The sequence below is a fragment of the Pseudomonas sp. F(2018) genome, from assembly GCF_005508865.1.
GTDB lineage: Bacteria > Pseudomonadota > Gammaproteobacteria > Pseudomonadales > Pseudomonadaceae > Aquipseudomonas.
This window is the reverse complement of sequence record NZ_SCOM01000006.1, coordinates 111071-166884: the sequence shown is the minus strand read 5'-3', so window position 1 is coordinate 166884 and position 55814 is coordinate 111071. Positions and strand designations below refer to the sequence as shown.

At 66.6% G+C, this 55814-nt stretch carries 43 protein-coding genes and 3 pseudogenes (1 of these 46 cut by a window edge); 21 read left to right on the top strand and 25 right to left on the bottom strand.

Going from position 1 to position 55814, the window contains the following annotated elements:
- The first annotated feature begins 61 nt into the window (after nt 1-61).
- Nucleotides 62-628, top strand: coding sequence for a pseudouridine synthase (locus FFS62_RS22050; RefSeq protein ID WP_137975007.1), 567 nt, complete (start codon nt 62-64; stop codon nt 626-628).
- 111 nt (nt 629-739) lie between these two features.
- Here the strand turns inward: FFS62_RS22050 and FFS62_RS22045 are convergent, their stop codons facing one another.
- Nucleotides 740-958 carry a DUF2788 domain-containing protein gene (locus FFS62_RS22045; RefSeq protein ID WP_137975006.1) on the bottom strand — a complete coding sequence of 73 codons (219 nt, stop codon included), beginning with the start codon at nt 956-958 and terminating at the stop codon, nt 740-742.
- A 94-nt stretch (nt 959-1052) separates the two neighbouring features.
- Nucleotides 1053-1532, bottom strand: a complete 480-nt coding sequence (locus tag FFS62_RS22040; RefSeq protein ID WP_043308345.1) for an Lrp/AsnC family transcriptional regulator — start codon at nt 1530-1532, stop codon at nt 1053-1055.
- Nucleotides 1533-1677: 145 nt separating this feature from the next.
- On the opposite strand from FFS62_RS22040, the pseudogene FFS62_RS23500 reads away from it, so the two are divergent.
- Nucleotides 1678-2505: pseudogene (locus tag FFS62_RS23500) on the top strand (GDSL-type esterase/lipase family protein); the annotation flags it as partial.
- 48 nt (nt 2506-2553) lie between these two features.
- On the opposite strand, the gene FFS62_RS22030 reads toward FFS62_RS23500, so the two are convergent.
- The 3 genes from FFS62_RS22030 to FFS62_RS22020 all read right to left on the bottom strand — a co-directional run bounded on the left by FFS62_RS22030 (nt 2554) and on the right by FFS62_RS22020 (nt 4566).
- The gene (locus FFS62_RS22030; protein WP_137975004.1) at nt 2554-2973 is read right to left on the bottom strand and encodes an MAPEG family protein; all 420 of its coding nucleotides are present in this window, start codon (nt 2971-2973) and stop codon (nt 2554-2556) included.
- 236 nt (nt 2974-3209) lie between these two features.
- Complete coding sequence (locus FFS62_RS22025) at nt 3210-4094, bottom strand: cation diffusion facilitator family transporter (protein WP_137975003.1); 885 nt, start codon at nt 4092-4094, stop codon at nt 3210-3212.
- Between the two features lie 55 nt (nt 4095-4149).
- Nucleotides 4150-4566: a polyribonucleotide nucleotidyltransferase gene (locus FFS62_RS22020; protein ID WP_137975002.1), complete on the bottom strand. Its 417-nt coding sequence runs from the start codon at nt 4564-4566 to the stop codon at nt 4150-4152.
- Nucleotides 4567-4754: 188 nt separating this feature from the next.
- Here FFS62_RS22020 and hrpB point away from each other — a divergent pair, with 188 nt between their 5' ends.
- Nucleotides 4755-7277, top strand: a complete 2523-nt coding sequence (hrpB, locus tag FFS62_RS22015; protein ID WP_137975001.1) for an ATP-dependent helicase HrpB — start codon at nt 4755-4757, stop codon at nt 7275-7277.
- On the opposite strand, the gene FFS62_RS22010 is transcribed toward hrpB, so the two are convergent.
- Nucleotides 7274-8011: an ABC transporter substrate-binding protein gene (locus FFS62_RS22010; protein WP_137975000.1), complete on the bottom strand. Its 738-nt coding sequence runs from the start codon at nt 8009-8011 to the stop codon at nt 7274-7276. The genes hrpB and FFS62_RS22010 overlap by 4 nt on opposite strands.
- A 255-nt stretch (nt 8012-8266) precedes the next feature.
- On the opposite strand from FFS62_RS22010, the gene FFS62_RS22005 reads away from it, so the two are divergent.
- Nucleotides 8267-8998 (top strand): ABC transporter substrate-binding protein, encoded by a 732-nt coding sequence (locus FFS62_RS22005; protein WP_256662349.1) that lies wholly within the window; start codon nt 8267-8269, stop codon nt 8996-8998.
- A gap of 7 nt (nt 8999-9005) precedes the next feature.
- Here the strand turns inward: FFS62_RS22005 and FFS62_RS22000 are convergent, their stop codons facing one another.
- Complete coding sequence (locus FFS62_RS22000; RefSeq protein WP_137974999.1) at nt 9006-9440, bottom strand: VOC family protein; 435 nt, start codon at nt 9438-9440, stop codon at nt 9006-9008.
- Nucleotides 9441-9510: 70 nt separating this feature from the next.
- Nucleotides 9511-10185: a hypothetical protein gene (locus tag FFS62_RS21995; RefSeq protein WP_137974998.1), complete on the bottom strand. Its 675-nt coding sequence runs from the start codon at nt 10183-10185 to the stop codon at nt 9511-9513.
- Between the two features lie 110 nt (nt 10186-10295).
- Between FFS62_RS21995 and FFS62_RS21990 the strand changes: the two genes are divergently transcribed.
- Together FFS62_RS21990 and FFS62_RS21985 are read left to right on the top strand one after the other, a co-directional pair.
- Nucleotides 10296-10775, top strand: coding sequence for an NYN domain-containing protein (locus FFS62_RS21990; protein ID WP_137974997.1), 480 nt, complete (start codon nt 10296-10298; stop codon nt 10773-10775).
- A 25-nt stretch (nt 10776-10800) separates the two neighbouring features.
- Nucleotides 10801-11406, top strand: coding sequence for a PolC-type DNA polymerase III (locus tag FFS62_RS21985; protein ID WP_137974996.1), 606 nt, complete (start codon nt 10801-10803; stop codon nt 11404-11406).
- 196 nt (nt 11407-11602) lie between these two features.
- Here FFS62_RS21985 and FFS62_RS21980 read toward each other — a convergent pair whose 3' ends face one another.
- Nucleotides 11603-13186, bottom strand: a complete 1584-nt coding sequence (locus tag FFS62_RS21980; RefSeq protein ID WP_137974995.1) for a peptide chain release factor 3 — start codon at nt 13184-13186, stop codon at nt 11603-11605.
- A 421-nt stretch (nt 13187-13607) separates the two neighbouring features.
- Between FFS62_RS21980 and FFS62_RS21975 the strand changes: the two genes are divergently transcribed.
- Together FFS62_RS21975 and FFS62_RS21970 are read left to right on the top strand one after the other, a co-directional pair.
- Complete coding sequence (locus tag FFS62_RS21975; protein ID WP_137974994.1) at nt 13608-14510, top strand: transporter; 903 nt, start codon at nt 13608-13610, stop codon at nt 14508-14510.
- 62 nt (nt 14511-14572) lie between these two features.
- Nucleotides 14573-16363 carry an alpha/beta hydrolase gene (locus FFS62_RS21970; RefSeq protein WP_171016388.1) on the top strand — a complete coding sequence of 597 codons (1791 nt, stop codon included), beginning with the start codon at nt 14573-14575 and terminating at the stop codon, nt 16361-16363.
- 89 nt (nt 16364-16452) lie between these two features.
- Here the strand turns inward: FFS62_RS21970 and FFS62_RS21965 are convergent, their stop codons facing one another.
- A complete protein-coding gene (locus tag FFS62_RS21965; RefSeq protein WP_137974992.1) occupies nt 16453-17262 on the bottom strand; it encodes an AraC family transcriptional regulator in 810 nt (269 codons plus the stop codon).
- 254 nt (nt 17263-17516) lie between these two features.
- On the opposite strand from FFS62_RS21965, the gene FFS62_RS21960 reads away from it, so the two are divergent.
- Entirely contained in the window at nt 17517-18155 is a 639-nt protein-coding gene (locus tag FFS62_RS21960; RefSeq protein ID WP_137974991.1) for a TetR/AcrR family transcriptional regulator, read from the top strand.
- 62 nt (nt 18156-18217) lie between these two features.
- Here FFS62_RS21960 and FFS62_RS23745 read toward each other — a convergent pair.
- The 4 genes and pseudogenes from FFS62_RS23745 to FFS62_RS21945 form a co-directional block, all read right to left on the bottom strand.
- Nucleotides 18218-18811: pseudogene (locus tag FFS62_RS23745) on the bottom strand (methyl-accepting chemotaxis protein); the annotation flags it as partial.
- A gap of 264 nt (nt 18812-19075) precedes the next feature.
- Nucleotides 19076-19723: pseudogene (locus FFS62_RS23740) on the bottom strand (cache domain-containing protein); the annotation flags it as partial.
- A gap of 270 nt (nt 19724-19993) precedes the next feature.
- Nucleotides 19994-20803 carry an SDR family oxidoreductase gene (locus FFS62_RS21950; protein ID WP_137974989.1) on the bottom strand — a complete coding sequence of 270 codons (810 nt, stop codon included), beginning with the start codon at nt 20801-20803 and terminating at the stop codon, nt 19994-19996.
- Entirely contained in the window at nt 20800-22431 is a 1632-nt protein-coding gene (locus tag FFS62_RS21945; RefSeq protein WP_256662347.1) for a long-chain-fatty-acid--CoA ligase, read from the bottom strand. Before FFS62_RS21945 ends, FFS62_RS21950 begins: the two co-directional genes overlap by 4 nt.
- Nucleotides 22432-23090: 659 nt before the next feature.
- Between FFS62_RS21945 and FFS62_RS21940 the strand changes: the two genes are divergently transcribed.
- The 4 genes from FFS62_RS21940 (at nt 23091) to FFS62_RS21925 (ending at nt 26701) form a co-directional block, all read left to right on the top strand.
- Nucleotides 23091-24254, top strand: a complete 1164-nt coding sequence (locus tag FFS62_RS21940) for a type III PLP-dependent enzyme (RefSeq protein WP_043309189.1) — start codon at nt 23091-23093, stop codon at nt 24252-24254.
- A gap of 115 nt (nt 24255-24369) precedes the next feature.
- Nucleotides 24370-25113 carry a 5-oxoprolinase subunit PxpA gene (locus tag FFS62_RS21935; RefSeq protein ID WP_137974987.1) on the top strand — a complete coding sequence of 248 codons (744 nt, stop codon included), beginning with the start codon at nt 24370-24372 and terminating at the stop codon, nt 25111-25113.
- On the top strand, nt 25110-25784 hold the full coding sequence (pxpB, locus tag FFS62_RS21930) for a 5-oxoprolinase subunit PxpB (RefSeq protein ID WP_137974986.1): 675 nt from the start codon (nt 25110-25112) through the stop codon (nt 25782-25784). The genes FFS62_RS21935 and pxpB overlap by 4 nt, the downstream gene beginning before the upstream one ends.
- Nucleotides 25781-26701: a biotin-dependent carboxyltransferase family protein gene (locus FFS62_RS21925; RefSeq protein ID WP_137974985.1), complete on the top strand. Its 921-nt coding sequence runs from the start codon at nt 25781-25783 to the stop codon at nt 26699-26701. The genes pxpB and FFS62_RS21925 overlap by 4 nt, the downstream gene beginning before the upstream one ends.
- A 97-nt stretch (nt 26702-26798) precedes the next feature.
- Here FFS62_RS21925 and FFS62_RS21920 read toward each other — a convergent pair whose 3' ends face one another.
- Both FFS62_RS21920 and FFS62_RS21915 read right to left on the bottom strand, forming a co-directional pair.
- Entirely contained in the window at nt 26799-27191 is a 393-nt protein-coding gene (locus tag FFS62_RS21920; RefSeq protein WP_137974984.1) for a heme utilization protein, read from the bottom strand.
- A gap of 551 nt (nt 27192-27742) precedes the next feature.
- Entirely contained in the window at nt 27743-28063 is a 321-nt protein-coding gene (locus FFS62_RS21915) for a hypothetical protein (protein WP_137974983.1), read from the bottom strand.
- A 359-nt stretch (nt 28064-28422) separates the two neighbouring features.
- Here FFS62_RS21915 and FFS62_RS21910 point away from each other — a divergent pair, with 359 nt between their 5' ends.
- On the top strand, nt 28423-29517 hold the full coding sequence (locus FFS62_RS21910; RefSeq protein WP_171016387.1) for an ABC transporter substrate-binding protein: 1095 nt from the start codon (nt 28423-28425) through the stop codon (nt 29515-29517).
- Nucleotides 29518-29522: 5 nt separating this feature from the next.
- Here the strand turns inward: FFS62_RS21910 and FFS62_RS21905 are convergent, their stop codons facing one another.
- The 7 genes from FFS62_RS21905 to FFS62_RS21875 all read right to left on the bottom strand — a co-directional run bounded on the left by FFS62_RS21905 (nt 29523) and on the right by FFS62_RS21875 (nt 37726).
- Nucleotides 29523-30494: a peptide ABC transporter ATP-binding protein gene (locus FFS62_RS21905; RefSeq protein ID WP_137974981.1), complete on the bottom strand. Its 972-nt coding sequence runs from the start codon at nt 30492-30494 to the stop codon at nt 29523-29525.
- On the bottom strand, nt 30494-31468 hold the full coding sequence (locus FFS62_RS21900; RefSeq protein WP_137974980.1) for an ABC transporter ATP-binding protein: 975 nt from the start codon (nt 31466-31468) through the stop codon (nt 30494-30496). The genes FFS62_RS21905 and FFS62_RS21900 overlap by 1 nt, the downstream gene beginning before the upstream one ends.
- A gap of 102 nt (nt 31469-31570) precedes the next feature.
- On the bottom strand, nt 31571-32482 hold the full coding sequence (locus FFS62_RS21895) for an ABC transporter permease subunit (protein ID WP_137974979.1): 912 nt from the start codon (nt 32480-32482) through the stop codon (nt 31571-31573).
- Nucleotides 32483-32494: 12 nt separating this feature from the next.
- Nucleotides 32495-33505, bottom strand: a complete 1011-nt coding sequence (locus tag FFS62_RS21890; protein ID WP_137974978.1) for an ABC transporter permease subunit — start codon at nt 33503-33505, stop codon at nt 32495-32497.
- 54 nt (nt 33506-33559) lie between these two features.
- A complete protein-coding gene (locus FFS62_RS21885; RefSeq protein WP_137974977.1) occupies nt 33560-35143 on the bottom strand; it encodes an ABC transporter substrate-binding protein in 1584 nt (527 codons plus the stop codon).
- Nucleotides 35144-35197: 54 nt separating this feature from the next.
- Complete coding sequence (locus FFS62_RS21880) at nt 35198-36799, bottom strand: ABC transporter substrate-binding protein (RefSeq protein ID WP_137974976.1); 1602 nt, start codon at nt 36797-36799, stop codon at nt 35198-35200.
- Between the two features lie 213 nt (nt 36800-37012).
- Complete coding sequence (locus tag FFS62_RS21875; RefSeq protein ID WP_137974975.1) at nt 37013-37726, bottom strand: SIMPL domain-containing protein; 714 nt, start codon at nt 37724-37726, stop codon at nt 37013-37015.
- Between the two features lie 202 nt (nt 37727-37928).
- Between FFS62_RS21875 and FFS62_RS21870 the strand changes: the two genes are divergently transcribed.
- The 3 genes from FFS62_RS21870 (at nt 37929) to FFS62_RS21860 (ending at nt 40819) form a co-directional block, all read left to right on the top strand.
- Nucleotides 37929-39200, top strand: a complete 1272-nt coding sequence (locus tag FFS62_RS21870) for an ATP-binding protein (protein WP_137974974.1) — start codon at nt 37929-37931, stop codon at nt 39198-39200.
- A complete protein-coding gene (locus FFS62_RS21865; protein ID WP_137974973.1) occupies nt 39193-39753 on the top strand; it encodes a response regulator transcription factor in 561 nt (186 codons plus the stop codon). Before FFS62_RS21870 ends, FFS62_RS21865 begins: the two co-directional genes overlap by 8 nt.
- Nucleotides 39754-39877: 124 nt before the next feature.
- Nucleotides 39878-40819, top strand: coding sequence for an AEC family transporter (locus FFS62_RS21860; protein ID WP_137974972.1), 942 nt, complete (start codon nt 39878-39880; stop codon nt 40817-40819).
- 156 nt (nt 40820-40975) lie between these two features.
- Here the strand turns inward: FFS62_RS21860 and pbpC are convergent, their stop codons facing one another.
- Both pbpC and FFS62_RS21850 read right to left on the bottom strand, forming a co-directional pair.
- Nucleotides 40976-43279: a penicillin-binding protein 1C gene (gene pbpC / locus FFS62_RS21855; protein WP_137974971.1), complete on the bottom strand. Its 2304-nt coding sequence runs from the start codon at nt 43277-43279 to the stop codon at nt 40976-40978.
- Between the two features lie 44 nt (nt 43280-43323).
- Nucleotides 43324-49158 carry an alpha-2-macroglobulin gene (locus FFS62_RS21850; protein WP_137974970.1) on the bottom strand — a complete coding sequence of 1945 codons (5835 nt, stop codon included), beginning with the start codon at nt 49156-49158 and terminating at the stop codon, nt 43324-43326.
- A gap of 288 nt (nt 49159-49446) precedes the next feature.
- On the opposite strand from FFS62_RS21850, the gene FFS62_RS21845 reads away from it, so the two are divergent.
- The 4 genes in view from FFS62_RS21845 to FFS62_RS21830 are tightly spaced (at most 29 nt apart) and all read left to right on the top strand, a layout consistent with a single transcriptional unit that may run on beyond the window.
- Nucleotides 49447-50235, top strand: coding sequence for a YfaP family protein (locus FFS62_RS21845; RefSeq protein ID WP_137974969.1), 789 nt, complete (start codon nt 49447-49449; stop codon nt 50233-50235).
- Between the two features lie 23 nt (nt 50236-50258).
- A complete protein-coding gene (locus tag FFS62_RS21840; protein ID WP_137974968.1) occupies nt 50259-52091 on the top strand; it encodes a DUF2138 domain-containing protein in 1833 nt (610 codons plus the stop codon).
- Nucleotides 52088-52717, top strand: a complete 630-nt coding sequence (locus FFS62_RS21835; RefSeq protein ID WP_371920171.1) for a DUF1175 domain-containing protein — start codon at nt 52088-52090, stop codon at nt 52715-52717. Before FFS62_RS21840 ends, FFS62_RS21835 begins: the two co-directional genes overlap by 4 nt.
- 29 nt (nt 52718-52746) lie before the next feature.
- Nucleotides 52747-55814 carry the 5' portion of an alpha-2-macroglobulin gene (locus FFS62_RS21830; protein WP_256662346.1) on the top strand. The gene runs 1477 nt beyond the window's last position, so 3068 of the gene's 4545 nt are visible here — the first part of the coding sequence; its start codon is at nt 52747-52749; its stop codon lies off the right edge, out of view.

Sequence of the window (55814 nt, the reverse complement as noted above, 5' to 3'; positions counted from 1 at the left end):
TCGTTGAACTGGGTGAGCACGTCGAACGGCTTGTTCAACACGATCAGCCGCGCCACGGCGGGTGGCCAAGGCGCCGCCGACCGAGCCGCGGCTGATCGTGTTGAACAAGCCGTTCGACGTGCTCACCCAGTTCAACGACGAGCAGGGCCGCGCCACCCTCAAGGATTTCGTCAGCGTGCCCGGCGTCTACCCGGCCGGGCGCCTGGATCGCGACAGCGAAGGTCTGCTGCTGCTGACCAACGACGGCCGCCTGCAGGCGCGCATCGCCGACCCCAAGCACAAGCTGGCCAAGACCTACTGGGTGCAGGTGGAGGGCGAGCCGAGCGAGGAGCAGCTGCGCCAGCTGCGCGAGGGCGTGCAGCTCAACGACGGCCCGACCCTGCCGGCCGAGGCGCGTCGGCTGGATGAGCCGCAGCTGTGGGAGCGCCATCCGCCGGTGCGTTTTCGCAAGAGCGTGCCGACCGCCTGGCTGGAGCTGGTGATCCGCGAGGGGCGCAACCGCCAGGTGCGGCGCATGACTGCTGCGGTCGGGCTGCCGACCCTGCGCCTGGTGCGGGTGCGCATCGGCCCGTGGAGCCTGGAGGGTCTGCAGCCGGGCGAGTGGAAAGACCTGCCGCCGCAGTTGTAAAAGGTTACGGGTAGAACTAATGGGGCGGTCGCAGCGGCTGGCGTAGGGCGGGTGAAACCCGCGAGCGGGGTGCCGAGGAACGCGGGTTTCACCCGCCCTACGGTTGAGCGCTTAGCCGTGGATGCCGCGGCTCATCTCGATGAGGTAGGTGATCAGCGGCTTGGCCAGGAAGGCGAACAGGCACAGGCCCAGGCCGAGGAACAGGATGGCGGTGCCGAGGCGACCGGCCTTGGACTTCTTCGCCAGGTCCCAGATGATGAAGAACATGAACACCATCAGCCCGCCCACCAGGACGTACATCATCAGGGCTTCGAACTGTTCGGTTTCCATGCTGGCCTCGCGGGTATGACTGGGACTTCGACGGGGCGGCGATTATACGCGCGCCGTCGCTGTCCGCAGTAGACGCCAGACGGCCCTGCGGCGTTCAGCCGCGCAGGTGTTCCAGCGGCAGCTCGGTGCTGGACAGCACCTGGTTGAGCACGAAGCTGGAGCGCACGCTGGTCACGCCCTCGATGCGGGTCAGCTGGCCGAGGAGGAATTTCTGGTAGTGGTCCATGTCCGGCACCACCACCTTGAGCTGGTAGTCTGCGTCCATCCCGGTCACCAGGCTGCACTCCAGTACCTCGGGGCACTGGCGGATCACCGACTGGAAGTGCTCGAAGCGCTCCGGGGTGTGGCGGTCCATGCCGATCAGCACGAAGGCGGTCAGCGACAGGCCGAGCTTCTTGCGGTCCAGCAGCGCCACCTGGCGGGCGATGTAGCCGTCGTCCTCCAGCTGCTTGACCCGCCGCGAGCAGGGCGAGGGTGACAGGCCGATGCGCTCGGCCAGCTCCTGGTTGGAAATGCGCGCGTCGCGCTGCAGTTCGGCGAGGATGCGCAGATCGTAGCGGTCCAGTTTGTTCATTGTGCGGCTTCTTTGTATTCGGATTGCGCTGAATAATCTCTCAGTGAGTTATTATTGCGCAAGTGATGTGATGGTGAGCAATTTTCGCAATCCCTTGGCGCGTTGCCCTGGTTAAGCTTTCCCTCAGTTTCATGGCCCGGACGTTATGTCCAACCGCGGCGCCCAATCAGGTGCCGCGGCGCCGGCGGTCCCACCGGATCGTGCAGGCCCCCGGGTCCGCACCGCTCAACCAGGCGGGCGAGGAAAGCGGCGACACGATTGCCAGTGCCGGACAAGCAGTTCTAGGGGGAGGCCGCGAGGCCTCCCCCTTTTCTTTGCGCTGCGGCAAGATCGACCCATGCACCTTAGCGATGATCTGCGCCGCCGCGCCGGCCTGCTGTTGTGGGCCTTCGCCCTGCTGTGGGCCTGCTGGCTGGCGCTGCGGGCCGGCGAGCGGCCACCTGCGAAAACTACTCGCGAGGAGCGGGTGGAGGCGGCCTTCGTCGCTCTGGGCCAATCCACCCGCCGCGCGCCGCTGGTGCTGCTCGGCGACTCGATCAGCGCCGGCCATGCCTGGAGCGCCGGCCGCGGCTGCATGGCGCCGCTGAACCTGGCGGTGTCCGGGGCGCAGAGTGACGACCTGCTGCGCCACCTGCGCCTGGTGGAGGCCGCCGGCGCCGAGCGGGCGCTGCTGATGATCGGCATCAACGACCTGCGCCATGGCGTGAGCGAGGAGCGCCTGCTGGCCAACTATCGGCAAATCCTGTGGCGCCTGCGGGAGACAGGCGTGACGCCAGTGCTGCAATCCACCCTGCGGGTGACGCCGCTGCATAAGCATCACCAGGCGCTCAACCAGCAGGTCGCCCGCCTGAACGAGCAGCTGCTCGCCTGGGCAGAGGAGCAGGGCTGGCAGTATCTGGATGTGCAGGCCGTCCTCGATGGGCGCAGCTATCGGGGCGACGGCCTGCACCTCAACGCCGATGGCTACCGGGCGTGGGGACAGCTGCTCGCGCCGATCCTGCGTGAGCGGCTGTGTGCGGGCTCAGACCAGGCCGGCCAGTTGCAGCAGCCACCAGGCCAGAACCAGCATCTGCACCAACAGGCCGGCGAAGCGCAACCAGACGAACGGCACGCTGGTGCTGATCAGGTGCATGACCGACTGGAACAGGCGCGCGCCGAGTAGCACGCAGGCCAGCGGGTCGGTGATCGCGGTCTGCCCGGCATGCATCGCGTACAGCAGCACGGCGGCCTGCAGCGGCAGGTTCTCCAGGCTGTTGGCGTGGGCCCGCACCAGGCGCTGGCCGAACGCGCTGGGCGTATTGCTGCCGTCCGGGGCGAAGGCGTTGACCTTCACCCTGCCGCTGAGCACGAACAGGCCGCGCTGGTTGATGATCAGGAACATCAGCAGCAGCGGCCAGGCAACCAGGCCGAGCAGGGCGATGGCGGAGGGGGAAAGGGTCATGCGGCACCTCGTCTTGTTGTTGTGCCGGCAGTCTAGAGAAATTAGAGCAATTGCTCTAGTCGATTCTTTACCGCTTTGCGCGTGCTCTTTACCCAGGCTTTACCCCGCCCGGCGCGGCGATCGGGGAGACTGGCGTCCACACGTTCAGGGACGCCATAGCGATGCGCAAGACCATAGTGATCACCGATATCTGCCTGCTTCTGCTGCTCGGCCTGACGCCGCTGATTCCCAGGCCGTCAGCGGGCGACGACTTCGCTCGGGTCGGCATGCACCAGCACCTCGGCGCGGGGAAACTCGGCGCGGATCGCCTGCTCCACCAGCACGCAGAGGCTGTGCGCCTCCCTTAGGCTGAGCTCGCCCGGCAGCTCCAGGTGCAGTTGAACGAACCAGCGGGTGCCGGAGATGCGCGTGCGCAGGTCATGGGCGCCGAGTACGCCGGGCACGGCGCAGGCCAGCGCGTGCATGCGCTCGCTGACGTCCGGCGCCAGCTCCTCATCCATCAGCACCGCCACCGCCTCGCGTACGATGCTGATGGCGCTCCACAAGATGTAGGCGGCGATGCCCAGGCCGAACAGCGGGTCCAGCCGGTGCCAGCCCAGCGCCGCCAGCACCAGGGCGAGCAGGATGCCGGCGTTGAGCAGCAGGTCGGAGCGGTAGTGCAGCGAGTCGGCGCGGATCGCCGTGGAGCCGGTGACGCGCACCACATGGCGCTGGAACAGCAGCAGGGCGCAGGTCAGGCCCAGCGACAGCAGCATCACCGCGATACCCAGCGCCTGGGCGCCGAGCGGCTCCGGATGCTGCAGGCGCTGCCAGGCCTGCAGCGCCACCAGCACGGCGCTGGCGCCGACGAACAGCGCCTGGGCCAGACCGGCCAGGGCCTCGGCCTTGCCGTGGCCGTAGCGATGATCCTCGTCGGCCGGGCGCAGGGCGTAGTGCACGGCGATCAGGTTGAGCAGCGAGGCGGCGCCGTCCAGCAGTGAGTCGGTCAGGCCAGCCAGCAGGCTGATCGAGCCGCTCAGCCACCAGGCCACGGCCTTGGCGCACGCCAGCAGCAGCGCGGTGGCCAGGGCTGCGGCCGTGGCCTGGCGCAGCAGGCGGGCGTGCTGTGGCGCGATGGTCATGTGGGTGTGTGCGAGGGGATAGGGCGCCGCAGCCGAGCGGTGGGCGCCCCGTGCATCAGGCGGCCGGGCGCAGGCCGTAGGCGGCCAGTTGCTCGACGCTGCCGTTGTGCTGGATCAGGCGCGGGTCGTCCAGCGGCAGGTCGCGGCCGATCTCGCGATGGAGGATGGCCTTGAGCTTGATCTGGTCGACCTTGCCGTCCGCGCCGATGGCCTCGCGCAGTTTCTCAGGCGCCACCGAGTACTGGTTGTTGGGCAGGTAGATGGCGCCGGTGGCGAAGTCGATGCCGAAGGCGATCAGCCCCGGGATCACGTAGAACAGGATGCCGATGGCATCCAGGCCGACCACAATCGGGTCGACCTGACCTTCGATCTGGCCACGGCGATCCGGGAAGAACAGCGTGCCGCAGGCGGACAGTTGGGTCAGCAGGGTCGCGGCGAGAACGCCGCCGATAACGCGGGAATGCATGCGCATGGGCACCTCCTGGAAATGGTGCGGCACTATACCAAGGCCGTCATTGCAGTTGGATGCCCGACACTGCGCTTCGGTTCGACCAGGTGTTTCCGCTTCATGCGCAGCCGTTGCCGGCGGAGCGTGGCGCAACGCGTTTGGCGAAGGAAGCGGCAGCAGCCTCTATAATCGCCGGCTGTTTCGGAGAACCCATGAACCGCCTGCCCATCGACGACGTATTGCCTGCCCTGCGCGCCGCCCTGGCCCAGCGCCACGAGGCCGTGCTGGAGGCGCCGCCCGGCGCCGGCAAGACCACCCGCGTGCCGCTTGCACTGCTCGATGAGCCCTGGCTGGCCGGGCAGAGCATCCTCATGCTCGAACCGCGGCGCCTGGCCGCACGGGCCGCGGCCGAGCGCCTGGCCAGCGAGCTGGGCGAGAAGGTCGGCGAGACGGTGGGTTACCGCATTCGCCTGGACAGCAAGGTCGGCCCCAATACCCGCATCGAGGTGGTCACCGAGGGCATTCTCGCCCGCCGCCTGCAGGATGACCCGGCGCTGGATGGCGTCGGCCTGGTGATTTTCGATGAGTTCCATGAACGGAGCCTGGATGCCGACCTGGCCCTGGCGCTGACCCTCAACGGCCGCGAGCTGCTGCGCGATGAGCCACCGCTCAAGGTGCTGCTGATGTCGGCGACCCTGGAGGGCGAGCGCCTCTCCGCACTGCTCGGTGACGCGCCGGTGGTGTCCAGCGAGGGCCGCATGCATCCGGTGGAGATGCGCTGGGGCGCGCCCTGGCAGCCGGGCGAGCGCATCGAGCCGCGGGTGGTGCAGACGGTGCTGCAGGCGCTGGCCGATGGTCCGGGCAGCCTGCTGGTATTCCTCCCCGGTCAGGCCGAGATCCGCCGGGTGCACGAGCAGCTCGAAGAAAGCCTGGGCCAGCGCCCGGAGGTGCTGCTGTGCCCGCTGCACGGCGAGCTGGAGCTGAGCGCCCAGCGCGCTGCCATCGAGCCGGCGCCGGCCGGCAAGCGCAAGGTGGTGCTGGCCACCAATATCGCCGAGACCAGCCTGACCATCGACGGCGTGCGTGTGGTGGTGGATGCCGGCCTGGCGCGGGTGCCGCGCTTCGATCCGGCCAGCGGCATGACCCGCCTGGACACCCTGCGCATCTCCCGCGCCTCGGCCACCCAGCGTGCCGGCCGCGCCGGGCGCCTGGAGCCGGGCGTGTGCTATCGCCTGTGGTCGCAGACCCAGCACGAGCAGCTGGCCGCCTACGGCGCGGCGGAAATCCTCCAGGCCGACCTGGCCGGCCTGGCCCTGCAACTGGCGCGCTGGGGCGTCGAGCCTGCCGAGCTGGCCTGGCTCGACCTGCCGCCGGCGGCCGCCTTCGCCCAGGGCCGCGACCTGCTGGCGCGCCTCGGTGCGCTGGACGAGCGCGGCGCGCTGAATGCCCACGGCCAGGCCATGGCCGAACTGCCTGCCCATCCGCGCATTGCCCACCTGCTGCTGCGTGGCCAGGCCCTGGGCCTCGGCGCGCTGGCGGCGGACCTGGCGGCGCTGCTCGGCGAGCGCGATATCCTGCGTGGCGGCGGCGCCGACCTGCACAGCCGCATGAGCCTGCTGGCCGGCGAGTCGCGTCCCGCCGGTGGCTCCCGTGGTGGCGTGCAGCGCGCGCGCCAGTTGGCCCGGCAGTTCCGTGGCTATCTACGCGGCAAGGCCACTGATGCGGTGGCCGATCCTGAGCATCCGCGCTGGCTCGGTGCGCTGCTGGCCTTCGCCTACCCGGACCGGGTCGCCCGCCAGCGCGGCAAGGGTGGCGGCGACTATCGCCTGGCCAACGGCCGCGCCGCCTTGTTCGGTGAGCCGGATGCGCTGATGAAGCATGAGTGGCTGGTGATCGCCGATCTCGGCAGCCGCCAGGGCCAGCGCGACGAGCGCATCTACCTGGCCGCCGACCTCGACCCGGCGCTGTTCGACTCGGTGCTGGCCGAACAGGTGAGCGTGCGCGAGGAGCTGGAGTGGGACGAGCGCGAGGGCGTGCTGCGCGCCGAGCGCCAGCGTCGGGTCGGCGAACTGGTGCTCAGCCGCGAAGCGCTGACCGGCCTGGACGAGGCCGCCCGTGGCCGCGCGCTGCTCGGTCTGGTACGGCGCAAGGGCCTGGAGCTGCTGCCCTGCACGCCCGAACTGCGCCAGTGGCAGGCGCGCGTGGCGCTGCTGCGCGGTCTGGATCTGCAGCAGAAGGGCGACAGCGAATGGCCGGACCTGAGTGACGCCGCGCTGCTGGCGACGCTGGAAGACTGGCTGCTGCCGTACCTGGGCAAGGTCAGCCGCCTCAGCCACTTCGCCAATCTCGACCTGCCGGGCATCCTCGCCGGCCTGTTGCCCTGGCCGCTGCCCCAGCGCCTCGACGAACTGGCGCCGAGGCACCTGCAGGTGCCGTCCGGCTCGCGCATCGCCATCGATTACTCCGAGTCGCCGCCGGTGCTGGCGGTGCGTCTGCAGGAGCTGTTCGGCCTGGCCGCCACCCCGCGCATCGCCGGTGGCCGCCAGGGCGTGCTGCTGCACCTGCTGTCGCCGGCACGGCGCCCGGTACAGGTGACCCAGGACCTGGCCAGCTTCTGGGCCAATACCTATGCCGAGGTGAAGAAGGATCTGAAGGGCCGCTACCCCAAGCACTACTGGCCGGATGACCCGCTGGTGGCCGAGCCCACGGCGCGGGCCAAGCCGCGCGGCACCTAGTCGACCTGCATCTTCTCGCCGGCGGCCTGTAGCTCTTCGAAGGCGCGATCCAGCTGGTCCAGCAACGGCTGGCCGCCGGCGGCGTGGCGCGAGGCGATCAGGCGCAGCTGGATGTGCTGCAGTACGGTGAAAGGCAGCGGCGACAGGCCGAGGGCCTTGCGGGTCTGCTCCACCGGAGCCTGGTAGTCGAGCAGGTAGTCGCCGCGCTTGCGCAGCAGCATCTCCAGGGCCGAGGCATGGGTGCTGGTGCGGTGGGTGCTGATGCCCATGGCCGGATCGGCGAGCAGGTCGTTGACCTGTTTCCAGTAGCTGTAGCCGGTGATGACGATGATGCCCTTGCCGCGCAGGCCTTCAGGAATCTGCGGCGGCGGTGTGTCCTGGCGGTGGTACAGCGCCAGGCTGAGGTCGCCCATGCTGTGCCGGGCCTCGTAGGTATGGCCGACCAGCTCGGTCTTGCCGCCGGCGCCGGCCCACAGTTGCACGCTGCCATCCTGCAGCCCGGCATACAGGCGCGCGCCGGGCAGCGAGCGGTATTCGCCGCGGTAGCCGGCATGGCGCAACAGGCGTTCGGTCAGGGCGAGGATCGAGCCGCGCGGCTTGCCGTCGTCATCGGTCCAGGAATAGGGGGGGAATTCGTAAAAGCCGACGGTGACCGTCGGATCGGGCGCGTTCTGCGCCAGGGCGCCAGCACAACAGAGCCATGCCAGCAGGGCAGGGAAGAGGGTTCTGCGCATCGTCTACCGCGCGGCTCGGGGGCCGTCTTGTTGTTCGTTCTGGCCCCGAGCATGGCGGCAGCCGAAGGCTTTGTCCAGCGCCTCGAGACAACTGTCTGCATGGCTTGCGAGGCCGCGGCCTGGCTGGCTCGCGAGCTATGCTGAGCGCAGCGGCGCCATGCCGAGTTACCATGCCAAACGGAAATGGGAGAACATATGTACCAGCCATTCGCCTTGCAGTTCGAGTGCGCTATCTCGCTCCAGTCGGTGCGCTAGATGATGCGGCGCGCGCTCGTCCTGTTGCTGTTCAGCGGCTGCGTCTCGGCGCAGCAGGCGGGCGAGCCATTGCGCGTGGTCACCGACTACTGGCCGCCGTTCCGCATGCAGGGTGCCGGCGGCCGGTTGGAAGGGCTGGATATCGACCTGCTGGACGAGCTGCAGCGGCGCACCGGCCTGCGTTTCGAGGTGCGCCTGCAGCCCTGGGCGCGGGCGCTGGAAGACATGCGCCGTGGCCAGGCCGACCTGATGACCGGCCTGGCGCGCACGCCCGAGCGCGAGCAGTACATCGACTATCTGGAACCCACCTACCACGCCTGCGCGCCGCGCCTGTATGGCGCCCCGGAGCGGGCGGCCATCGGCGACTATGCCCAGTTGGGCGGCATGCGCATCGGCTACGTGCTGCAGTCGGCCTACTTCGAGCCGTTCGACTCGGATGCGGCGCTGCACAAGATCGGCGTGAAGAACGAGGAGCAGCTGCTGCAGATGCAGCTGCGCGGGCGAGTCGAGCTGATGATCGGCACCGACTGCCAGGTGGACTTCCAGCTGCGCGACCCGATGCTGTCCCGCCAGCTGGTCAAGCTCGCCTATCTGCCGCCGGCCCAGACCCGCCTGTACGTCGGCCTGGCGCGCGGCGGTCGTGGCGCGGCGGAGCGCGAGCTGCTGTCCCGCACGCTGCAGCAGCTGCTGCAGGACGGCTGGATGGAGCGTGCCGCTCAGCGGTACCGCTGAACTGGCTCTAGTGGCTGTGCGGCTCGACGTACAGCTCGTAGACCAGCTCCGTGTCCCAGTAGGCCGCCTCGATCTTGTGCCCGTCCAGATCGCGAACGAAGCAGCCGTAATAGGGCTCGCCATAGTGCGGACGCGGGCCGGGCGGGCCGTCCGGGCTGGCGCCGGCTTCCAGTGCCGCCTCGTAGAAGGCGTGCACCGCCTGCTTGTCCGGGGCGACGAAGCCGAAGTGGGTGCCGTTGCCGACATTCGCCGGCTGGCCATCTATCGGCGTCTGCACCCAGAACTCCGGGTACTCGCGGCCCCAGGCGACGGCGCCGGGGTGTTCGAGGACGCGCTTGCAGCCGAGAGTGGGCATCACCTTGTCGTAGAAGGCCACGGCCTGGTCGAACTGGTTGGTGCCGATGGACACGTGGGAGAGGATGCTGGGGTTCTGTTCGGACATGAGGATTCTTCCCTGGTAAGTCGGACGCCCCAAGCCTAGCAGCTGATCTCTCGGTTTTCTGTCGGACGAGTCAGCTACTGTGGCTGTCTTCGGTCGGTCGCTGGCTGCACAACATGTAGCAGCGGAACAGCACCACGCTGGAGAACAGCTGGAGGAAGCCGTTGACCACATCCAGCAGCAGGCTGCCGACCGCGTCGGGCTGCTCGCCGAGCAGCTGCAGGGTCCAGTCGTCCAGCAGCCACAGCGGCACTATCACCAGCAGTACGCAGGCCAGCAGTGACCAGAAGTGGCCGATGCTGAGCAGGAAGCTCTCGCGCATCGCCTGCAGCGGCGACAGCCCGCGCAGCACCAGCAGGTACTCGGCGAACGCCAGCTTGACCATCACCCACAGCGCCAGCGGCAGCAACAGCGCGCCGCTGAGCATGATCAGCAGGGTGCTCAGCCCGGCCAGCACGGCGAACGCCGGCCACAGCGGCAGGGCGGCAGCCAGCAGGTTGCGCACCGCCGGGCGCTGGCCCTGGCTGCGGGCGTCGAGGAACAGGATCAGCGCGGCGCTGTACAGCGGGTAGAAGAACAGCCCGACCAGCAGCTCGTAAGCTGGCGCATGGCCGGGGTCGGTAAGCCCGGAAACCAGCGCGCGCACCAGGCATTCGGCGGCGATCAGCGGCAGGCACAGCGGCGCGATGCTGGCCAGGTGGCGGCTGAAGAACTGGAAGGAGTCACGCAGAACGGTAAGCGGGTTCATCGGCAGGCATCACGGCAGTACTTCATGAAGTCACTTTAGCCGATGGCCGGGGGCGACGAACATGCTGGCCAATAGCGCATAATGCCGCTCCTTTCGTCCGGCCCAGTCTCGTGAAAAGAATCGCCCTGTTCGCCGATGTGCAGAACCTCTATTACACCGTGCGCCAGGCCCATGGTTGCCACTTCCACTACGCCGAGCTGTGGCGCCAGGTGGCGGCCGGCGGTGAGATAGTCGAGGCGCGCGCCTATGCCATCGACCGTGGCGACGCCAAGCAGCGCCAGTTCCAGCAGATCCTGCGCAACCTCGGTTTCGAGGTGCTGCTCAAGCCCTATATCCAGCGCAGCGATGGCTCGGCCAAGGGCGACTGGGACGTCGGCATCACCCTGGACCTGATGGAGGCCGCCGAGCGGGTGGACGAGGTGGTGCTGGCCTCCGGCGATGGCGACTTCGACCTGCTGCTGCAGCGGGTGCGCGAGCGCCGGGGCGTTGCCAGTACTGTATATGGCGTGGCCGGGCTCACCGCCCATTCGCTGATTCGCGCCGCCGACCGCTTCGTGCCGGTCGAGGGCGCACTGCTGTTGAAAAACTGAACTGTTGAAGAACTGAGGAAGACCGATGCCAGAACGCATCGCCGTGATCGACTTCGAGACCACCGGCATGTCGCCGGCCCAGGGCGCGCGACCGACCGAGATCGGTGTGGCCATCATCGAGGACGGGCGCATCGTCGCCCGCTACCAGAGCCTGATGAATGCCGGCGCCTGGGTGCCGCCCTTCATCGAACAGCTGACCGGCATCAGCAACGCCATGGTGCGCAGCGCGCCGCCGGTAGCCGAGGTGATGGCGGAAGTCGCCGAGTTCGTCGGCGATGCCCCTATGCTGGCGCACAACGCCGCGTTCGACTCGAAGTTCTGGGAGGCCGAGCTGGGCCTGGTGGGCCGCCGCCGTGGCCGCGACTTCGCCTGTTCGCTGCTGCTGTCGCGCCGCCTGCTGCCGGAGGCGCCGAGCCACAGCCTGGGCAATCTCAACCGCTGGGTCGGTCTGCCCAGCACCGGCCAGGCCCACCGCGCGCTAGCCGATGCGGAGATGGCGGCCAATCTGACGCTGCACCTGCAAGAGTTGCTGTGGGAGCGCCACGATATCCGCGCCGACCACGGCTACCTGTGCGGCCTGCAGAAGCTTTCGGCGGCCAAGGTGCGCACGCTGCTAAAGGCGAGTGCATAAGCAGCTCCCCTCTCCCCCTGGGAGAGGGGCCGGGGGAGAGGGGCTATCAGGCCGCTCGGAGTTGCCTATGACACCCTCACCCCTGCCCTCTCCCAAAGGGAGAGGGAGCTTCGTGCATAGTGAGATGCATATTGCGGATCGAAGTATCGCGGCTTGTAAACAAAACGCCCCGGTCTTGGCCGGGGCGTTTTGTCTGTCAGTGGTGCTCGCGGGTGGCGCGGAACTGGATGTCCGGCCAGCGCTCTTCCATCAGGCTGAGGTTGACCCGGGTCGGCGCCAGGTAGGTGAGGTGCCCGCCGCCGTCCACGGCCAGGTTCTCGAAGGCCTTGTCCTTGAACTCCTTGAGCTTCTTCTCGTCGCTGCACTCGATCCAGCGGGCCGACCAGACGGTGATCGCCTCGTAGGCGCACTCGACCTTGTATTCCTCCTTCAGGCGGCTGGCGACCACATCGAACTGCAGCACACCGACGGCGCCGAGGATGATGTCGTTGTTGCGCTCGGGGAAGAACACCTGGGTGGCGCCTTCCTCGGCCAGCTCCTGCAGGCCCTGGCGCAGCTGCTTGGATTTCAGTGGGTCCTTCAGGCGTACACGGCGGAACAGCTCCGGAGCGAAGTGCGGGATACCGGTGAAGCCCAGCACCTCCCCTTCGGTGAAGGTGTCGCCGATCTGGATGGTGCCGTGGTTGTGCAGGCCGATGATGTCGCCAGCGTAGGCCTCTTCCAGCTGCTCGCGCTCACTGGAGAAGAAGGTCAGGGCGTCGGCGATCTTCAGGTCCTTCTTGATCCGCACATGGCGCATCTTCATGCCCTTCTCGTACTTGCCGGAGCAGATGCGCATGAAGGCGATGCGGTCGCGGTGTTTCGGGTCCATGTTCGCCTGGATCTTGAACACGAAGCCGCTGAACTTCTCTTCCACCGGCTCCACCACGCGCTCGTGGGCGGCACGCGACAGCGGCTTGGGCGCCCAGTCGACGATGCAGTCGAGCACCTGGTCGACGCCGAAGTTGCCCAGCGCGGTGCCGAAGAACACCGGGGTCATCTCGCCCTTGAGGAAGGCGGCCTGGTCGAACTCGTGGCAGGCGCCCTGGACCAGCTCCAGCTCGTCGAGGAAGCGCTCGTAGAGGTCACCCAGGTGGGCGCGGGCCTCGTCCGAGTCCAGCTTGTCGATGATCTTCTGTTCGGTGCGCTCGTGGCCGTGGCCCGGCGTGTAGACGATGATCTTGTCCTGGGCCAGGTGGTAGACGCCCTTGAAGTCGCGGTAGCAGCCGATCGGCCAGGTGATGGGCGCGGCCTTGATCTTCAGTACCGCCTCGATCTCGTCGAGCAGCTCGATGGGGTCGCGGATATCGCGGTCCAGCTTGTTGATGAAGCTGACGATCGGCGTATCGCGCAGGCGGCAGACTTCCATCAGGGCGATGGTGCGCGGCTCTACGCCCTTACCGCCGTCGAGCACCATCAGGGCGCTGTCCACCGCGGTCAGGGTGCGGTAGGTGTCTTCCGAGAAGTCTTCGTGGCCGGGGGTGTCGAGCAGGTTGACCATGTGCGCCCGGTAGGGGAACTGCATCACCGAGGTGGTGATGGAGATACCGCGCTGCTTCTCCATCTCCATCCAGTCGGAGGTGGCGTGGCGGTCGGACTTACGCGACTTCACGGTCCCTGCGACCTCGATCGCCTTGCCCATCAGCAGCAGTTTCTCGGTGATGGTGGTCTTACCGGCGTCGGGGTGGGAAATGATCGCGAACGTGCGGCGTTTGGCGACTTCGGCGGCCTGGATGGTCATGGTCTATGCCTGCGGGAAAGCGGTGATAAGGCGCCGGGCGCCAGGAAAGCGCGCGATTATAACGGCAACCGGCCCCTCGAGGCAGGCCGGGCGTCATCCCATTCCCGATAGAGCCCGTTCAGTCCTCGTGCCGCTCCAGGAGAGGGCTGCACACCAGCCGACCGTCCGGCGGTGGCCGCCATGGCCCTTGCGCCTGCTCGTCGCCCGACATCCAGCGCCCGACCGATCCAAAACTGAAAGGGCGCCACCTGCCTGCCTGTAGATGCACCTCTCATGGCCCTTGCCGGGCGTTACTCGGACCCGAATAGCGGCTGATTTTTCGTGTTCGTAGCATGGATACAGGGCTTCCCGGCGATCCAGCGAGCTCAGGCGCGCGGCACCCGGCACGGCCTATTCCACCGAAATAATAAGAAAGGCGGGCATGACAATGGCGGCAGTTTCCAGATTCGCGTTCAAGGGCATTTGCCTGGCGGCACTTGCGTTCTCCATGGCGTATTCCGGCAGTGCGCAGGCTGTGCAGGCCAGGGATTACATCCCGCTGCCGGATGGCACATCGGTCGTCCAGTTCCTGCATTTGCACGGTACCGGCGATGAGCTTTATTCGCGTGGTCACAAGGTGTCGGATGACTTCGACCTGAGCTCGGATATCAACGTGCTGATGCCGGTCTACTACTCGACCCTGTTTGGCATGCCGGCCATTTATGAGGCCATCATTCCGTTTGGCCGCGCCAGTGTCACCGGCGATGCCGTCGCCACCGTCGACGCGAAGTACAAGCGCAGCTCAGGGCTGGCGGACCCCTCCTTTCTGGTGGGGTTCTGGCCGATCCATGACGAGGCCTCGAAAACCTGGCTGGGCGTCAGCGGCTGGGTGACCGCTCCGCTGGGTGAGTACGATGCGGACAACATCATCAACCTGGGCCGTAATCAGTGGGCGTTCAAGGCACAGGTGGGGCTGGTCAAGGGCTTCGGCGATTTCCGCGCAGAGCTGATCCCCTCGGTCGAGTTCTATTCGCACAACGACGATCATGTGGGTAGCCAGAACCTGAAGCGCGATCCTCTTTACGCCGTGGAAACCCACTTCAGCTATGACGTGAATCCCTCGTTGCTGGTGTCCCTGGATGCCTTCCATTCACGTGGTGGAGCGACCGAGGTTTCCGGGGTGACCCTGGATCGAGACGTCAGCTCCACCGCCTTGCAGCTGACGACACGCTTTGCCCTGGCCCCCAATCAGTTCCTGCATGTGCAATACCTGCAGGACGTTCGCGTCAAGGAAGGCCCGAAGGTCGACAACCGCTTCAGTGTCCAGTTCACCCATGCCTTCTAACCCGGCGGCAGGCCGTGGCGGGTGGTGGCAGCTCAACGATGACGTTATTGGGTGAATCGCATATGAAAAATTCCAGGCTTCTCATAGTCGGCTTGTTGCTGGCGCTGTTGGGCAGCTTCACTGCTTCGCGCATCCAGTCGGGCAGTGGGGCGATCGATGTTGTCGATGTGGTGATTGCCGGCAAGAACGGCGCGCGCCTGAGTGCGCTCATGTTTGTCCCCGAAGGCGTTAGTGCCAGCACGCCGGCCCCGGCGGTGGTCATTGCCCATGGTTATGTGAACCAGAAGGAGGTCATGAGCAATTTCAGTCTCGAGTTCGCGCGGCGCGGTTACGTGGTGCTGGCACCGGACCTGTCCGGGCATGGCGGGTCGCAGGTCATTCCCGATGATGGCAGCCGGGGCGTGGGCGACATGCTGCGCTACGTGCACGCCTTGCCCTTCGTCCATCCCGATCATGTCGGTCTGGTTGGGCATTCCATGGGCGGCTGGTCTGTCGTCACCGCGGCGCTGGAAAACCGCGAGCTGGTGAGAACCGTTGTGGTGGTAGGGTCGTCGCAGGGAGGGCACGAGGCCGGCTTCATGCTCGGTGCGCCGAGCGTATCGGAGGATGCCGGTTTCAACTTCGGTGTCGAGTTCGGCAAGTACGACGAGTTCGTGGCGATCAACTACTTCGACCAGAAGAAAGCAGTCGACTTCGTTGACAGTAAATGGCTGAAAAATCCGTTCAACACCGAAGAGAGGGTCGTGCTGGGCAAGGCATATGGTGATTTCGCCAGAGGCACGGGGCGCATCGCCACGCAATCGGCCGAGACGCATGCCGGCGTGCACCAATCCAGCAGCGCCATTGCCAATGTTCTGGGCATGTTCCAGCGGTCGTCGCCTGCACCGCTGCAAAAGGACCTCTTGGATCAGGTCTGGCAGTTCAAGGAGGCCGCCAGTCTGGTTGCCTATGTCGGGTTGATCCTGTTCATGCTGGGCCTATTTATCAAGTTGCTGGCAATGGCGCCGCTGAGCGCCGTCGCGCAAGCGGCCATCCCCAGGGCGCCGCAGTCACCGCTGGTGTATGCCGCCTGCGCTGTATTGATCGTCGCAGCTGCGGCGCTTCTGCTGGTGCCTTTGCAGATGTGGGCGATGCACACGCTGGGTGTCAGCGAAACCTTTCCGCTGCTGTTCGCCAATACCTCGATTGTCTATTTCGGTGCTATCCAGTTGGGCTTCCTTTGCCTGTTCTGTATCTGGCACCTGCTGATCGGCCGCAGGCGTGGCGAGACGCTGCTGACCTACGGGCTCTCCACTAACCCTGCAGTGATGGAGTTCGACTGGCGCTACCTGGCCAAGGCGCTGAGCGTGGCGCTGATCACGGTCGCCGGCGGTTACACGCTCCTGGCCTGGATATATGGCTTCTGGCATGTCGACGTGCGCTGGTGGATGCTGCTGATCCGGCCGCTGGAGGCCCATCGTTTCAGCGTGGCGTTCGCCTATGTCATTCCGTTCGTGGCGATCTTCTTCATCAACAACCTGCTGGCCTTTGGCTGGCTGCGCCTGAAGGACTTCGGCAGTGATCTGCGCAACAACCTGATCTGGACGCTGGCGCTGTTCGTGGTCAACTCCCTGGGTGTGGCACTGGTCATCGCGGCGCAAATGGGCTCGCTGTACACCACGGGGCAGCCTTATATCGGCGAGGTGGGCTATGACACCCTGATGGTCATTCTGGGTAACGGCTTCCTCCCGCTGTTCGCCGTGACCAGCGTGTTCTCGACCTATTGCTACCGACGTACGGGCAACATCTATACCGGCGCACTGCTCTGCGGGCTGCTGACCACCTGGATGGTTGTTTGCTATCAGCCGTTCTGACACGGCGCGCGTATAGCAAGGCCAGCCCTGTTAAGAGGGCTGGCCTTTCTGTTTGGCTGGCAGATGGAGCGTTCCGGGGCAGATGGCGCTCAGGCACGCGCGGCGGCGGAGGGCAAGACGATCCGCGTCTGGAGGCCCTTGCCGAACAGGCGGCCGGGTGGGACGCCCCACATGGAGCAGAAATAGTTGCTGTAATGGGGCTGGTCGGAGAACCCCGCGTTCAGCGCCGCGTCCGTGAGGTTTTCTCCCCGTCCGATGGCCAGCACGGACTCGTAGAGCCGGTGCCAGAGACGGTAGCGGCGGATGGGCACGCCCGTCTGCAGCTTGAACAATTGCACCAGTCGCGGCACCGACAGCTCTGCCATTTCCGCCAGCGCCGCCACCGGCAGGTTCTCCTGGAAGGACTGCTTGATGGAAGCGACCACCTGGGTGATGCGCCCATCGATGGTCGAGACGCCATCGCCGTTCGCGTAGCCATAGGCGAGCAGGCGGTCCAGCCGATAGTAGGCATCGTCGGAACTGGCCGGCTGTCTGTACAAGGCGCCCAGTTCCTCCTTGAAATCCGCCTCGGCGCGCAGCTCGACCCCAATGCCCTCGGACTCGCTGCGCAAGCAGCCGCCGATATGCAGGTAATCCTCGCCGAAGACATCGAGATGGCAGATCGCAACTACCTCGCCGCGCGAATCTATCGTCACCGATTGCCCCGCCGGGATCACGAAGCTGTGGCAGCGCGTGGCCTGTTTTCCGGCGCTGAAGACAATCGGTTTGCCCAGGCTGACCACCAGGGTGGCGGCGCCATAGGCCACGCGCACGGGATCGGACAACAGCCCAAGAAAGAGGGTGCGCTTGCTCCAGGGGTACATGAGCGTTTCCCTGACGTGCTGGTGATAAACGTCCATCACAGGTTGCCTCCCGAGGCGGGCGGTGAAGAGCGATCGGCCGCTCGCGATATGCGAGTCGCACGATAGCGGCGGCTGGCGGGCACGGCCAGCGTGCCATCCGCCACCGGCTTGCGTGGTGATCCGGCGGCCATCATCAAAAATTACAATCCCTGCTTTTTTTCACCCGCTAAGGTGGCAGCGCAACACCGGAACGCGCGCCGCAGAGCGCTCGCCGGGCCGAACAATAAGAAAGAAAACTATCGGATACGCTCATGTCCTTCAGCCGCCCCCAGCCTGAAATCCGGTCGCGCCGGACGCCCCGGCAGCATCGTTCAGTCATGACGGTCGATGCAATCCTGGAAGCAGCCGCCACCCTGTTTGCCCGTGATGGATTCGAACGGACCAGCACGACCCGGATCGCCGAGCTGGCAGGAGTCAGCGTAGGCTCGTTGTACGAGTATTTCTCCAACAAGGACTCGTTGCTGGCTTACCTCATCAAGCGTCACTGCGACCAGATGCTCGAGCATGTCGCGCAGCGGCTGCGGGCGATGCAGGAGCGCCAGGTGATGGCCGCGCTCGCGGTGTTCATCGACTCGATCCACGAGAGTTACGCGATCAATATTCCCCTGCAGCGGGTGCTGATCGAACACCTGGGCAGGATCAGCAAGCCTCATCACTTCGAACGCGTATCCGGCGCGCTGATCAGCTTGCTCGAAGAGCATCTGCACGGGTGCGCCGAGGAGCTGTCCGGGGCCAATGTTCGTCGGGCGCTGTATGTTGTCGAGTGCATCGTCGAGTCCTTGATTCACCGCTCCATCCTGTTCGACGCGCATTTCTTTCATTGCGAACTCAAGGAGCAACTGCTGACGATGTCCGCCAACTGTCTCGGTCTCGCCACTGCGCGCAACTGAGTGGGGCGGCAGGCGTCGGGCCGCTCAGTCGCGACCGGGCCTAACGTTGCAGGCTCTTTGTTTCAGACCTTCAGTCTGCCGACCTGGCCGCGTAACCGGTTGGCGAGCTCCAGCAGCTCGGTGCAGGCCTGGCGGGTTTGCTGGGCCGCATCGACACCGAGGTTGGTCGTGTCGTGGATTCGAGTGATGCTGCGATTTATCTCCTCCGCCGTGGCCGCCTGTTCTTCCGTCGCGCTGGCGATCTGCAGGGCCATCTGGCTAACGGTTGTCACCGAGTAAATGATCTGCTCCAGCGCCTGCCCGGCGCGTGTCGAGTCCTCCACCGGGCGCTTCGCGGCGTCGACGTTGGCAGATATCTGCGCGGTCGCACGGCGTGCGCCCTGCTGCACCCGCTCGATGATTTCCTTGATCTCCAGGGTCGAGGCCTGGGTCCGCATGGCCAGGGTGCGCACCTCGTCGGCCACCACGGCGAAGCCCCGTCCATGCTCACCTGCCCTGGCCGCTTCGATGGCTGCGTTGAGGGCCAGCAGGTTGGTCTGCTCAGCGATCGAAGTGATGACGTCCAGTACCCTCTCGACCCTGGCGGAGTCCCCCGCCAGTTGCTCGACGACGACGGCGCTGTCGGCCAGCGCGTGGGAAAGCGTCTGAATCGAGCTGATCGTCGCCTGTACCACTTCGCGTCCATCGGCGGCTTGCCGCTCGGCATGCTGGGTGGCCGTGGCGGCGGTCGAGGTGTTGTGGGCTACTTCCTGTACCGTGGCCACCATTTCGCTCATGGCCGTCGCCAGGCTGTCCGTCTCGCTGTGCTGGCTGTGCATTCCCTGCTGGGCGTGAAGCGTGATCGTTTCCAGCGTGCCGCTGGTTGCCGATATAAGATTGCTGGCGTCGGCCATGCTGCAGGTTATCTGGTGGGCAGCCTGCATCAGATGGTTGAAGTTTTTGGACATCCCGCTCAGCTCGTCATCGCCTTCGACCGGCAGGCGCAGGCTGAGGTCGGTCGTGCCTCGGGTGGCGCCGGCCAATGCCCTGGCGGTATCGGCCAACGGCCGGATGATGCTGCCAGCGAAGAGCCAGGCAAGCACACCGATTGCTGCGAGGGCCAGGCCGGCGGCAATGGCCGGACCGATGAGGGCCCGATTGACGACGTCGCGGACGTCCTGAGGGTGAATCCCGCTGACCAGCACCCAACCCCAGGGGGCGAACAGTTTTGCTTCCGAGATCTTGCTTTCGGGCGTATCGGACCCCGGGCGCGGAAACGCATATTCGATCACGGTGCTGCCGTGGCTCTGGGCGCCGTCGACGATATCGCGGACGAACAGTCGGCCCTGGGCGTCCTTGAAGTCGAAGATGTTCTTGGCATTCAGCTCGGGGGCGGTGGGGTGCATCACCATGATGTAGTCGAGGCCAGTGATCCATAAATAGTTGTCGCCCAGGTAGCGTATGGTGCCTATCACCTCGGCGGCCTGCCGCTTTGCCTCGGCGAGGCCGATATGCCCGGCCTGAACCTGCCGGTCATAGTGATCCAGAATATTGGCGGCGGTGGTAAGCGCCGCCCCCACGCCGCCCATCTTCTCGTCGAACAGGTTCTGGTGCAGCACGCGGCTGAACCAGAGACTCAAGACCACCATCAATACGGCCATGCTGCTGACCAGCATGACCACTCGGGTACTGATGCGAAAGCTTCTGAGGGTTGGCAAGGTAGGCCCCTGGTTATTGAGTTTTTGACAGGGCTGGAGGCGGCGTCCTGCGAGGTGGGGGCCGGCCGTTCGCCGAGCGCCGCCGCGGGGCGCTGTTCGAATGGCGAGGTGGTGGCGGCCGCCAGCTGCGTCGGGGGTGGGTTACAGGGTGTTTTTCAGCACCGAGCCCATGGTGAACGACCCCAGATTGCTCTGTCCGCCATCGATGACGACCACCGTTCCATTGATGTAGCTGGCGGCCCCGCTGGCCAGGAACAGCGCGAGATTGGCGATCTCCTCGCGCCGCCCGGCCCGCCCGGACGGTATGCCCTGCAGCAGCTGGGCCCAACTTTGCTCGCCCTCCGGTGCCAGCCGACTCATGCCTTCGGTCTGATCGACCGGGCCGGGAGCAATGGCATTGCAGCGTATGCCCTCTGCCGCCCATTCCACGCTCAGTGACCTGACCAGCATCTCGACACCGGCCTTGGCGGCGCAGACATGCGCCTGGCCAAACATGGGCAGGCTGGACTGGACGGCGGAAATGGCTAGGAGGCTGGCTGGGCGGCGAAGGAAATCGTATGCCGTGCGGAAGGTGTTGAAGGTGCCCATCAGGTCGATATCCACCACGGTGCGGAACCCGTTGGCGGACAGTTTATTGGCCTTGGCGACGAAGTTGCCGGCGGCGCCCGCCACACAGATGTTGATCGGCCCGAAGCGCTGGCAGGCTTCAACCATGGCCTGGGTGAGCGCTTGTATGTCGCGCACATCCGCGGAGAAGCCCGCCGCCCTACCACCGGCCGCATTGATGTCGGCTGCAGCAGCCTGGGCTTTGTCCAGGTTGCGGCCAACGATCGAGACACTGGCCCCTTGGCTGGCGAACAGCTTGGCGATGCTCAGGTTTATCCCGCTGCCTGCGCCGGTGAGAAACGCGTGCTGACCTTGCAGCACTTCGCTGCCGAATATCTGTGTCATGGCTGTCCCAGTTCATTTGCCGCTGCGGTTGCCAGGGTGTAGTGCGCGAACTGTTTGCGTAGCTCGGTCTTGAGCAACTTGCCCGTGGCGCCATGGGGCAGCTGCGCGACCAGTTCGATGGCATCGGGCACCCACCACTTGGCCAGGCGCTCGCTGAGGAACGCCCTGAGGGCCTGGGCGTCGAGGTTGGAGCCATCGCGGATGACACAGACCAGCAGCGGCCTTTCGACCCATTTCGGATGCGGGATGCCGATGACGCCGGCCTCTAGAACATCCGGGTGCGCCGTAGCGGCATCCTCGAGTGTCACCGAGCTGATCCATTCCCCACCGGACTTTATGAGGTCCTTGCTGCGGTCGACGATCTGCATGAAACCGTGGGGGTCGATCGTCGCAATATCACCGGTGTCGAACCATCCGTCCGGGCGTGCGCCGGCGATACCGCCCGCATAGGTGTCGACGACCCAGGGGCCGCGTACCAGCAGATGGCCAGCGCTCTTGTCATCCCAGGGCTGCTCTCCGCCGGCTTCGTCCTCAAGCCGGAACAGGATGCCGGGAATAGCTCGGCCCTGTTTCTTCTTGAAGGCCAGGGTTTCGACGGGTTGCTGTCGAGAGGCTGGGGTCGGCTGGTTGACGGCCCCGGTCGGGCTGATCTCGGTCATGCCCCAGGCGTGCAGTACCTCCACGCCGTGAAGCTCCTCCAGGGTGTGCAGCATGCTTTCCGAGGCGGCTGAGCCGCCGATCAGCGCGCGCTCGAGAGAGGAAAAGCCGTGCCCCGACTTTTTCACGTGCTCGAGTATGCCCAGCCAGACTGTTGGCACGCCCGCCGCCAGGGTGACGTGCTGCTGTTCGCAGAGGGTGTAGAGGCTTTGGCCGTCCAGGTATTCGCCGGGAAACACGATGCGGGCGCCCACCAGCGGCAGACTGTAGGGCAAGCCCCAGGCGTTGACATGGAACATCGGCACGATCGGCATGACGGTCTCGCGCGCGGACAACCTGAAAGAGTCGGGTAGGGCGCTGGCATAGGCGTGCAGCACCGTCGAGCGGTGGGAGTAGGTCACCCCTTTGGGTTTGCCGGTGGTGCCGGAGGTGTAGCACAGGCCGCACGGGCTGTTTTCATCCAGCGTCGGCCAGTCGAGGGTGCCGTCGGATTCGGCGGCCAGCAGGCGTTCGTAAGCCTGCAGGTCCACCCGGGCGGACGACCAGTCGGTCGCCGAGTCGTCCAGCACGATGAAGTGCTCGACGCTTTGCAGTTCGGGCAGCAGTTCTATGACCAGTGGCAGGAAGGCGCGGTCGAAGCACAGCACCCGGTCCTGGGCGTGGTTGGCGATCCAGGCGACATCCGCTGCGTGCAGACGTGGATTGATCGTATGGCAGACCAGTCCCATGCCAGCGGTGGCGTAGTACAGCTCAAAGTGCCGGTAGTTGTTCCAGGCGAGGGTCGCGATGCGATCGCCCTGTTGCAGATTCAGACGGGCCAGGGCCCTGCCCAGCTGGCATATGCGCCGGTAAGCGCTGGCATAGGTGTAGCAGTGCAGCTGGTTGCTGGGCTCTCGGCTGACGATCTCGGCCTGGGGGTGATTGGATGCGGCGTGCCTGATGATGCTGATCACGTTCAGAGGCACTTCCATCATGCTGCCTAGCATCGTCTTTTCTCACCCGCGGGCTGATTGGGAAGTGAAATTCTAAGAAGCGCTGCTGGGCCCCGCTATTCGGGTCATGACAGCGGCGGCGAGGCCGTCCCGCCAGGGGTTCTAGCGGGGGTGTATGCCCGCTCATTCAGGTTTCGCGCGGGCAGAGGTTCTGCATTTCCGGAGGGGCTCCTGACTGGCCGGGCGGGTAGCAGGTTGATACCGAGTCGTCGGGAGGGCTGGCTTTGGCTCATGGCGGAGTATCTCGGCGGAGGGGCTGCGGTTGCTATTCGGTTCCGCAAGGGTCGCGTCCCGGGTCTTGCCTGCCGCATCTTGTGATCAGGGCGATTTGTGCAGCATTTCGGACGTTTTGTTAAGGATCGAAAACAGTCAATCAGGCAGGCGACAACCGGGTGCAAAAGCGCGGCAATTTTCGGTTGATCTGTGGGGCTCATGGTCCTAAAGTTCGCGCCCGAACGCTCATGCTGGAAACGATCCATCCGGCTCAAGTACTGACGACGAGAGACCTTCCGGGTACTCGGCGACATGCCTTGGGAAGTAGGCGAACCAAAGTGGGGAAACTGATCAGGCGTTCGCGGCTCGTAATACAGAGCCACTCCCTCTTTCAATAACGTGTTTTGCCATTTGGAGTCCCGAGCATGTCGATCAAGGTCGAAGACTATTTCGCACCCGAAACTTTCAAGCGCATGAAGGCGTTTGCCGATCAGCAAGAAACCCCCTTCGTGGTGATCGACAAGCAGACCATCTCCAATTCCTACGATCAGCTGGTCAACTGCTTCCCCTTCGCCAAGATCTACTACGCGGTGAAGGCCAACCCGGCCATCGAGATCACCGAGCTGCTGCGTGACAAGGGCTCCAACTTCGACATCGCCTCGATCTACGAGCTGGACAAGGTCATGAGTGCCGGCGTCGGCCCGGAGCGCATCAGCTACGGCAACACCATCAAGAAAGCCCGCGACATTCGCTACTTCTTCGAGAAGGGTGTGCGCCTGTTCGCCACGGATTCCGAGGCGGACCTGCGCAATATCGCCAAGGCCGCGCCGGGCGCCAAGGTCTACGTGCGTATCCTCACCGAGGGTTCGACCAGCGCCGACTGGCCGCTCTCCCGCAAGTTCGGCTGCAACCCGGACATGGCCCTGGATCTGCTGATCCTGGCCAAGCAGCTGGGCCTGGTGCCGTACGGCATCTCCTTCCATGTCGGCTCGCAGCAGCGCGACATCGACGTGTGGGACGCCGCCATCGCCAAGGTCAAGGTGATCTTCGAGCGTCTGAAAGAAGAAGACGGCATCACCCTGCAGATGATCAACATGGGTGGCGGCTTCCCGGCCAACTACATCCAGCGCACCAACGATCTGGAGACCTACGCCGAGGAAATCACCCGCTTCCTCAAGGAAGACTTCGGTGACGAGCTGCCGGAAATCATCCTCGAGCCGGGCCGTTCGCTGATCGCCAACGCCGGTATCCTGGTCAGCGAAGTGGTGCTGATCGCGCGCAAGTCGCGTACCGCCGTGGAGCGCTGGATCTACACCGACGTGGGCAAGTTCAGCGGCCTGATCGAAACCATGGACGAGTCCATCAAGTTCCCGATCTGGACCGAGCGCAAGGGCGAGATGGAAGAAGTCATCATCGCCGGCCCAACCTGCGACAGCGCCGACATCATGTACGAGAACTACAAGTACGGCCTGCCGCTGAACCTGGCCGCCGAAGACCGCCTGTACTGGCTGTCCACCGGCGCCTACACCACCAGCTACAGCGCCGTGGAGTTCAACGGCTTCCCGCCGCTGAAGGCCTTCTACCTGTAAGCCTGTGTGGTAAAGCCAAGGCCCGCCTCGTGCGGGCCTTTTCGTTGCTGGGCTAGGCTCAGTTGCACGGCCTGGCGATTTACGCGATAACGCGCGACTTCCAGGAGGAGCGCAGATGTCCCGAATACTGCTGAACTGCGACATGGGCGAGAGCTACGGCGCCTGGCGCATGGGCGACGACGAGCACGCCATGCCTCTGGTGGACCAGGCCAACCTGGCCTGCGGCTTCCACGCCGGCGATCCGCTGATCATGCGCCGCAGCGTGGCCCTGGCCGTGCAGCATGGCGTGAGCATCGGCGCCCATCCTTCCTATCCCGATCTGCAGGGCTTCGGCCGTCGCCACCTGAATTGCTCGCCGGACGAGGTCACCGCCCTGGTGCTGTATCAGCTCGGTGCGCTGGACGCCTTCTGCCGCGCTGCCGGCGCCCAGGTCGCCTACGTCAAGCCGCATGGCGCGCTGTACAACGACCTGGTGCGCGACGATGCGCTGTTCGATGCGGTACTGGCGGCCTGCGCCTCGTACCGCCAAGGCCTGCCGCTGATGGTCCTGGCCCTGGCCGACAATACGCGCGAGCGCCGCCTGGCCGAGGCGGCGGGCGTGCCGCTGCTGTTCGAGGCCTTCGCCGACCGCGCCTATCTCGCCGACGGCCAGCTGGCGCCGCGGCGCCTGGCCGGTGCGGTGCACCAGCAGCCCGAACGCATCCTCCAGCAGGCGCTGGCCATCGCCGCCGGCGAGGCCTTCACCGATATCGATGGCAAACCTTTGCAGCTGCAGGCCGATAGCCTCTGCGTGCACGGCGACAACGCCGAGTCGCTGGCCGTGCTGCGTCGGCTGCGAGCCCTGCTGGACGCCCTGTGATCCGCCTCGAGCCGGCCGGCGCCGAAGCCCTGCTGCTGGTGCTGGCCGAGCAGCCGACGCCCGACCTGCCGCTGCGCATCGCCGCGCTGGCCGAGCGCATTCGTCGCGAGCTGGGGCCGCTGCTCACCGATCTGGTGCCCGGCTGGACCAGCCTGCTGCTGCACTACGACCTGCTGCGCACCGATCATCTGCAACTGGCCGAGCGGCTCACGCCGCTGCTGGATGCCTGGCTGGCGGCGCCTGTGGTGAGCGATGCAGGGCGCCTGCATGAGATTCCCGTGTGGTATGCCGGCGAGGACCTGGCCGACGTGGCGCGCAGCTGCCGGCTGTCGGTGGAGCAGGTGATTGAACTGCACAGCGCCACCGAGTACCGGGTCGGCGCCATCGGCTTCGCTCCCGGCTTCGCCTATCTGGGCGAGCTGCACGAGCGCCTGGCTCTGCCGCGCCGGGCCACGCCACGCACTCTGGTGCCGGCCGGCAGCCTGGCCATTGCCGAGCGGCAGACCGCCATCTACCCGCAGGCCTCGCCCGGAGGCTGGCATTTGCTCGGACTAAGCCCGTCGCCCCTGTTTGACGCGGCCCGCACGCCGCCTTGCCCGCTGGCGCTCGGTGATCGGGTGCGCTTCTCGCCCATCGACCAGGCGCGCTACCGCGCCGAGCTGCGCCAATGAGCGGCCTGCTCGTCGTGCGTGCGGGGCCGCAGAGCCTGCTGCTGGATGGCGGGCGCGCTGGCTGGCAGCACCTCGGGGTGTCGCCCAGTGGTCCACAGGACCTGCATGCGGCCGCCTGGGCCAACCGACTGCTGGGCAATCCACCGGGCACGCCGTTGCTGGAGATCGCCTTGGGCGATGCGGAGCTGCACAGCCGCGTGGATACCTGGCTGGCCCTGACCGGCGCCGATACGCCGTTGAGCGTCGATGGTAAGCCACTGCCCGGCTGGGCTCGCTTCGCCGTGCGTGCCGGCCAGCGGATTCGCCTGGGTTATGCACGCAACGGCCAGCGTGCCTATCTGGCGGTAGCGGGTGGTTTTCGTGCGGCGCCGCTGCTGGGCAGTGTCAGCACCCAGTTGCGCGAGGGCCTGGGTGGCCTGGATGGTCGCGGCGGCAAGTTGGCTGTCGAGGATGAACTGCTCTGTGGCTCGGCTCATTTCGCCTGCGCCGCCAGCGTGCCCTGGCCCTACCTGCCGGACTATCGCGCCGCGCCCCTGCTGCGGGTGATCACCGGTGGCGACGCGGTGGAGTTCAGCGAGGCCGCGCTGGCCACATTCTTCGAGCAGAGCTGGCAGCTCAGCCCGCAATCCGATCGCATGGGCGCGCGCCTGCAGGGTGAGGCGGTATCGGCGCCACAACGGCAGTGGTCGCTCGGCGTGGCCCGTGGCGCCATCCAGGTGCCGCCGGATGGACAGCCGATCATCCTGCAGGCCGATCGCCAGACCATGGGTGGCTATCCCATCCTCGGCTGGCTGCACCCGCTGGACCAATGGCGCCTGGCGCAATGCCCGGCGCAACAGAAACTGCGTTTCACCCAGGTCAGCGTCAGCGACGCCCAGGCCGAATTGCGCGAGTTCTATCGCTTCTTCAACAACTGACCGCCCAGAAAAGGCGAAGGCGCCACGGTGGGCGCCTTCTGGCTTTCGAGCTGTGCACACATCATCGCTTGCCGGCTCCTGACTCCATGGGGATTACTCAGGCGATGTTGCTAGCGGTGCGGTCGAAGCCATCTTCGGCGACGTTGCTGCCAGTGCGATCGAAACCGTCGGCGGCAATCTTGTCACCTACACGCTCGGCGCCATCAGCGGCGATGTTGCTACCGGTGCGGTCGAAGCCGTCTTCGGCGATGTTGCTGCCAGTGCGATCGAAACCATCGGCGGCAATCTTGTCACCTACACGCTCGGAACCGTCTTCGGCCACGGCGCTGCCAGTGCGGTTGAAGCCGTCTTCGGCGACGTTGCTGCCGGTGCGATCGAAGCCATCGGCGGCTACGGCGCTGCCGGTACGGTCGAAACCGTCGGCCGCGAAGGTGATGCCGCTGGCGGCGAAGGTGGACACGAACAGGGCGGCGAGGATTTGCTTTTTCATTGTTTGGTGCTCCGGGGTAGGGGTTGAAGTTGTCTACGGAGCCTATGTTCGGGGAAGGTGTTCATCGAGAGAACTTGAAGCGGTCGATGCTGAAAATCATCGCTGTTGATGGTTGCTGGAGCCTCTCTAAATCAGTGCTTTCGGCTGATTATGGCTGCGTGATCTGGTGCTTTTCAGCGGGTCCTATCAGCCGTATCGATGTTCTGATGGGCAGGTTCTGCCGGCCCTTGATCACCCTGGGAGTCGTAAGTCGTTCCTGCGCACAGAAGCTTCGTGCGTGTGAGCACGGGATCATTGGTCTTGGGCGAGAGGGACAAGGCTGCTATAGCGAGGAGGGTTGGCTGCTGCGTGGAGGTTGTTTGCGCGCGGTGAGGCATTACCGAAGAGATGCGAAGAGGGCGTAGCGGATTTGGTTGCGCCTGGCGATAAACGCCTGGCTCACCGGCAGAATGCCTGCAGTAGAAAAGGCGAAGGCGCCACGGTGGGCGCCTTCTGGCTTTCGAGCTGTGCACACGTCATTGCTTGCTGGCTCCTGACTCCATAGAGACTACTCAGGCGATGTTGCTAGCGGTGCGGTCGAAGCCGTCTTCGGCGACGTTGCTGCCAGTACGGTCGAAACCATCGGCGGCGATCTTGTCACCTACACGCTCGGAACCGTCTTCGGCCACGGCGCTGCCAGTGCGGTTGAAGCCGTCTTCGGCGACGTTGCTGCCGGTGCGATCGAAGCCATCGGCGGCCACGGCGCTGCTGGTGCGATCGAAGCCATCTTCGGCGATATAGCTGCCGGTGCGGTCGAAACCGTCGGCTGCGAAGGTGATGCCGCTAGCGGCGAAGGTGGACACGAACAGGGCGGCGAGGATTTGCTTTTTCATTGTTTGGTGCTCCGGTGTAGGGGTTGAAGTTGTCTACGGAGCCTATGTTCCGGGAAGGTGTTCGCCGAGAGAACTTGAAGCGGTTAATGCTGCGCATCAGCCTTATCGATTGTTCGCGCGACGGCTCTAGCTCGGTGCTATCGTGCATAGTGCAGGTCGCTCAAGGGGTCGCCATCCGCCCATTTCCAGGTGCTGCACCCACCTTCGGCGGGTGCCCCGTCGGGCCAATAAGGCTAAGCTGACGCCTGTAAATGCCCGTCGACCTTGCTGCCTGAGCGCGCTGGAATCGCCGATAGAAACGACGGGACTGGAGCGTGAAGATGTTGCGACGGCTGTTGTGCTGTTTAGCTGTATCTGCCTTGTTCTGTGGTGTTGCGCTGGGGGGCGAGACGGGCGTCGACGCCAAGGAGCTGCACCTGGGCATGGTCAATGCCCAGAGCGGGCCGGCTGCCGACCTCGGCAAGGGCATGCTGGCCGGCGCCCAGGCCTATTTTCAGCGGATCAACGCTGTCGGCGGTGTGCATGGCCGGCGCCTGAGCCTGGTGGTGCGCGATGACGGCTACGAGCCGGCGCGTACCGCTCGCCTGACCGAAGAGCTGATCGCCTCCCGCCGCGTCTTCGCCCTGTTCGGCTATGTCGGCACGCCCACCTCGCGTGCCGCGATGCCGGCCACGCTGGCGGCCGGCGTGCCCTATCTGTTTCCGTTTTCCGGCGCCGAGGTGTTGCGCGAGCCGCTGCATCGCTGGGTATTCAATGTGCGCGCCTCCTACTTCGCCGAAACCGAATTGTTGGCGGCGCACATGACCGAGGAGCTGAAGCTGAGCCGTGTCGCCCTGCTGATGCAGAACGACTCCTTCGGCGAAACGGTCAAGGGCGGCCTGGCCGGGGCGCTGCTCAAGCGCGGCCTGCGCGTAGAGGGCGAGGCACGCATCCTGCGCAACTCGCTGGAGGTCGGCGAGGCCGTGCGCCAGCTGCTGCCGAGCCAGCCGCAGGCGATCTTCTTCGTCGGCACCTATAAACAGCTGGCCGCGGCGATCCGCGAGGCCCGCGCCCTCGGCATGCAGGCGCGCTTCTTCAGCGTGTCCTTCGTCGGCACCGACAGTTTTATCGCCGAGGCCGGTACGGATGCCGAGGGCGTATATATCTCCCAGGTGGTGCCGTCGCCCGACGACACGCGGCTGCCGCTGGTGCGCGACTACCGGGCGGACATGCGCGGCCCGCTCGGTTACGCCTCGCTGGAGGGCTATATCGGCGCTGCCGTGCTGGTGGAGGCGCTGCGCCGCACCGGGCCGCAGCCGACCCGGGCGCAGCTGGTCGAGGCCCTGGAGTCCATGGACCTGGATCTCGGCGGCTTTCGCATCCGCTTCGGGCCCAAGGACCACCAGGGCTCGGACGCGGTCTACCTGACCCGCATCGAACAGGGCCGGGCGGTGCCGGTGTTGCAGCAGCCCTGACGGCGCTAGCCGGCGATCTCCTCGGCGTGGTGGCAGGCCACCTGGCGCGCATCTATCAGGCGCAGTTCCGGCACCTCCATGCGGCAACGCTCGGTGGCGTGCGGGCAGCGCCGGTGGAAGGCGCAGCCGGGCGGCGGGTCGAGCGGGTTGGGCAGCTCACCGGCGATCTTGATCTTCGGCTTGGCCGGGTCCGGATGGATCGCCGGGGTGGCCGAGAGCAGGGCGCGGGTGTAGGGATGCAGCGGCCGCTCGTAGATCAGCGCGGCCGGGCCCATCTCGGCCGGGCGGCCGAGGTACATCACCAGCACGTCGTCGGCCACGTGCTGCACAACCGCCAGGTTGTGCGAGATAAACACGTAGCCGGTCTGATATTGCTCTTGTAAGTCCATAAACAGGTTGAGCACCTGGGCCTGGATCGACACGTCCAGCGCCGAGGTCGGCTCGTCCGCCACCAGCACCTTGGGCTGCAGCATCATCGCTCGGGCCAGAGCAATGCGCTGGCGCTGGCCGCCGGAGAACATGTGCGGGTAGCGCTGGTAATGCTCGGGGCGCAGGCCCACCTGCTGCATCATGGTCTGCACTTTCTCGCGGCGTTCGGCGCGCGACAGGCTGGTATTGATCAGCAGTGGCTCGGCCAACTGGTCGCCGATCTTCTGCCGCGGGTTGAGCGAGGCATAGGGATTCTGGAACACCATCTGCACGTCGCGGCGCAGCTGCTTGCGCTGGGCCTTGTCGGCGCCGGCCACTTCCTGCCCGGCGATCTGCAGGCTGCCGGCGCTGGGCTCCTCGATCAGGGTCAGGGCGCGGGCCAGGGTCGACTTGCCGCAGCCGGACTCGCCGACCACCGCCAGGGTCTTGCCGGCCTCCAGCGAGAAGGACACGCCGTTGAGCGCGCGCACCAGGGCGTTGGGCTTGAACAGGCCGCGGGAGATCTCGTAATGACGGGTTAGCTCGCGGGCCTCGAGGACGATGCTCATCAGGCCACCTCCGCGGTCAGGTTGAGGGGGTAGAAGCAGCGCACCGCGCCGCGCACATGCGGCTCCAGCGCCGGGCGCTGCTCGCGGCAGTGTGGCTGGGCGTAGGGGCAGCGCGGCGACAGCAGGCAGCCGACGGGGCGGTCGTAGCGGCCGGGGACTATGCCGGGCAGCGTGGCCAGGCGCTCGGCGCCCAGGCTGTGCTCGGGAATGGCCTTGAGCAGCGCCTCGGTGTAGGGGTGGGTCGGGGCGTCGAACAGGGTCGGCACGCTGCCGATCTCCACCGCTTGCCCGGCGTACATCACGCACACGCGTTGGGCGGTTTCGGCGACCACGGCCAGGTCGTGGGTGATCAGCACCAGGCCCATGCCCTCGCTGCGTTGCAGGTCCAGCAGCAGGTCCATGATCTGCGCCTGGATGGTCACGTCCAGCGCCGTGGTCGGCTCGTCGGCGATCAGCAGCTTGGGTTCGGCGGCGATGGCCATGGCGATCGCCACGCGCTGACTCATGCCGCCGGAGAGCTGGTGCGGGTAGGCGTCGAGACGGCTGGCAGCGCCGGGGATCTCCACTCGCTCCAGCAGCTGCAGGGCGCGCAGGCGGGCGGCCTTGCCCTTGAGGCCGAGGTGCTGGCGCAGCACTTCCTCGATCTGGAAGCCCACCGTGTAGCTGGGATTGAGCGCGGTCATCGGGTCCTGGAACACCATGGCCAGGTCCTTGCCCACCACCTTGCGGCGTTGCCGGCCCCTGAGAGTGAGCATGTCGTGGCCGTCGAAGCGCAGGCTGTCGGCGCGCACGATGCCGGGGGCGTCGATCAGGCCCATCAGCGCCATCATGGTCACCGATTTGCCGGAGCCGGATTCGCCTACGATGGCCAGTACTTCGCCCTTGTTCACGGACAGGTCGAGGCCGTCGACCACCGGTATGGCATCGGTCGCGCCGAAGCGCACGGACAGGTTGCGGATGTCGAGCAGACTCATAGGGCTGCCTCCGATTCGTAGCCCGGATGCAATCCGGGGTGGGCCAGCTCGGAGGTATTCCCGGATTGCATCCGGGCTACATGAAAGGTCATGGCGGGCTCCTTACTGCGCATTCTTCAGTTTCGGGTCGAGCGCATCGCGCAGCCCGTCGCCCATCAGGTTAATCGCCAGCACGCTGAGCAGGATGGTCAGCCCCGGCAGCGACACCACCCACCAGGCGCGTTCGATGTAGTCGCGCGCCGAGGCCAGCATGGTGCCCCACTCGGGCGTCGGCGGTTGCACGCCGAGGCCGAGGAAGCCCAGGGCCGCCGCGTCTAGGATGGCCGAGGAGAAGCTCAGGGTGGCCTGCACGATCAGCGGTGCCATGCAGTTGGGCAGCACGGTGACGAACATCAGTCGCGGCAGGCCGGCGCCGGCCAGGCGCGCGGCGGTGACGTAGTCGCGGTTCAGCTCGCCCATCACCGCTGCGCGGGTCAGGCGCACGTAGCTGGGCAGCGAGACGATGGCGATGGCGATCACCGTGTTGATCAGGCCTGGGCCGAGGATGGCGACGATGGCCACGGCCAGCAGCAGCGAGGGCAGGGCCAGCATGATGTCCATCAGGCGCATGATCGAGGGGCCGAGCAGGCGCGGGAAGAAGCCGGCGACCAGGCCCATGAGGATGCCGGGGATCAGCGACATCAGTACCGAGGCCAGGCCGATCATCAGCGACAGGCGCGCGCCGTGGATCAGCCGCGAGAGCAGGTCGCGGCCCAGCTCGTCCGTGCCGAGCAGGAAGCGCGCCTGTCCACCCTCCAGCCAGGACGGCGGCGTGAGCAGGGCGTCGCGGAACTGCTCGCTGGGATCGAAGGGTGCCACCCAGGGTGCAAACAGCGCGCAGAACACGATGACCAGCATGAACAGCAGGCCGCCGACGGCGCCCTTGTTGTGGGCGAAGGCCTGCCAGAATTCCTTCAGCGGCGAGGGGTAGAACAGTGCCTGCTCGGTGGCGGGCACGGCGTTGGATTGAGTCATGTGCGGGCCTCCTTAGCGTTGATGGCGGATACGTGGGTTAACCAGGCCGTAGAGGATGTCCACGACGAAGTTGACCAGGATCACCAGGCAGGCGATCAGCAGGATGCCGTTCTGCACCACCGGGTAGTCGCGGGCGCCGATGGCCTCGATCAGCCATTTGCCGATGCCCGGCCAGGAGAAGATGGTCTCGGTCAGCACGGCGCCGGCCAGCAGGGTGCCGACCTGCAGGCCGAACACGGTGAGCACCGGGATCAGCGCGTTGCGCAGGCCATGCACGAACACCACACGGGCCGGGGACAGGCCCTTGGCGCGGGCGGTGCGGATGTAGTCCTCGCGCAGCACTTCGAGCATCGCCGAGCGGGTCATGCGCGCGATCACCGCCAGGGGAATGGTGCCGAGCACGATGGCCGGCAGGATCAGGTGCATCAGGGCGTCCTTGAACGCGCCTTCCTCCTCGCTCAGGAGCGTATCGATCAGCATGAAGCCGGTCTTCGGCTCGATGTCGTAGAGCAGGTCGATGCGCCCGGACACCGGCGTCCAGCCCAGGTACACCGAGAAGAACATGATCAGCAGCAGGCCCCACCAGAAGATCGGCATCGAGTAGCCGGCCAGCGACACGCCCATCACCCCGTGGTCGAACAGCGAGCCGCGCTTGAGGGCGGCGATCACCCCGGCTATGACGCCGAGCGTGCCGGCAAATAGCAGGGCCGCCAGGGACAGTTCCAGGGTCGCCGGGAACAGGGTGAGGAACTCGTCCCACACGCCCTCGCGGGTGCGCAGCGATTCGCCCAGGTCGCCCTGGGCCAGCTTGCTGATGTAGTCCAGGTACTGGGCCGGCAGCGGCTTGTCCAGGCCCAGGCGGTGCATGGCCTCGGCGTGCATCTCGGGGTCGACGCGGCGCTCGCCCATCATCACTTCCACGGGGTCGCCGGGGATCAGACGGATCAGCGCGAAGGTCAGCAAGGTGACGCCGAAAAAGGTGGGGATCAGCAGCCCCAGGCGTCTGGCGATAAAGGACAGCATTGCGTTGTGGTACTCCGCATCAGGTTGAGCCCGCGCCTTCGTGGGGCGCGGCTGTTATGGCTTGCGCTTTACATGGGTGAAGTTGTTGGAGCCCAGCGGGCTGAGCACGAAGCCCTCGACATCCTTGCGCAGCACGGCGAACTGCTTGGGATGGGCGAGGGCGATCCACGGCGCCTGCTGGTGGAAGATCGCCAGCGCCTCGCGGTACAGCGCGGCGCGGCGCTCCGGCTCGGCGACCCGGCGGGCCTCGCGGATCAGCTGGTCGAACTCCTTGTGACACCAGCCGGCCTGATTCTCGCCACTCTCGGCGGCGGCGCAGGACAGGTTGGGGGTGAGGAAGTTGTCCGGGTCGCCGTTGTCGCCGGCCCAGCCCATGAACACCAGGTCGTGCTCGCCGTTCTTGGCGCGCTTGATCAGCTCGCCCCACTCGAATACGCGGATATCGGCGGCGATGCCGATGGCGGCCAGGTCGGCCTGCAGCATCTGCGCGCCGATACCCGGGTTGGGATTGGTCGGGCCGCCGCCGGGGCGGGTCCAGATCGACAGCTTCAGGCCCTTTTCATGACCGGCCTCGGCCAGCAGCTGGCGGGCGCGTTGCACATCCTTGGGCCAGGGCTGCAGGCGTTCGTCGTAGCCGAGCAGGGTGGCCGGATAGGGCGCCGCGGCCAGGGTGGCGTTGCCCTCGCCGTATTGGGCGCGCAGGTAGGCCTGGCGGTCGAAGGCCAGGTTGATGGCCTGGCGCACGCGCACGTCATCCAGCGGCTTGTGCCGGGTGTTGATGGCCACGTAGGCGGTGAGCAGCGAGTCCAGCTCCGGCACCAGCAGGTCCTTGTTCTCGCGCAGCTTGGGCACGTCGCTCGGCCGCGGGAACACGGCCACCTGGCAGGCGCCGGCCTTGAGCTGCTGGATGCGCGTGTTCGGATCGGGGGTGATGGCCAGCAACAGGCGATCGAGCGCCGGCTTGCCGCCCCAGTAGTGCGGGTTGCCGGCGAAGCGTACCTGGGCGTCCTTGGCGTAGCGCTCGAAGACGAAGGGCCCGGTGCCGATCGGCTGGCTGTTGAGCTTCTCGGGTGTCTCGGCGTCGAGCAGCTGTTCGGCGTACTCGGCGGAATAGATGGAGGTGAAGCCCATGGCCAGGTCGGCCAGGAAGGGCGCCTCGGGGTGTTTCAGGGTGAAGCGCACGCGGTGTTCGTCGAGCGCCTCGATCTCGTCGATCAGCTCGGCGAAGCCCATGGCCTCGAAATAGGGGAAGCCGCGCGGGGCCAGCTCGTGCCAGTCGTGATCCTGGTCGCGCTGGCGCTGGAAGCTCCACAGCACGTCGTCGGCATTCAGCTCGCGGCTCGGCTTGAACCAGGGCGTTTCATGAAACTGCACACCCTTGCGCAGGGTGAAGGTGTAGACCAGGCCGTCGGCGCTGATCTCCCAGCTCTCGGCCAGGGCGGGGATGATGCGGGTGCTGCCGGGGGCGAACTGCACCAGACGCTCGTAGACCGTCTCGGCCGAGGCGTCGGCGGTGGTGGCAGCGGTGTACTGGACGATGTCGAACCCTTCCGGGCTGGCCTCGGAACACACCACCAGGGATTGGGCGAATGCCGGCAGGCTGGCGCACAGCGCCAGGAGCAGGGTGAGACTGCGCATGCTCGATCCTTCTGTAGTGGAAGCCGGGCGGGAGGCCCGCCCGGCCTACGCGGCTTACTTGCCGACGCCCACGCCGTAGAAGGAGTTGAGCGCGAACGGGCTGATCTTGAAGTCCTGCACGTTCTTGCGCATCGGTTGGTAGACGGTGGAGTGGGCGATCGGGGTGATCGGCACCTGGGCCTTGAGCACGTGCTGGGCCTGCTTGTACAGCTCGGTACGCTTGGCCACGTCGGAAGTGGCCTTGGCGGCCTTGACCAGCTTGTCGTAGTCCTCGAAGCACCACTTGGAGAAGTTGTTGCCGTCGACCGCGTCGCAGCCGTACAGGGTGCCCAGCCAGTTGTCCGGGTCACCGTTGTCGCCGCTCCAGCCGATCAGCATGGCGTCGTGCTCGCCGCCCTTGGCGCGCTTCATGTACTCGCCCCATTCGTAGCTGACGATCTTGGCCTTGATGCCGATCTTCGCCCAGTCGGCCTGGAGCATCTCGGCCATCAGCTTGGCGTTGGGGTTGTACGGGCGCTGCACCGGCATGGCCCACAGGGTGATCTCGGTGCCTTCGGCGATGCCGGCGGCCTTGAGCAGGGTCTTGGCCTTCTCGGGATCATAGGCCGGGTCCTTGACGCTCTCGTCGTAGGACCACTGGGTCGGTGGCATGGCGTTGACCGCCAGCTGGCCGGCGCCCTGGTACACGGCGTCGATGATCGCCTGCTTGTTCACCGCCATGTCCAGCGCCTGGCGCACTTCGAGCTTGTCGAACGGCTTGTGGGTGACGTTGTAGGCGATGTAGCCGAGGTTGAAGCCCGGCTGCGACGGCATGTTCAGGTTGGCATCTTTCTTCAGCGACTCCAGGTCGGCCGGACGCGGGAACAGGGTGATCTGGCACTCGCCCTTCTTCAGCTTCTGCATGCGCACCGAGGCATCGGTGTTGATGGCGAAGATCAGGTTGTCGATCTTCACGTCTTCCGGCAGCCAGTAGTCCTTGTTGCCGGTGAAGCGGATCTGCGCGTCCTTCTGGTAGCGCTTGAACACGAACGGGCCGGTGCCGATCGGCTTCTGGTTGATGTCGGCGGCCTTGCCGGCCTTGAGCAGCTGGTCGGCGTACTCGGCGGACTGGATCGAGGCGAAGCTCATCGCCAGGTTCTGGATAAAGGCGGCATCCACACTATTCAGGGTGAACTTGACGCTGTGGTCGTCGAGCTTCTCCAGCTTGGCGATATTGGCGTCCATGCCCATGTCGGTGAAGTAGGGGAATTCGGTGGGGTAGGCCTTACGGAACGGATGCTCCTTGTCGAGCATGCGATTGAAGGTGAACAGCACGTCATCGGCGTTGAATTCGCGGGTCGGCTTGAAGTACTCGGTGGTGTGGAACTTCACGCCCTTGCGCAGCTGGAAGGTGTAGGTCAGGCCGTCGGCCGATACGTCCCACTTCTCGGCCAGGCCCGGCACCACGGCGGTACCGCCACGCTCGAACTGGCTCAGACGGTTGAACATGGTTTCCGCGGCGGCATCGAAGTCGGTGCCGGTGGTGTACTGGCCCGGGTCGAAACCGGCGGGACTGCCTTCGGAGCAGAACACCAGATTGCTGGCGGCGCTGGCGAAGGGGGCGCTGGCGATCAGCCCAGCGGCGAGAAGAGCCTGGATGACGGCGTTCTTACGCATGTTGACCTCATGTTTGTTTTGGTTTTGTTCCTTGAGGGGATGCCTTGTGGGCACCTTGCGTGAAGCTATGCACGGCATATGCCGCGAGCAAGCATGAAACGCCAATGAGTGTAGAAGCTGTGACGAAGCTGTAATGCTTTGTCGCAATTGTGCAAATTTCACCGGGAAATGTGGCGATGGGCCACTGCGCGCACAGTGGCCCATCGCTCCCGATCAGGGCAGCTGCACCTCGATCACGCCATCGGCGCTCATGCTCACGCGGCTGGTGCCGGCCTCGATCTGCGGAGCTGCATCCGCCTTGCTGCTGAATCCTCCTGATACTGATCTGATGCCCACCGGCATCACCGGCTGGAAGCCGCTGCCGTTGAGGCTCAGGCTGACCAGCTTGTAGCCCTTGCCGCCGACGGCCTCGGTGGCCAGCTGGGCGCGGGCCTTGAAGGCGTTCACCGCCTGCTTGATCAACTGATCCTCGCTGGCCTTGCGGCTGTCCTCGGCCACGGCGAAGCTCATCTCCGCCATCTTCAGCTCGCCCAGCAGGTCGGCTGACAGCTGCGACAGGCGGGCGAACTCGGCGCTCTCCAGGCGCAGTTCGGCGCGCTCGCGCCAGGCGCCGATCTTGCTGCCTTCGTCCTCGTACACCGGGTAGCTCTGCCGGCTGCCCAGGCTGACTTTCACGCCCTGCACCTTGCGTGCCTTGTCGATGGCGGCGTTGAGGGTCTTGGTCACGCCGGCGGCCAGCTCGGCCGGGTCGTCGCTCTGCGCCTCGGTATAGAGGGTGACGTACATGCGGTCATGGGCCACTTCCTGGCTGACTTCGGCGCGCAGCGACACCTGGTTGTAGCGCGGCTCGTCGGCCATGGCCGGCAGGCTGGCGAGGGTGGCCAGGCCGAGGGCGACGGTGGCGGCGAGACGGTTGAGTGCGTGCATGGGGACTCCTTGCGGGTGGTTGTCCTGGTGTTTGACGAAGTGGTCAGACTATTCGGGTTAAAGCTTGTTCGCAGGTTTTCTTTTTCCAGTTGCCGGCTCGTTCGCGGCTTCGCTCGCAGGCGAGCCTCGCTGCGTCCGGTTGACGCAGGTCAGCGGCCACCCAAGCCCTCTGGTTATACTCGCCGGCATGCCCGGAGCCTCTATGTACGCACCCGTCCAATTGCTGTCCGCCAGCCGCCAGAACCTCTGGCGCCTGACCCTGATTCGCCTGCTGGTGCTGGCCGCCCAGGCCGGCTCGGTGGGCATCGCCTACCTGTCCGACCTGCTGCCGCTGCCCTGGCTACCGCTGTGCATCACCCTCGGCGTGTCCCTCGGCCTGTGCCTGCTCACCGCCCTGCGCCTGCGTGGGCCGTGGCCGGTGACCGAACTGGAGTACACGGTGCAGTTGGCCTGCGACCTGGTGATCCACAGCCTGCTGCTGTACTTCTCCGGCGGCTCGACCAACCCCTTCGTGTCCTACTACCTGGTGCCGCTGACCATCGCCGCGGCGACCCTGCCCTGGCTGTATTCCATGTTCCTCGCGGGGTTGGCGCTCACCGGCTACACGGCGCTGCTGATCTGGTACCACCCGATGCACCTGAACAACGTGCAGCACGAGGCGATGCTGATCAGCCTGCACCTGTTCGGCATGTGGCTGAACTTCCTGCTGTCCGCCGCCTTCATCACCTTCTTCGTGGTCAAGATGGCCGGCGCCCTGCGCCGCCAGGACGAGCTGCAGGCGCTGCGTCGCGAGGAGGGCATGCGCGACCAGCAGCTGCTGGCCGTGGCCACCCAGGCCGCCGGCGCCGCCCACGAGCTGGGCACGCCGCTGGCGACCATGAGCGTGCTGCTCAAGGAGCTGCGCCAGGAATACCGCGACAAGCCGACCCTGCAGGACGACCTGGCCCTGCTGCAGGAACAGGTCAAGCTGTGCAAGGAGACCCTGCAGCACCTGGTGCGCGCCGCCGAGGCCGATCGCCGCCAGGCGGTGTTCGAGCAGACCGCCGTGCAGTGGCTGGAGGCGACTCTCAACCGCTGGCACCTGATGCGCCCCGAGGCCACCTATCGCTTCCAGTGCCTGGGCGGCGGTGCGGTGCCGCGCCTGTTGCCGCCGGCCGACCTGACCCAGGCCCTGCTCAACCTGCTGAACAACGCCGCCGATGCCTGCCCGGACAAGCTCGACATCCGCCTGGACTGGGACGCGAGCTGGATCAAGCTGAGCATTCGCGATCACGGCGCCGGTGTGCCGCTGGCCATCGCCGAGCAGATCGGCAAACCCTTCTTCACCACCAAGGGCAAGGGCTTCGGCCTCGGCCTGTTCCTCAGCCAGGCCAGCGTGACGCGGGCCGGTGGTTCGGTGAAACTCTACAATCACGAAGAGGGCGGCACGCTGACGGAACTGCTGCTGCCGAGGCTTGGAGATGAGCATGTCTGACGAACAACTGCACGATCAGGAAGACCAGCCGCACCTGCTGCTGGTGGACGACGACGCCACCTTCACCCGCGTCATGGCCCGCGCCATGGACCGCCGCGGCCTGCGCGTGAGCGTGGCCAACTCGGCGGAGGAGGGCCTGGTCCTGGCCAAGGAAGATCTGCCGGACTACGCCGTGGTCGACCTGAAGATGGAAGGCGATTCCGGCCTGGTGCTGCTGCCCAAGCTGCTGGAGCTGGACCCGGAGATGCGCGTGGTGATCCTCACCGGCTATTCGAGCATCGCCACCGCCGTGGAGGCGATCAAGCGCGGCGCCACCAACTACCTGTGCAAGCCGGCCGACGCCGACGACGTGCTCACCGCGCTGCTCTCCGAGCATGCCGACCTCAATACCCTGGTGCCGGAAAACCCGATGTCGGTGGACCGCCTGCAGTGGGAGCACATCCAGCGCGTGCTGGCCGAGCACGACGGCAATATCTCCGCCACCGCTCGCGCCCTCGGCATGCACCGCCGTACCCTGCAGCGCAAGCTGCAGAAGCGCCCGGTACGCCGCTGAGCCACTCCTGTTCGCGCTCCGCGCATGGCTGCGCGGAGCACGAGCGCCATTGAAAGCCTGGTGAAAGCCTTTCCCCGACTGCAGCGGTTATCATTAGCCGCCTAATCAAGTAGTCGGGGCTGCCATGCTCGCCGTTGTCCAGCAGACGCTCGCCATCACCGCGCCGGTGTTCTCCATGCTGTTCCTCGGGGTGGCGCTCAAGCGCCTGGCCCTGATCGACGGCCACTTCATCAACACCGCCTCGGCCCTGGTGTTCAACGTCAGCATGCCGGTCATGCTGTTCCTCGCGATCCTGCACGCCGACCTGAATACCGCGCTGCAGCCGGCAGTGCTCGGCTACTTCCTGCTGGCCACCGTGCTCGGTTTCCTGCTGGCCTGGGGCTGGGCCCTGCTGCGGGTGCCGCGGGCCGAACGTGGCGTGTTCGTGCAGGGCTCGTTCCGTGGCAACAACGGCATCATCGGCCTGGCCCTGGCCACCAGCCTCTACGGCGACTACGGTCTGTCGCTGGGCGGCATCCTCGGCGGGGTGGTGATCCTCAGCTACAACACCCTCTCGGTGATCGTGCTCGAGGTGTACAACCCCAACAGCAAGGCCAGCCCCTGGAGCATCCTCAAGGGCATCCTGCGCAATCCGCTGATCCTCGGCGTGCTCGCGGCGATTCCCTTCGCCTACTGGCAGGTGCGCCTGCCGGCCTGGCTGACCACTTCCGGCGAATACCTGGCCCAGCTGACCCTGCCGCTGGCGCTGATCTGCATCGGCGGCACCCTGTCGCTGGCCTCCTTGCGCGCCAGCAGCGGCCTGGCCATCGGCGCCAGCCTGATGAAGATGGTCTGGCTGCCGAGCCTCGCCACGCTGGGCGCCTTCGCCCTCGGCTTCCGCAATGCCGAGTTGGCCATCCTGTTCCTCTACTTCGCCAGCCCCACGGCCGCGGCCAGCTTCGTCATGGCCAGGGCGGCCGGCGGCAACCACGAACTGGCGGCGGCGATCATCGTGCTCACCACCCTGGTGGCGGTGGTCACCACCAACATCGGCCTCTTCGTGCTGCAGTGGGGCGGCTGGATCTGAGCGGCAGCGGCTCTACTCCCTCTCCCGTTTACGGGAGAGGGCTGGGGAGAGGGCCATTTACCTGTGTGACCGTAGCCCGGATGAAATCCGGGGTCATCGAGCGCTGCGCCGTCTTTCCCGGATTGCATCCGGGCTACAGGGCTACAGGCCACCGGGTTACGGCAGGAACTCTACCTGCAGCGCCCGGCTGGCACTGCGGCCCTGGTCGTCACTGACGCGAATGCGGTATTGCCCCGAACGCTCGGGCCGCCATTGCAGGGCGGTCTGTGGCGGTCCCTGGCCGACCAGGGTGTGGTCGGCGAACCAGTACAGCAGGCGGGCATCGGCGGCGGCATGGGCGGCTAGGCTGATGCTTTCCTGCGGTTGCGACAGGCGCAGGCTGTAGGTCACCTGGGTCAGCGGCGAGGTGATGCGCGGCGCCTCGCTGGTGTCGATGGCGGCCTGCACCTGGCAGTCGCGCTGGGCGTCCGGCGGCGTGCGCCGGGGCAGACCGGCGTCGACGAACAGGCGTTGCAGGTCGGATGGCCAGAACTCGAACACCTGCAGCTCGCTGGTCGCCGGGTCGATGGGCGGGCAGGCGGCCTTGCCGGTCTGCCGATCGACCATCACCGGGCGGTGCAGGTCGGATACGCGGATCGGCGACACGCCGGGGATATACCAGGTCTTGCGGGTCTGCGGGCACCAGCGGTTGGGCAGCTCGCCGGAGGCGGCGCAGACCTCGACGCGGGCCAGCCCCGCCGGCGGCCGGTCGACCGGTGCGCGCACCTCCGGCAGGGCCAGCGGCAGGGCATCGGCGATGCGGAAGAACAGCGGCGCGGCGGTCTTGATGCCGACGAAGGCCGGGTTCGGCGTGGCGTCGAAATTGCCGACCCACACCACCAGCACGTAGGGCCCGACCAGGCCGGCGCTCCAGGCATCGTGGAAGCCCCAGGAGGTGCCGGTCTTCCAGGCCACCGGCCAGTCGCGGCCGCGGGCATCGGCGGGCAGGCCGTCCGGGCGCGGGTTGTGGCGCAGCATGTCGCGGACCGTGAAGGCCGCCTGCGGCGACAGCAGCTGGGCGCCCGGTTCGCTTTTGTCCTCGCGGGTCCAGCGCAGTGGACGCAGGCGGCCGTCGCCGGCCAGCATTAGATACAACCTGGCCAGTTCGGCCGGGGTCAGCTCGCCGCCGCCCAGAGCCAGGGCCAGGCCGTAGAACTCCTCCTCGCGCAGGCCCTGGATGCCGGCGCGCTGCAGCAGGCCGTGCAGCGATGGCTGCCTGAGCTGGCTGGCCAGCCACACGGCCGGCACGTTGCGGCTGCGGATCAGCGCGTCCTGGGCGGTCAGCGGGCCGGCGAACTTGCCGTCGAAGTTTTCCGGCTGGAAGGCGCCGAAGGCGCTGGGCGCGTCCTTGAGGATGCTCATCGGCTGGATCACGCCCTGGTCCAGGGCCAGGCCGTAGAGGAATGGCTTGAGCGTCGATCCCGGAGAGCGGCGAGCCTGCACGCCGTTGACCTGGCCCTGGATGCTGGCATCGAAGTAGTCGGCCGAGCCCACCAGTGCCTTCACCGCCTGATCGCGGCTGTCCACCAGGATCGCCGTGGCGTTGCGCACGCCCAGTTTGCGCCGGTCGGCGACGAACTGGCCGACCAGTTGTTCCAGGCGCTGCTGCAGGCGCGGATCGAGGGTGCTGTGCAGCTCGCTGCCCTCGTGGCTGGCCAGCAGCTGCTCGCTCAGGTGCGGCGCGCGGAACGCCAGCTGGCGCCGGGTGCGCGCCTGCAATGGCAGCTCCAGCAGGCCGTCGTTGCGCGGGTCGTCGGCATGCTCGCGGCGCCACTGGGCCATCAGCTGCAGGCGCGCGCGCTGCAGCGCCGGGCCGAACTGGCCGCGGCCAGGCTGCTGGGGAATCACGGCCAGGGCCAGGGCCTCGCTGAGCGACAGCTGCGCCGCCGCCTTGGCGAAGTAGATGCGGCTGGCCGCCTCGACGCCCTCGATGTTGCCGCCCATGGGCGCCAGGTTGAGGTAGGCCTCGAGGATGTCGTGCTTGCTGTGGCGCGCCTCGATCCACAGGGCCAGGGCGATCTGCTGCAGCTTGCCGGGAATCTGCCGCGAGTTGAGGTCGTACAGGCGCCTGGCCAGCTGCATGCTCAGGGTCGAGCCACCCTGGCGCATGCCGCCGCCGTAGGTGGCCATGGCCGCGCGCACCAGCGCCGTGGGATCGACGCCCGGATGCCGGTAGAAGTGGCGGTCTTCCTTGAGCAGCAGCGCCTCGACCATGGCCGGGGCGATGCGCTCCAGCGGCACCCACAGGCGGTACTGGCCGTCGCCGGCCAGGGTCATGCGCAGCAGTTCGCCGTTCTCCGCCAGCACCATGCGCGACAGCGGCGCCGCCTCGCGCAGCGGCGCATGCGGCCACAGGCGCAGCGCCGCGAGCAGCAGGAGGAACAGGCCGAGGCCGGACAGACAGCGTTTCAGTCGGGACATGGCGCTTCAAAAGGAAGCGGCCCTCGCGGAGGAGGGCCGCTGGTTCAGGGTTTGACGATGGTCAGCTGGCCGGCCTTGCCGCGGGCCTGCTGGGTGGTGTCGTACATGCCTTCGGCATAGGCCGGCGGCGTGCCGAAGGTGCCGGCGTTGGTGGCGCGCACGCGGTAGACGAAGGTGGCGGCGTCGCGATAGACGGTGCCGTAAAGCACCACGCGGTCGTCGCGCACATCGGCGAACTCGGGCGACCAGTCGCTCTTGCCCGGCTCACCCACCGGCGGCTGCCAGCTCGGCTCCTCGGCCTCTTCCTCGGCGTACTCGTCTTCCTCGCTGGGCTCGGTGACCGGCGCCGGCTGGTTGTACACCGGCTCGGTGCCGCCCGGCAGCAGGTCGACCACGGCCACTTGCTGCACCTGGTCGAAGTTCTTGGCGCGCAGGCGCAGGCATACCAGGAACTCGTCGCCGACGCTGACCTGCTTGACCGGCTCGCCGTTCAGGTCGGTGTACTCGTGGCTGATCTCCAGGCCATCGGCCAGCACCTTGTCCGGTGCGCCGCGGTCGTAGCCGCCTTCGCTGAGCATGTAGAACACCGGCGCGTCGCCGTCTTTGCGCAGCAACAGCATCTTGGCCGCCTGCGGCACGTCGCTGACCGGCGGCTTGCCACTCAGCTGCAGCGGCTGTTCGCCCTGCTTGCCCAGCCAGGCGCTGACGCGCAGGTTGAGGCCGTTCTCGGCGCGCTCGCCGTAGCTGTCCAGCGCCCGCAGCAACAGGGCGGCGGACAGGGAGTTGTAGCGCTGTTCGTTGAGGCGCTGGCCCAGGGCGTCGAGCAGCTTCACTGGTACCTCGTCCAGCTCGGCGGGGAAGTGCTTGGCCAGCAGGCGCAGGTGCTCGGCGTCGTGCACCAGCGGGTCGTAGTACAGGCCGTAGCTGCTCCAGCCCTTCTCCAGATTGCGCCACACCTGTTCGGCGAACAGCTTGTCGGCCTGCTTGTCCTGCTTCAGCAGCTTATAGCTGGCGGCCAGATAGGCAGCCCCGATGTCCTGCTGCCAGTTCTTGCGGTGGTAGGTCTCGTAGCGCTCGCGGATATCGGCCAGCGCGCCGCTGGTGACCACGCCCTGGCGGGTCAACAGGTAGGCGGCATAGGCGCGGTTGCGCAGCTCCTCCAGACCTTCGCTGGGGCCGTTGGCCAGTTGCGAGAGGTAGCCGTTGGCGCGATTGAGCAGGTCGCCCGGCACCGCGAAGTTGCGCTCCTTGGCTTCGATCAGGAAGTCGGTGGCGTAGAGGCTGGCGAACGGCGCCACCTGCGGGTTGGCCGCCCACAGGCCGAAGCCGCCTTCCAGGTTCTGCCGCGAGCGCAGGATGCGCACGGCGTTGTCGAAGGACGGCACCGCCTGCGGGTCGACACCCGTGGCCGAGCTGCCCCAGACCAGCGCTGGCATGGCCTTGGACACCAGTTGCTCGGTGCAGCTGTAGCCGTAGTCGTCCAGGTAACTCTGCAGGCCGCTGGCCCAGACCAGCGGCGAGCCGGCGGCGGCGAAGCGCACGTCACGCAGCTGCGGGTAGAGGTCGCGGCTGACCTGCACCTCGCCGCTGGCGTCTTCCGTGCGGCCCAGGGTCAGGGCCACGCGGCGCTCGACCAGCGGGCGTACCGAGGTGGTCTCGCCGATCTTCACGCGGCGGCCGTCGGGTAGGGTGGCGACGAAGGTCATGTCCGCCGAGCCCAGGTTTTCCTGGGCCAGCAGGTCGATTTCCACCACGCCTTCCTTGCGCGGAGCCAGCTGCAGCTCGGCCTGGTCGATGGATTTCATCTTCAGCCCGGCGCTGGTTTCCACGCTGACCTTGACGGTGGTCGGCTGCTCCAGGTTGCTGAACACCCCGGCACTGACCTTGAACAGGTCACCGGGGGCGACGAAGGCGGGCACGTTGGGCGTGATCACCAGCGGTCCGCGCACTTCGGTGGCGCCTTCGACCACGCCGATACGGGCGTCGTCCACCGCCACCACGAACAAGTGCAGCTTGCCGTTGAAGTAGTCCGGCACGTCGTAGCGGAAGTCGTTGTCGCCGGCTTGCAGGTCGACTAGGCCGGACCAGTAGGCCACCGGCGGCTTGCGCTTGCGCTTGAACGGGTTGAGGTGGGCGCCGAGCAGGTCCTCGCCGTCACCACCGGCGGCCGAGGCGTCGAGCAGGCGGCTGAACTCGGGTAGCAACAGGTCGAGGATCTGGCTGGTCTGCACTTCCAGGGCGCGTTTCTGGAAGAACTGCGCCAGCGGGTCCGGCGCCTTGTAGCGCGCGACCTGCAGGATGCCTTCGTCGATGGCGTAGACCACGGCGCGGCCGGGGCGGTCGGTGCTGACCTTGATGTCCAGCGCCTGGCCCGGCTCGATGTGCTCGGCGGCGCTGACCTGCAGCGGGATGCGCCGCGCGTCCAGCTTGATGCGCAGCGGCGCCACGCCGTAGGACAGCGGACTCATGTACACCTCGGGCGAGGCGCTGTCGCGGACGAACTGCACGTTGACGTAGGCGTTGCCTTCCAGCTCTGCGGGCAGGCGGATGCGTTGCACGCTGCTGGTGCTGTCGGCCTTGAACCACTGGTGGGCGTAGACCTTGTCGCGCTCGATGGTGATCAGGCCGGCGCCGGTGTAGGGCGCGCGGATGCTGATCTCGACCTCGTCGCCCTGGGCGTAGGCATCCTGGTTCAGGCGCAGCTGCAGCTCGGCGTTGCGCTCCAGCGAGCGGCTGGCGTTGCCGTGGCCGGCGACGCTGTAGTCGACCTGGTTCAGCGGCGTGCCGTCGGCGGCCTTGAGGGTCAAGGTGAAGTCGCCGGGCTCGCTGGTGTTCAGCGTCAGCTTGGTACCGCTGGCGGCAATGTTCAGCGGCTGGCTGCCCAGCGGGATGTTCTTGATCCGCGACTGGTACTTGTAGGTACCGTTGGACTGCTTGACCAGCACCGACACGTAGCGGTGCTCGACCAGCTCGGTGGACAGGCCGTCCACTGCCAGTGGCTTGAGGTCGGGGCCGATGGCCAGCCACTCGACTTCGCGCTTGGCGCCCTTGCTTACGTAGTCCAGCGAGTCGACGCTCTTGACCCCCGCCAGCCAGGGTGCGGACGACACCATCAGGCTGCTCTGGGCGGCGACGTTGTGCCCACCCTCGGCCTCGAACACCCTGGCCAGCAGGCTCAGGCGATAGGTGCTGGCGGCGTAGCGGTCCAGGCGCAGGTCGGGGCTGGTTTCGCCGTTGTCGTCGGTCTGGCCTTCCTCCAGTTCCTCGGTGCTGCTGTCGTTCAGCGAGTTGGTGATGCGGAAGCGATAGTCGGCGTACTGCTCGAACGCCGCGTAGGCCGGCGACAGGGTCATCTCGGCGGTGACCCGACGGCCGGAGGCCGGCGCGCCGAACAGATGCATGGCCTTGATCTTGGCCTCGACCTGCTCGGGGGCGATCCAGCCCTTCACCGGGGCCTTGGCCAGGGTGGCGCTGACCTTCATGCGGTCTGGCTCGAAGTCGCGCACCTTGAAGTCGACATTGCCCAGCGCGGTGCGCTGCTCGTCTTCGTCGATCAGGCTCAGGGTGGCGGTGTAGGTGCCGGCCGGAGCGGCCTCGCTGCTGTGGAAATCGATGCTCTCGAAGCCGCTGGCGGAAAGCTTCAGCTGCTGGCGCAGCACGCTCTGGCCGCGCGGGTCGCGTACGTCCAGTTCCACCGGCAGGCCCTGCAGCTGGCCGCTCCAGTTGGCGGTGCGGACGATCATGCCCAGGTGCGCGGTCTCGCCCGGGCGATACAGGCCGCGGTCGCTGAACAGATAGGCGCCGAGGCGGTCCGGCTCGCCGTTCTCATACTGCCCTCCGATGTCGAAGCGCGACAGGTCGAGGCGGTGCTGGCTGGCCGCCACCGGCAGGAAGGACTGGTCGTTGCCGTAATTGACCACGTACATCAGCGGGGTCTTCTCGCGGCGCAGCTCGTCGAGCTTGGCGAAGTGCGCCTGGCCGTTGCCGTCGGTATAGGCGCTGGCCACCGGCAGGCCGTTGCGGCCGAGGATCTGCACCTCGGCGCCGGCTACCGCGCCGCCCTGGCTGATCGACTGGACGAACAAGTCGTGGCTGCCGTCGCTGCTGCGTTTGGCGATGATGCCGAGGTCGGTGACCACCACGAAGCGCAGGTCGCGGGTCGGGTTGTCGTCGTAGTAGTAATCGAAGGTGTCCTGGCTCGGGTCATCCTCGGAGCTCAGCTTGATCACGAAGATGCCGCGGCGGCCGCCGTCGGCATTCAGGTAGGGCGCCAGGTCGACATGGCTGTACTGGGTCTTCGAGGGATCGCTGGCGTCCAGCGACAGCTTGACCTCCATCCGCTCCACCAGGCGGTCGAAGTAGCCATTGGAAATTTCGGGGCGGGCGAAACTGCCGTAGTTCTGGTCCACCAGGTGATGCAGCTGGTTGGGCAGCAGGCGCGAGATCTCCACCTGGGCGCCGGGCACGCCGCGTCCGAGGATGCCCAGCTGCTTCTCACCATTGAGACTGAGCAGTGCACCTTCGGAGAGGAAGGCCAGGGCGCGCGGGTACTTGGGCATCTGCAGCAGGTTGTAGGTCGGGTCCTTGGCCAGGTAGCCACCGACCGCCTCGACCTTGGCTGCCACCTTCACATAGAGGTAGCGCCCCGGTTCGGCCTTGAACTTGAAGGCGTGCAGGCTGTTCAGCGGCTCGACGCTGGGCACCTGGGTCAGCTTCACGCGCTCGGCGCGGGCCAGGGTCTGTTCGTCGACTTCCGACTCGTCCCAGTACTCGCTGCCCTGGCTGTCGCGCGCGGGCAACAGCCAGACCTGCACCTGCTTGGCGATGGCCTCGTCGCTCACCGCGCTGGAGCTGCTGAACATCAGCACCGGCTCCGGTTCGCCACGGTCGTTGTCGACGAACTGGATATTGCTGGCGCTGAAGGTCAGGCGATATCGCCCCGGTACGCTGACCGCGGCCTGCAGTGGCTGGGCGCTGGCATTGCCACCGTCGCGGGCCTGGATGCCTTTCTCTACCCGCAGGCTGACGCCGGTGGTTTCCAGGGGAGTGGCCAGCGGCGCTGAGTGCACGTAGGCGGCCAGCTTGTTCTTGGCGAAGCTGATTTCCGGGGTTGGCGCCACATCCTTGTCGCGATATTCCAGGCCACGGTCCAGGGCGATGGAAACGCGCTGGCGGAAGGATTCCTCGTCGACCGGGTGGGAGAAGTTGATGGTCGCCACCAGCTTCTTCAGGCTCGGCACCACCGGATCCTGATACAGCTCGTGGCCGGCCATGCTGGCGGTGAACGGCTGGGTACGCAGATCGAATTGATAGCGGTCGAGCAGCACACCGTCGGCCAGCAGGCCCTCTTCATTCAGGGTGACCTGATAAGCCTGGTCGATCGGCCAGTCGGCGGCCGGGGTGAACACCAGGCTGCGGTCGTTGGCCCAGTGCCAGGCGCCCTTGACGGCCGGCTGCAGGCTGATGCCCTCGTGGACCTCCTTGCCGATCGCGTCCAGCGGGGCGGCGGATTCGTGGAAGTCGACGCGTAGGGTGTCGATGCTGATCGGTTCGTGCTGGTAGCCGGTCAGGTTCGGTGCGTGCACCGAGTAGGCCACGGTGTGCGGCACCGGCAGGTTCTGGTACCAGTGCCAGGCGTAGGCGCCGGCGCCACCGAGCAGGGCCAGCACGGCCAGGCCTGCGGCAGTCTTGCCGGGGCGTGCGCATAGCCAGCGGCCGCAGGCGCATAGGCCCTGCCACAGCTTGCGCAGCCACAGCGGTGGCTGCCAGCTACCGACCAGGGCAGAAAGCAGCCAGCGCGCCAGGCGCAGCACACCGAGAACGATAAAAGAGACAAACGCGAAAGCGCGGCGGGACACCGCTACGAGCGAGGTGAACATATGCATCCCTGCAGATGGTGAGTGCGGGCATTGCGCCAGCGGCACCGAATGTACTGGCAATCGGCGGGCGGATTATGCGCTTTCCGGCTCCACCGAAGAGCTGGCCGAAGAAACAGAATTCTGCCGATTTGTGATTGCTGTCACGCTCGCCGCGGGGCGGTAAAAGCGCGCGGAGAGCGGCGTGAATGTGACTGGCTGCCAAACTCCAGGCGGCTGCGGCGACTGGTGATTGTAAGGAGTCGTGTCAATCGCTAGCCTTGGCAACTTAGCGCCTTTAAAGGATTAATCATGCGCCCCCTGCTGTTGTCGGCGAGCCTGATGCTAGTGGCATCGGTTGCCTGGGCAGATCCCTCCGCCAGCCTCGAAGGCCCCACGGCCGGCTGGCGCCATGACGGCTTGCTGGAACGCTCGGCCGATGCCCGCGTCGCCTACCCGACGCCGCCCATCGATCGCGGCGGCCAGCGCGGCCGCAGCCTGATCGTCGGCAAGCTGGAAGGCACTCAGGGTCTGCGTCAGCCGTATGTGCTGGCGGTCAACGGCAATCCCCTCCCTCTATATACCGACGCCGAGGGCCGCTTCGTCCGCCCCTACAATTTCGGCGCCGGTTCCAACAGCGTCGAACTACGCGCCGACGGCAAACCGCTGCGCCGCGTGCAGTTCTATGAAGCCAACAACCTGAAGACTCCGGCGCGGGTGCGCATCGTCCTCGGCTGGGACGACCCCAAGGCCGAGCTCGACCTGCACGTGATCACCCCCGACGGCCAGCACGCCTTCTGGGCCGACCCGGTGATGAGCAACGGCGGCGGCCTCGACGTGGACAGCGTCGACGGCCCCGGCCCGGAGATGTTCAGCATGACCGCGCCGCTGCATGGCACCTACCTGGTATACGTCAACTACTGGGGCAACCTGGGCAGCCAGGGCTACAACTTCCAGGCCGGCAGCAACCAGAACGAGGTGATCACCTCGCAGATCAGCCTGGTATTCAACGAGAACACCGTCAACGAGCGGCGCGAGACCTTCGTCGTGCCGCTGCGCACCATCGGCGAATTGCTGCCGGTGAAGTCCTTCAACTACTGAACGCTCCCGCGGAGTCTTTACCTATGAGCGACACCACCACTCCCGTCGAGCCCGCCTCCACGCCGGGCACGCGCCGCTGGCGCCCGCTGTTGCTGGGCCTGGCCGTGGCCCTGCCGGTGACCGCCGCGGGCCTGTTCGCCTGGCTCGAGTACGAGCCCCAGGGCGAGCGCCAACTGGTCGAGGCCAACTACCTGGGCCTCGACCTGGCGCGCCCGGACGTGCTGATCGAGAGCGCCTCGCTGGGCCGCCTGCCCAAGGACGTGCTCAAGGTGCCGCTGCTGCGCGACACCCTCACCGAGGACCTGGTGTTCTACTACGAGAGCAACGCCGACCGCCTCGGCCTAACCGGCAGCCTGCGCCGTATCATCTACGAGCACGACCTGCAGCTGCGCGACAACCTGCTCGACGAACTGCTCGACCAGCCCGCCGAGGTAGCCCTGTGGCGCGACGCCGGTGGTCGCCTGCGCCACTTCGTGGTGCTGATCCAGCGCGGTGGCCTGGCCAAGCTGCTGGAGCCGCTGGCCAAGGTGGCGCTGGACGACACTCAGCTGAGCCAGGCCGGCGAGTTCCTCGTCGACGGAGCGTCGGTGCCTTTCTACAGCCTGCGCTACAACGGCGACCGCTCGATCCTGTTCGCCTCCCACGGCGACCAGCTGTTGCTGCTGTCCAGCGCCGACATGCTGTTCGGCCCAGTGCCGGAACCCGAGCCGACAGATGAGGAGGCTGCGGCGGGCGATGATGTCGAGGTGCCCGCCGTGGACCCCGAAGCGGCGGTCGCTGCCGATGAGACGGTGGCAGAAGAGGCCACTGCCGAGCCGGTCGGACCGCCGCTGGCCAAAGTCTCGGTCGAGGCCGCCGAGGCCCTGCTGGCCGGCCAGCACCCCTTCCCCGAGCGCTTCGGCCTGGCCGAGCGCGGCGCCCTGCAGCAGCGCGTCACCCTCGGTGCGGACTTCCTCGCCCTGGGCTACCGGCGCTTCCTGCCGGCCTTCGCCGGCCTGCGCTTCGAGCTGAACGACCAGGGCTGGAGCAGCTTCCTGGCCCTGGACGAAGTGGAGGGACAGGGCGCCTTCGATTTCGCCCCGGTGTGGAGTGCCATGCCCATGGGCGCCAGCGCCTGTGTGGCGCTGCCGGTGGCGCCGGGCCTGCCGGAGCGCCTGCTGACCAAGGTCGGTGCCGAACCCAAGGCCGCCGCCGAACTGGCCGGTCAGCTCAGCGGCAGCGCCGGTCTGTGTTGGTACCCGGACTCGCGTCTGCACTCGCCACTGCTGGTGGGCACGCTGAAGGACAAGCCCGGCGCGCAGACCGATGTCGAGCTGGGCAAGCTGTTCGACAGCCTGATCGGCGCCTTGGAGCCTTACACCGTCGACGGCACTTTCCCGGTGCAGGACAGCGTCCAAGGCGAGCTGCACAAGTGGCAACGCCAGGTCGGTTCCAACTTCGGCCAGTACCCGGCGGACCTGGCCGAGCAGCCGGGCGCCCTGGCCTCGCGCGGCTTCTTCCGCGTCAGCCTGGCGCGCCACGGCTCGACCCTGCTGTTCTCGCTGGACGACCGCCTGCTCGATAAGGCCCTGCAGACCCTCGACAAGCGCTTCCCGCCGCTGGCCGAAGTGCTGCCGGGCAACTCCCTGGTGCCGGCCTATCTGGCGCCGGATAGCCTGGCCGCGCTGCTCGAGCGCGAGACCCTGGACAGCCTGCCGGAAGACATCGAGCCGGTGTTCCGCAACGCCGCCCAGGCCAACCTGCTGCCCAAGCTGCGCTCGCTGTCCGGCCACGGCAAGTACGCACTGAGCCTTCCGGCCGACGCCGCTGCCGACGAAGCCTGGCAGTGGTTGCCGCTGCAATGGCGCGCTCTGTGAAACGACTGCTGATCGGTGCATTACTGCTCGCCCTCGGCGAGTCGGCATGGCCCAGCGCGCCGACGCTGGACGTGCAGCAGTCCCAGGTATTCCGTGCCTGGTTCGTGCGCATCGCCCAGGAGCAGCTGCGCCAGGGCCCCAGCCCGCGCTGGCACCAGCAGGACTGCGCTGGCCTGGTGCGCTTCGCCGCCAACGAGGCGCTCAAGGTCCACGACGCCAAGTGGCTGCACGCCAACGGCCTGAGCAACCGCTACCTGCCGCCGGAGCTGGAGCTGAGCGAGTCCCAGCGCGGCCTGGCCCAGCAGTGGCAGCAGGGCGGCGGCAAACTCGGCCCCTACGTCAACGCGATCAAGCTGATCCAGTTCAACAGCACCCTGGTGGGGCGCGACCTCAACCAGGCGCGCTCCGGCGACCTGGTCTTCTTCGACCAGGGCGACGACCAGCACCTGATGATCTGGATGGGCCGCAACATCGTCTACCACACCGGCACCACCACCCCGACCGACAACGGCATGCGCTCCGTGAGCCTGCAGCAACTGATGACATGGAAGGACACCCGATGGATTCCCGACGCATCCAACCCCAACTTCATTGGCGTCTACCGACTGCATTTTCTCAGTCGGTAATAGGGGCTCAGTCGATGAAGAGCCGGCCGATGAACCTGCTGCGCCTCGCCGCCACGGCCCTGCTGGCCACGCTGCTGCCGCTGGCCGCCCAGGCCGAGGACAGCGTCGAGCCCAGCGGCTACTCGCCAGTGGCAGGGCAGTCGTTCTTCCTGCTGGCCGACAGCAGCTTCGCTAGCGACGAGGTGGCCAAGGTACGCCTGGAGGCGCCGGGCCGCGACTATCGTCGCTACATGATGGAGCCCTATGGCGGCGTGGACGTGCGGGTGTACCGCATCGAGCAGCCGCTGGAGTTCCTCAAGCGGCAGAAGAACCTGCACCGGGTGGTAGCCGAGGGGCAATACAAGGGTGAGGGGCTGTCCAACACCCTGGCCTACCTGTGGGACAACTGGTATCGCAAGTCGCGTCGGGTGATGCAGCGGGCCTTCTCCTACGAGTCGCGAGTGCAGGTGACCGAAGAGGCGCCGGAGCTGAAGATGGGCGACGCGATCAAGGCGCCGACGCCCTTCGAGGCCCAGCCGCAGTACGCGCCGATGAAGGGCGTGCCGCTGGTGACCCAGTTCCGCTACCCGCTGTGGGACGCCAAACCGATCCAGCCGCCCAAGGGTGTGGAACTGGCCGGCTCGTCCAGTTCCTTCGTCACCGTCAACCCGGGCAACGTCTACATCCCGCTGGGCAAGCTCAAGCCCGGCCTGTACCTGGTCGAGGCGCTGGTCGGCAAGTTCCGCGCGACCACCGTGCTGTTCGTCTCCAACACCGTGGCGGTGAGCAAGATCGCCGGCAAGGAACTGCTGGTGTGGACCGCGCACAAGCATGAGGGCAATGCGGTGGCCGGTGCCAAGGTGTTGTGGACCGACGGCCTGGGCGTGATGCGCAGTGGCAGTACCGATGCCCAGGGCCTGCTGCGCCTGGAGCACGCCAGCCCGGAACGCTCCTACCTGCTCGGCGAGGACGCCGAGGGCGGCGTGTTCGTCTCGGAAAACTTCTACTACGACAGCGAGATCTACGATACCAAGCTCTACGCCTTCACCGACCGTCCGCTATACCGCCCGGGCGACTGGGTCGAGGTGAAGATCGTCGGCCGCGAGTTCACCAGCGCGCGTGATTCCAAGGCCGCCGAGGCGGCGCCGCTCAAGCTGGCGGTGCTGGATGCCAATGGCACCACCCTGCAGACCCTGGACCTGAACCTGGATGCCAAGGCCGGCACCCAGGGTCGCTTCCAGCTGCCGGACAACGCCGTGGCTGGCGGCTACGAGCTGCGCTTCCTCTACCGCGACCAGCTGTACAGCAGCGCTTTCCGCGTCGCCGACTACATCAAGCCGCACTTCGAGATCGCCCTCGACCTGGCCAAGCCGGACTTCCGCACCGGCGACAAGGTCACCGGCAACCTGGTGCTGCTCTACCCGGACGGCAAGCCGGTGAAGAGCGCTCGTCTGCAACTGAGCCTGCGTGCCCAGCAGCTGTCGATGATCGACAACGAGCTGCAGTACCTCGGCCAGTTCCCGGTCGAGCTCAGCAGCAGCGAGCTGGCCACCGACGACAAGGGCCGCGCTGCCTTCGAGCTGCCGGCCGCCGACAAGCCCAGCCGCTATCTGTTGACCGTGTTCGCCAGCGATGGCGCCGCCTACCGGGTCAAGACCAGCAAGGAGATCCTCATCGAGCGTGGCGCCGCGCGCTATCGCCTGGAGGCGCCGCAGCGCTTCAGCGCCGCCGGCGAGGCCGTGCAGTTCAGCTATCGCAGCGAGCAGCCGACCGAGCTCAAGCCGGCCAGCTACGAGTGGGTGCGTCTCGAGGATCAGAGCAAGCACAGCGCCAGCCTGGGCGACGACGAGCAGGGCTTCAGCCTGAGCTTCGAGCACCCCGGCACCTACAACATCACCCTCAAGGACGAACACGGCCTGATCCTCGGCGCCACCGGCCACTCGGTCAGCGGCAGCGGACTGAAGGCAGTGGCCGGCACCGTCGAGGTGGTGTTCGACCGCGAGCAGTACCAGCCGGGTGACGAGGCGCTGGCGCTGATCACCTTCCCCGAAGCGGTGGGCGACGCGCTGCTGACCCTGGAGCGTGACAAGGTCGAGGCCACCGCGCTGCTGTCGGCCGGCGGCGACTGGCTCAAGCTGGAGAAGCTCAACGACACCCAGTACCGCGCGCGTATCCCGGTGGACGACCACTTCGCCCCCAACCTGACCTTCTCGGTGCTCTACACCAAGGGCGGCGACTACAGCTTCCAGAACGCCGGGATCAAGGTGGCCAAGGCGCAGATCGAAATCGCCGTGAGCACCGACAAGGAGCTCTACCAGCCGGGCGAGACGGTCACTGTCGACCTTTCTACCCAGTTCAAGGGCCAGCCGGCCGCCAGCCGCCTGACGGTGAGCGTGGTGGACGAGATGATCTATGCCCTGCAGCCGGAGATCGCCCCGGGCATCGATCAGTTCTTCTACCACCCGCGACGCAACAACGTGCGCACCAGCGCCAGCCTGTCGTTCATCAGCTACGACGTGGCCCTGCCGGGCGACGCCACCGCACCGGGGCGGGCCAACCGCAGCGAGCGTGGGGTCAAGGTGCTGGAGCGGCCGCGCCGCGAGGAAGTCGACACCGCCGCCTGGCAGCCGGACCTGACTACCGATGCCCAGGGCAAGGCGCAGTTCAGCTTCCGCATGCCCGACTCGCTGACCCGCTGGCGCATCACCGTGCGCGCGGTCAACGACGGCGGCGAAGTAGGGCAGAAGAAACAGTTCATCCGCTCCGAGAAGCCGCTGTACCTGAAGTGGAGCGGGCCGACCCTGTTCCGCGACGGCGACAAGCCGCAGCTGGGCCTGTTCGCCTTCAACCAGGGTGAGGAGGAAACCGAGGCCGAGCTGGTCACCCGCTTCGCCGGTCAGGAGCAGCGGCAGAAGGTGGAGCTGGCCCGTGGCGCCAACTACCTGTCCCTGCCGCCGACCGCCCTGGCCGCCGGTGAGTTGACCGCCGAACTGGTGCAGGACGGCAAGCCGATCGATGCCCTGGCCGTCGGCCTGCGCGTCGCCGGCGAAGGCTGGCAGCGTCTGCATGTGCAGAACATGGCACTCAACCCGGGCAGCAATCCGCTGAGCCTGCCGGC

Coding starts and splice junctions, on each gene's coding strand:
- FFS62_RS22045 (WP_137975006.1), bottom strand. CDS start 958: ATGGAAACCGAACAGTTCGAAGCCCTGATGATGTACGTCCTGGTGGGC.
- FFS62_RS22040 (WP_043308345.1), bottom strand. CDS start 1,532: ATGAACAAACTGGACCGCTACGATCTGCGCATCCTCGCCGAACTGCAG.
- FFS62_RS22030 (WP_137975004.1), bottom strand. CDS start 2,973: ATGACCCTTTCCCCCTCCGCCATCGCCCTGCTCGGCCTGGTTGCCTGG.
- FFS62_RS22025 (WP_137975003.1), bottom strand. CDS start 4,094: ATGACCATCGCGCCACAGCACGCCCGCCTGCTGCGCCAGGCCACGGCC.
- FFS62_RS22020 (WP_137975002.1), bottom strand. CDS start 4,566: ATGCGCATGCATTCCCGCGTTATCGGCGGCGTTCTCGCCGCGACCCTG.
- hrpB (WP_137975001.1), top strand. CDS start 4,755: ATGAACCGCCTGCCCATCGACGACGTATTGCCTGCCCTGCGCGCCGCC.
- FFS62_RS22010 (WP_137975000.1), bottom strand. CDS start 8,011: ATGCGCAGAACCCTCTTCCCTGCCCTGCTGGCATGGCTCTGTTGTGCT.
- FFS62_RS22005 (WP_256662349.1), top strand. CDS start 8,267: ATGATGCGGCGCGCGCTCGTCCTGTTGCTGTTCAGCGGCTGCGTCTCG.
- FFS62_RS22000 (WP_137974999.1), bottom strand. CDS start 9,440: ATGTCCGAACAGAACCCCAGCATCCTCTCCCACGTGTCCATCGGCACC.
- FFS62_RS21995 (WP_137974998.1), bottom strand. CDS start 10,185: ATGAACCCGCTTACCGTTCTGCGTGACTCCTTCCAGTTCTTCAGCCGC.
- FFS62_RS21985 (WP_137974996.1), top strand. CDS start 10,801: ATGCCAGAACGCATCGCCGTGATCGACTTCGAGACCACCGGCATGTCG.
- FFS62_RS21980 (WP_137974995.1), bottom strand. CDS start 13,186: ATGACCATCCAGGCCGCCGAAGTCGCCAAACGCCGCACGTTCGCGATC.
- FFS62_RS21975 (WP_137974994.1), top strand. CDS start 13,608: ATGACAATGGCGGCAGTTTCCAGATTCGCGTTCAAGGGCATTTGCCTG.
- FFS62_RS21970 (WP_171016388.1), top strand. CDS start 14,573: ATGAAAAATTCCAGGCTTCTCATAGTCGGCTTGTTGCTGGCGCTGTTG.
- FFS62_RS21965 (WP_137974992.1), bottom strand. CDS start 17,262: ATGGACGTTTATCACCAGCACGTCAGGGAAACGCTCATGTACCCCTGG.
- FFS62_RS21960 (WP_137974991.1), top strand. CDS start 17,517: ATGTCCTTCAGCCGCCCCCAGCCTGAAATCCGGTCGCGCCGGACGCCC.
- FFS62_RS21950 (WP_137974989.1), bottom strand. CDS start 20,803: ATGACACAGATATTCGGCAGCGAAGTGCTGCAAGGTCAGCACGCGTTT.
- FFS62_RS21945 (WP_256662347.1), bottom strand. CDS start 22,431: ATGGAAGTGCCTCTGAACGTGATCAGCATCATCAGGCACGCCGCATCC.
- FFS62_RS21940 (WP_043309189.1), top strand. CDS start 23,091: ATGTCGATCAAGGTCGAAGACTATTTCGCACCCGAAACTTTCAAGCGC.
- FFS62_RS21935 (WP_137974987.1), top strand. CDS start 24,370: ATGTCCCGAATACTGCTGAACTGCGACATGGGCGAGAGCTACGGCGCC.
- FFS62_RS21925 (WP_137974985.1), top strand. CDS start 25,781: ATGAGCGGCCTGCTCGTCGTGCGTGCGGGGCCGCAGAGCCTGCTGCTG.
- FFS62_RS21920 (WP_137974984.1), bottom strand. CDS start 27,191: ATGAAAAAGCAAATCCTCGCCGCCCTGTTCGTGTCCACCTTCGCCGCC.
- FFS62_RS21915 (WP_137974983.1), bottom strand. CDS start 28,063: ATGAAAAAGCAAATCCTCGCCGCCCTGTTCGTGTCCACCTTCGCCGCT.
- FFS62_RS21905 (WP_137974981.1), bottom strand. CDS start 30,494: ATGAGCATCGTCCTCGAGGCCCGCGAGCTAACCCGTCATTACGAGATC.
- FFS62_RS21900 (WP_137974980.1), bottom strand. CDS start 31,468: ATGAGTCTGCTCGACATCCGCAACCTGTCCGTGCGCTTCGGCGCGACC.
- FFS62_RS21895 (WP_137974979.1), bottom strand. CDS start 32,482: ATGACTCAATCCAACGCCGTGCCCGCCACCGAGCAGGCACTGTTCTAC.
- FFS62_RS21890 (WP_137974978.1), bottom strand. CDS start 33,505: ATGCTGTCCTTTATCGCCAGACGCCTGGGGCTGCTGATCCCCACCTTT.
- FFS62_RS21885 (WP_137974977.1), bottom strand. CDS start 35,143: ATGCGCAGTCTCACCCTGCTCCTGGCGCTGTGCGCCAGCCTGCCGGCA.
- FFS62_RS21880 (WP_137974976.1), bottom strand. CDS start 36,799: ATGCGTAAGAACGCCGTCATCCAGGCTCTTCTCGCCGCTGGGCTGATC.
- FFS62_RS21875 (WP_137974975.1), bottom strand. CDS start 37,726: ATGCACGCACTCAACCGTCTCGCCGCCACCGTCGCCCTCGGCCTGGCC.
- FFS62_RS21870 (WP_137974974.1), top strand. CDS start 37,929: ATGTACGCACCCGTCCAATTGCTGTCCGCCAGCCGCCAGAACCTCTGG.
- FFS62_RS21865 (WP_137974973.1), top strand. CDS start 39,193: ATGTCTGACGAACAACTGCACGATCAGGAAGACCAGCCGCACCTGCTG.
- FFS62_RS21860 (WP_137974972.1), top strand. CDS start 39,878: ATGCTCGCCGTTGTCCAGCAGACGCTCGCCATCACCGCGCCGGTGTTC.
- pbpC (WP_137974971.1), bottom strand. CDS start 43,279: ATGTCCCGACTGAAACGCTGTCTGTCCGGCCTCGGCCTGTTCCTCCTG.
- FFS62_RS21850 (WP_137974970.1), bottom strand. CDS start 49,158: ATGTTCACCTCGCTCGTAGCGGTGTCCCGCCGCGCTTTCGCGTTTGTC.
- FFS62_RS21845 (WP_137974969.1), top strand. CDS start 49,447: ATGCGCCCCCTGCTGTTGTCGGCGAGCCTGATGCTAGTGGCATCGGTT.
- FFS62_RS21840 (WP_137974968.1), top strand. CDS start 50,259: ATGAGCGACACCACCACTCCCGTCGAGCCCGCCTCCACGCCGGGCACG.